Consider the following 57152-nt stretch of genomic DNA (forward strand, 5'->3'; position numbering starts at 1 on the left):
TGATCAGCCTGTTGCTGCTGCCGCTGTTCGTGACGCTGAACATGATCCCGAAGGTGGCGCTGGGCCCGCTGTTCATCGTCTGGTTCTCCTACGGCATCTTTCCGAACATCCTGATCGCCTTTTCCATCTGCTTCTTCCCGATTTTGCTGACGACCGCACGGGGCTTGAGCGAGGTCGAGCCTGACTTGTTGGATCTCGTAAAATCGCTGCGCGGCTCGCGCTGGACGCTGTTCCGGAAAATCCAGTTGCCGGGCGCGCTGCCTTACGTGTTTTCCGGGATGAAGGTCGGCGCGATCCTGGCGGTGGCCGGCGCCATCGTCGGCGAATTCATCGCCTCCGAGCGGGGGCTCGGCTATCTCATGATCCAGGTGCAATCCTCGCTCGATACGCCGGCGATGGTGATGGCCGTCGTGCTCCTGACGTTGCTGGGCGTGGCGCTGTACGGGCTCGTGCTCGGCTTGGAGCGGATGTTCGTCGTCCGCGACATCCGGCTGCAATAAGACAGGGAATGAACATGCTGCTGACGCGCGAGAACCTGCCGCAGACGATTGCCGATATCGCAGCGCTGGACGACCTGCTGTGCCGCCCAAGCCAGGCGCTGATCGACGATCTCCGCAAAATCGATGGTGACATCATGATTTTGGGCGTTGCCGGCAAGATGGGGCCGACGCTGGCGGGCCTTGCCAAAGCGGCCGCGCCGGAGCGCCGTGTGATCGGCGTCGCGCGCTTCAGCGATCCCGCCGTCAAGGACTGGCTGCAGGGGCGCGGCGTCGAGACGTTGAATTGCGATCTGCTCGATGAGGCCGCGATCAAGGCGCTGCCGAAGGCTCCGAATATAGTCTTCATGGCCGGGCGCAAATTCGGCGCCGAAGGCGACCTCTCGCTGACCTGGGCGATGAATTCGCACGTCCCTGCCCTGGTCGCGCAGGCCTTTGCGGGTTCGCGCATCGTGGCGTTCTCGACCGGCTGCGTCTATCCGTTCGTGCCTGTCAACGGCAAGGGCTCGGATGAGGATATGGCGCCCAATCCGCCCGGCGAATACGCGCAATCCTGTGTCGGGCGCGAGCGCATGTTCGAGTACTTCTCGAAGCAGCATTCGACGCCCGGGCGGTTGTTCCGGCTCAACTACGCGATCGACATGCGCTACGGCGTGCTGCACGACATTGCGAGCAAGGTGCTGCAGGGCAAGCCGATCGACGTCAGCCTCGGCCACGTCAATTTCATCTGGCAGGGTGACGCGTCCGCGCAGGCGCTGCGCTGTCTGGCGCATTGCGACACGCCGACATCGCCGATCAATGTCAGCGGTCACGAGATTCTCGCCGTGCGCGATCTCGCGGCAAAATTCGGCCAGCGTTTTGGCCGCGCACCCGTGATCGTCGGCAAGGAAGAGCCGACGGCGTGGCTCACCGACACCTCGCAGGCGGTGAAGCTGTTCGGCCTGCCGATCGTCGATACCGAGCAACTCATCAGTTGGACCGCCGACTGGGTGTCGCGATCGATGCCGAGCCTGGGCAAGCCCACCAAATACGAGGTGCGCGATGGCCGCTACTGAGCCGATCGACATTGTCGAGCTCGGCGTTGGCGACGCGCAGGCCGGGCTGGTGCTGTCGACCGAAGCGGGCTGGAACCAGAACGAGGCCGACTGGCGGTTTTTCCTGAGCAAGGGAGTCGTGCTTGGCATACGGGACAGCGCCAGGTTGGTGGCGACTGCTGCGCTGCTGCCCTACTCGGCAGGCAATGCCTGGATCAGCATGGTGCTGGTGACCGTGGACTTTCGTCGCCGCGGCATTGCGACAAAACTCGTCGATGCGTGCCTCGACGTGGCAGCAAGGCGTGGTCTCACGACCTGGCTGGACGCGACACCTGCCGGCGCCGCCGTCTACGGGCCGCTCGGCTTCACGCCGACGCTGCAATTGAGACGGTTGCGGCTAACGAAACCGCAAGGCACCGGGGCGTCTCGGCCGCTGTCGGCGGGCAACCTGGACGCCTTGGCCGCACGCGATACCAGCGCCATGGGCTTCGACCGCAGCACATTGTTGTCAGAATTTTCCGCGCGCCCGGGCTCTCGCATCGTGTCTGATGACCGGGCTATGGCCCTCATCCGCAATGGACGCACCGCGCGTCATATCGGTCCGCTGCTGGCCGATCGCGCCGATCAGGCGCTCGCGCTGGTGGATGCCATTGTTAGCTCCGAGACCGGCCCCTGGCTGATCGACGCCGTCCATTCTCAGGAAGAGTTTCTGAACGGGCTTGTTCAGTCAGGCTGGAACATCGAGCGGCCGTTTCAGCGCATGCGCTTTGGCCGTCCCACCGCGTCGCCCGCGCAACTGCCGTTCGCGGTCGCCGGCCCGGAATTTGGATAGGAAGTGCCGTCATGCACCATAGCGAAATCAAAGCCGACGTTCGCAAGCTGATCGCCGACGGCACGGTACTCCCGGCGCATCCGCTCGCGCTCGACGCCGACCGCGCTCTCGATGTCAGGCATCAGCGCGCTCTGACGCGCTATTACCTGGATGCCGGCGCCGGAGGATTGGCCGTCGGCGTGCACACCACGCAATTCGCCATCCGCGACGTCGGCCTGTACCGGCCGGTGCTGGAACTGGCAGCGGAGACCGCGGCTTCGTGGACCAAGCGTCCGGTTGCGATGGTCGCAGGCCTGGCCGGTGCCACCCGACAAGCCATCGCGGAGGCGCAAACCGCACGTGGCATCGGCTACCACGCCGGCCTGCTCAGCCTTGCTGCGATGAAATTGGCATCGGAGGACGAGATTATTGGGCATTGCGAGGCCGTGGCGCGGGAAATTCCGCTGGTTGGCTTCTACCTGCAGCCGGCCGTCGGCGGCGTCATTCTCAGCGCCGATTTCTGGCGCCGCTTCGCTGCCATCGACAACGTCATCGCCATCAAGATCGCGCCGTTCAACCGCTACCGAACGCTCGACGTTCTGCGCGGCGTGGCGGCGGCCGGCGCGCTCGACCGCGTCGCGCTCTATACCGGCAATGACGATCACATCCTGCTCGACCTGATGCTGCCGTTCGACCTGCGCGACAAGGGCGTCACCACCCGCGCCTATTTCAAGGGCGGCCTGCTCGGGCACTGGTCGGTATGGACCGCGAGCGCGATCAAGCAGTTCGAGATGTGCAAGGCCGCGCGCGGCAAGGACAGCGTGCCGGCCGATCTTCTGGCGCTCGACGCCCGCGTGACCGACTGCAACAGCGGGTTCTTCGATGTCGCCAATAACTTTCACGGCTGCATCGCAGGTTGCCATGAAGTGCTGCGGCGACAAGGGTTGATGCAGGGGCTGTGGTGCCTCGATCCCGCCGAAGGGCTCAGCCCCGGGCAGATGGCCGAGATCGACCGCGTCTGCCGCGAGCATGCCGACCTCTCCGACGACGCCTTCGTGAAGGCGAACTTGCAGAAATGGCTGGCATGAGCGCCGACGACCCCTTCATCAGCCTGCGCAACGTCCGCAAGATCTACCGGTCCAAGGGCACGGAGTTCCTTGCCGTCTCCGACGTCACCATGGACGTGCAGGAAGGCGAACTGGTCTCGCTGGTCGGCCCTTCCGGCTGCGGCAAGACCACGGTGCTGAAGATCCTGGCCGGGCTGCATGAGGCCGACGGCGGCACGATCAAGATCGGCAATTCGAAAACGCCGTTCGACCCTGCCCGCGATATCGGCATGGTGTTCCAGCAGGCGCTATTGCTGAAATGGCGAACCATTTTGGACAACGTGCTGTTGCCGGCCGAAATCGTCGGCCTGCCGATGAAAGCCGCGCGATCCCGCGCCCGCGATCTGCTCAACCTGGTCGGCCTCGCCGGTTACGAAGACAAATATCCCCAGCAATTGTCCGGCGGCATGCAGCAGCGCACAGCGATTGCGCGCGCCTTCATCCACGATCCAAAACTGATCCTGATGGATGAGCCGTTCGGCGCGCTCGACGCGCTGACCCGCGAACAGATGAATCTCGAAATGCTGCGGATCTGGCGCGAAAGCGGCAAGACCATCCTGTTCGTGACGCACTCGATCCAGGAAGCCGTGTTTCTCGCCTCGCATTGCGCCGTGCTGACCGCAGGACCAGCGCGGATGGCGGAGTATTTCCCGATCGAGCTGCCGTTCCCGCGCGCCTTGCCGATCAAGACCACGGACGAGTTCGGCGCCTATGCGCGGCGAATTTACGCGAGCCTGGGATTGAGCCCAGGCGCCTGAGCCCGCTACTCATACGCCACAGGCCCGGTATCGCGATAGGCCCAGCAACTCTCCTTCGGCAGTGAAACCTGAGTCTCGACACCGACCTGATGCCGGGCCGCGGTGCCGAGTTCGACCACCTCCAGCCGCCGGCCGAACAGTTCGATGCCATAGGCCGTCTGCGTGCCCTGATAGCGGCGGTCGAGGACGCGGGCGGGAAAGACGTTGGCGCCGCCATGTTGGCCGATCGAGATGTTCTCCGGCCTTAGCGCAATGCGTACCTTCTCATCCGGGCTGAGCGAATGCAGCAATGCCACCTCGCCCCGCCGTCCCTCGCCGAAATCGACCGTGCCGAACACGCCATTGCGCGACACCAGCGTGCCGGCGAGTTCATTGGTCGCGCCCGTGAAGTTGGCGACGAACAAATCCGCTGGACGGTTATAGATCGCGTCAGGCGTATCCATCTGCAGCAGCTTGCCGTCGCGCATCACGCCGATGCGGTCGCCGAGCACGACTGCTTCGGCCTGGTCATGGGTGACGTACAGTGCGGTCATCCCGGTTTGCTTCAGGATGACGCGGAGATCATCCCGCAGCCGCAGGCGCAGCTTGGCATCGAGGTTCGACAAGGGCTCGTCGAGCAGCAGCAATTGCGGCCGGTAGACGATGCTGCGCGCCAGCGCCACGCGCTGCATCTGGCCGCCGGATAATGCGACCACCGGCCGTTCGGCATATTCCGACAAGCCGACCAGTTCGAGCGCCTCGTCGACCTTGCGGCGAGCGTCGCTGCGCGAAAGCTTTCGGTGCTTGAGCGGATAGACCACGTTCTGCCGCACCGTCATATGCGGCCACACCGCATAGGACTGAAACACCATGCCGAGATCGCGCAGGCGCGGCGGCACCAGAATGCCGCGCTCGGGCGACGAGACCACCCTGCCGACGATGCTGATTTCACCCGAGGTCGGATGCTCCAGTCCGGCAACGCAGCGCAGTGTCGTGGTCTTGCCGCAGCCGGAGGGGCCGAGCAGAACCACGATCTCGCCGGCCGGCACGGCAAAACTGACGCCGTCGATCGCCGGCCGGCCGATCGCAAACTGCTTGCGCAGGTCGGTAACTTCGAGCGTCGCTGTCATAGGCGCAATGATTTCCCTGATGCGACGATCATTGCCCGTACCCGTAGGTCTTGTTCCACTCGGCGACCCAGGCCGTGTGCAACTTCACATACTCGTCAAACTTGGGGAACCAGACCTTGACCACCTTGGGATCAAAACCTTCCGGATAGGCCGGCGGCACTTTCAGTGATGTGAGGTTGCCGAGTTCCTTGATCATGAACGTCTGCCCCTCCTTCGACAGGCACCAGTTCAGAAACAGTTTTGCCGCATTGGGATGCGCGGCGGTCTTTGGAATGCCCGTGGCATAAGGATTGACCGGCGCGCCTTCCGGCGGAAAGAAGATCTGGATCGGCGCGCCGTCCTTCTGCTTCGGATAGATCGCATTGTAGAGCAAAGGCCCCATGGCGATTTCGCCGCGCACCAGCGAATCCGACATCGGCGCGCCCGATGGATACAGCACCGGACGGGTCGCCGCCTGCTTGGCCCAATAGTCCTCGCCGAGCACCTGCCGTTCGAACATCACCCGCGTCCACGTGGTGCCGCCTGACGGAGCGATCACCTGCCCGGTCAGTTTGTTGTATTCGGGCTTGGTAAGGTCCATCCAGGATTTGGGCGGGTTCTTTACCAGCTCGGTGTTGTAAGCGATCGACCATACCAGCGTGGCGCGCGGCCAGAGCTGGGGCGCGATCTGCGCGTCGGGATTGTAGTCGGCCGCGTTCGGCGGCGCGTAGTCCTGGAACATGTCGGCCATCGGCTGCATCAGCGCGCGGTCGGAATGATCGACCACGTCGGCGATCAGTTTGCCGGCCGCGGCCTCGGTCTTCACGCGGGTGATCAATTGGCCGCCCGGCGCGCGCACCATCTCGACCTTGATCTCGGGGAAGCGCTTGTTGAAGGCCTTGATGACCTGCTGTTCCACTTCGGCGAAATTCGCGGTGTAGAAGACCAGCTTGCCTTCGGCCTTCGCGGCCGCAATCAATTCGGGCGAGCCAAACTCCTGCGCCTGCGCCGCGCTCCATGTCAGCGCAAGACCGGCGATACCGGCGATTGCGGCAATGTTGGTGAAGATCCTTCCAGTCATAGCCAATCCTCCCGTTCGTCTTGTTATCCGGTTCGGGCGACACTGCCCTGCGCCGCACCGCGCGACAGCCAATTGGCGCCGCCGATGAGAACGCCGAGCAGAACAGTTTGCACCAGGCTGAACGCGGCGGTCTTTCCGAGGTTTCCGCCTTCGTAATAGTCGAGCAGAAGCACCGACATCACCATGGTGTTGCTGGTGTAGAGGAACAGCGACGAGCCGAGTTCGCGGATCGCGAGCACGAATAACAGCGTCATCGAGGCGATCACGCCCGGCCGCGCCAAAGGCAGCACGATCGTCCTGATGGTGCCGAGCACGCCCTTGCCGCAGACCCAGGCGGCTTCCTCGAGCTCGCGATGAATCTGCATGAACGAGGTCGACAACGACTTGACCGTATCGGGCATGAAGCGCGCGATGAACGCCAGCGCCAGGATCCAGATCGTGCCGTAGAGACCGCCGGGAATGCCGATCCATGCCCAGAGATAGGCGACACCGACCACGAGGCCAGGGATCGCGACAGGCAGGGTCGAAATCACGTCGATCCAGCGCCGGCCCGTCACCTGGGTGCGGTGAATGGTGTAGCCGATCGCAAACGCCAGCGCGCCGCCGACCACGGCGGTGATGATGCCGACCTCGACGGAGTTATAGATCGAGCGCATGGTCAGCGGATTGTCGAAGATGCTGTGAAAATGCATCAGGGAATACTGCCTGGCGTCGAACAGGCTGCTGACGTCGCGGATGAACATGAATTTTCGAAATGCCGCGACGATCAGGGCGAGCAACGGCAGCACCACCACGACCAGGAGATAGACAATGCCAAGGCCGAAGGTGAACCAGCGCCAGCGCCCGAGATCGAGGCTGCGCGGACGGAACGCCTTGCCGGCGACGGTGGTGTAGCTGCGGCCGCTCAGCACCTTATGCTGCAGGAACACGAGCAGGCCGGTGACGACCATCAGGATGATCGCAACCGCAGCGGCGGTGTTGTAGAGCGGCGGCGACCAGTTGGTGAGCTTGAAGATATAGGTCGTCAGAACGGCAAGATTGGTCGGCGCGCCCAGCACGGCAGGAATGCCGTAGATCCCGAGCATGACGATGAACGACAGCAGCATGCCCGAGACGATCGCCGGCATGATCAGCGGAAACGTCACCGTGAACAGCGTCGCGAATGCGCTGGCGCCGGAAATCTCGGCAGCCTCCTCCAGGCTGGGGTCCATGTTACGCAGCGCCGAGGCGGTAAACATGTAGACATACGGCGCATAGTAGATGCCGAACACGAACACCAGGCCCCACATCGAATAGAAATCGACGCGCCAGTCCAGACCCACCCATTTGAACATGGTGTTGATCAGGCCGGTCTTTGGCGATCCCAGAATGGCCCATGCGACGCCCGCGACCAGCGGCGGCGCGAACAGCGGCAGAATACTGGCTGCCGCGATAACCCCTTTGAACGGCGTATTGGTGCGGACGACGATCCAGGAAAACAACAAGCCGACCACGACCGCGATCAGGGTGCCGCCGCCACAGGCGATCAGCGTATTCGCCAGCGCCTCGGCGACATTCGGGTTCGCCAGCACGGTGAGGAAGTTCGTGACCGAGAGATGACTGAGCGAGATGCCCTCGACCACCGGATTGGTGTCGGTGAGCGCGCCGAGCAGCAGCATCAGAATCGGATAGATCACCAGAAAGCCGAGGATCGCCAGCAGGAGCGTCACCCACAAGCCAGCCCATGCGCGCTGCCCCTCACTGGCGCTACGCATGACTTCGCTGCGCCGGCTCACCTGTCCGTTCAACGCGCTTCCCCTCGCCAGTGACCGTCTTTTTATGGAATTGCGGTCGCGATGCGCGGGAAGCCTAGTCGATTGCGCGAGGCGCGGAAAGGTATCCGAAAGTCGGCGCGCGGATATGGCGCGGAAGGCGCTTTTTTCGACACCGACTGTTGCTTCGCATACGCATCATGCAGCGGCGTGCCTGTGGCCCGCGCCGCGTCCGTAGTACACGCCGCGGTGGGCGCCACCGCCCCCGGCGTGGAGAGCCCAAACTAATGTCACTGGATACAACCGCAAAGCCGCCCGCCCCCGCGCCCATCGACGGCTTGCCCCCGGAACTCCGGCGCTGGGCGGTCGCGGCGATCTTTACCGCGCTAGCGATGGCCTCACTGGATACGGCGATTGCCAACGTGGCCCTTCCCGCCATTGCCGCCGACCTCCATGTCAGCCCGGCCGACGTGGTCTGGGTGGTCAACATCTATCAGATCGCGCTGGTTGCGACGCTGCTGCCGCTCGGTGCGCTCGGCGAAATCGTCGGTCATCAGCGAATCTATCTCGGCGGCCTGCTGCTGTTCACGCTGGCTTCGCTCGGTTGCGCCTTCGCGTGGTCGCTACCCAGCCTGACGGCGGCGCGGGCGCTGCAGGGATTAGGCGCGAGCGGCATCATGAGCGTGAATGCGGCGCTGGTCCGCTTCGTTTATCCGACTCATATGCTCGGCCGCGGCTTCGGCCATAACGCGCTGGTGGTCGGAACGGCGTTCACGTTCGGCCCGACGATTGCCTCCGCGATCCTTGCGATCGGGACGTGGCCGTGGCTGTTTGCGATCAACATCCCCTTCGGCGTGATCGCAATCTGGATCGGCCTGAAGACCTTGCCGAAAACACCACGCGCCAAGCACGTGTTCGATTTTGCGAGCGCGGCGCTGACCGCAAGCTGCCTCGGGCTCTTCATTATCGGCATCGGCAGCGCGGCGCATCAGGCCCCACCCGTCCTGGTCGGACTGGCGCTTGGCGCTGCATTGCTGCTCGGCTGGATCATGACCCGCAGGGATGCGGACCATCCGGCGCCGATGTTGCCGATCGACCTGTTCCGGCGGCCGATGTTCGCGCTGTCGGCCGCCACGTCGGTTTGTTCATTCGCGGTGCAGGGACTGGCTTTCGTTTCGCTGCCCTTCTACTTCGAGGACGTGTTGCACCGGTCGCAGGTGGAGACCGGCTTTTTTATGACGCCGTGGCCGCTGGTGGTCGCGATCATGGCGCCGATCGGCGGTCGGCTGTCCGACCGCTATCCCGTCGGCATCCTCGGCGGCATCGGTCTGGTGCTGCTCGGCATCGGCATGGCGCTGCTGGCGACGCTGCCGCCTGACCCGAGCATTACGAATATCGTCTGGCGCACCGTGATTTGCGGGATCGGATTCGGGTTCTTTCAAACGCCCAATTTGCGGGCACTGATGTCGAGCGCACCGCCGCACCGCAGTGGAAGTGCGAGTGGCATCGTCGCGACCGCACGCCTGACCGGACAAACCCTCGGCGCTGCGCTCGCGGCTCTGTGCTTTGCCCTCGCCGGGCACCACGGCGCGACGGTGGCGCTGATGCTCGGCGCCGGGTTTGCCGCGCTCGGCAGCCTGATGAGTTTCCTGCGCCTGGCCGTGGGCGCAGAACGGACATGACAGCCATGCGACGGGCATGTGCCCACGCAACACCGGCGGATCAGGTTTCATCCGGCGTGTAAGCACGCATTTTCTTGATTTGAACTATTCCAAGTTGCAGGCCATCTTCCCGCGCGCAGCTCACTCGGTGGATTGAGCGAACAGGGGATACGCGATGGCAAATCTCACGATCAACGGCAAATCAATCAGCGTGGACGTCGAAGACGACACGCCGCTTCTTTGGGCAATCCGGGAGAACGTCGGGCTGACCGGCACCAAATACGGATGCGGCATTGCACAATGCGGCGCCTGCACCGTGCATGTCGACGGGGTCGCGATGCGCTCCTGCGGCGTCACGGTCAGCGAAGCCGTCGGCAAGCAGATCACCACGATCGAAGGTCTCGCCAGCAATGGCGCGCTGCACAAGGTGCAGCAGGCCTGGGTCGCCAACGACGTGCCGCAATGCGGCTATTGCCAGAGCGGCATGATCATGGCCGTCGCGGCACTTCTGAAGGAGAAGCCGAAGCCGACCGACCAAGACATCAACGAGGCCGTCACCAATATCTGCCGATGCGGGACCTTCCAGCAGGTCCGCGAGGCGATCCACGCCGCCGCAAGCGCTTGAGGGGGACGCCATGAACAAGCACGTCATGCCCAAGCTCACCCGCCGCGGCTTCGTGATCGGCACCGCTGCCGCCGGCGCCGGCCTCGCCATCGGCCTGGATATTCCCTTCGGCGGACCGACCGTGGTCCGCGCCGCCGACGGCTCGCCCGAAGTCAATGTCTGGGTGGTGATCCGCCCCGACGACACGACCGTGATTCGCATCGCCCGCTCGGAGATGGGACAGGGCTCCCTCACCGGCCTTGCCCAGCTCGTCGCCGAAGAACTCGAATGCGACTGGTCGAAGGTCGTCACCGAATATCCGACGCCGGGTCAAAGTGTCGCACGCAAGCGCGCCTGGGGCGATTTCTCGACCGGCGGCAGCCGCGGCATCCGGTCCAGCCAGGACTATGTCCGCAAGGGCGGCGCCACCGCGCGCGTGATGCTGGTGCAGGCAGCCGCGAACGAATGGAAGGTGCCGGCCTCGGAATGCACCGCCGCCAACAGCATCATCACCCATACGCCGTCCGGCAAGACCACGACCTACGGCAAGGTAGTTGAAGCTGCGGCGAAGCTCGAGCCGCCGGCCGAGGTGAAGCTGAAAGATCCTAAGGACTGGAAGATCATTGGCAAGGGAGTGAAGCGGCTCGACACTGTCGACAAGACGACGGGTGCGATGATCTATGGCTCCGACGTCAAGCTACCGGGCATGCTCAACGCCGCGATCAAGGATTGCCCCGTGTTCGGCGGCAAGCTGAAGAGCTACGACGAAGCCAAAGTCATGGGCATGAAGGGCGTCAAGAAGGTCGTGCGCGTCAACGACAGCACTGTCGCCGTCGTCGCCGATACCTGGTGGCACGCCAAGACCGCGTTGGATGCGCTGCCGATCGTCTGGGACGAAGGCGAGAACGCCAAAGTCTCCAGCGAGTCGATCGCAAAGTGGCTGGCGGAAGGCCTCGACAATGCGCAGCCGGCTTACATCGGCAACCAGAACGGCGACGCCAAGGCCGCGATTGCCGGTGCCGTCAAGAAGGTCGAAGCGGTCTACAACTATCCCTACCAGAACCACGCGACCATGGAGCCGATGAACGCCACGGCACTCTATACACCGGACAAATGCGAGGTCTGGTGCGGCACGCAGAACGGCGAAGCGGCGTTCGCCGCCACCATGGAAGCGTCGGGACTGCCGGCGGAAAAATGCGAGGTGCACAAGCTCATCCTCGGTGGCGGCTTCGGCCGTCGCGGCATGACTGACTATGTCCGGCAGGCGGTTCTGATCGCCAAGGAGATGCCGGGCACGCCGGTCAAGCTGCTATGGTCGCGCGAAGAGGACATGGCGCAAGGCAAGTTTCATCCGGTCACACAATGCAAGCTGACCGGAGCCTTCGATGCCGACAATAATTTGACGGCGTTGCATGTACGGATATCGGGCCAATCGATCCTGTACACGGTGCGTCCGGCAGCGTTGGTGAACGGCATGGACACGGCTGCGTTCCAAGGCCTCGCCCCCTCCGGCGACGCGGCAATCGGCTACTCCGTGCCGAACCTGCTGGTCGAGCATTCCATGCGCAACCCGCACGTTCCGCCCGGCTTCTGGCGCGGCGTCAACGTGAACCAGAACGCGATCTATATGGAATGCTTCATGGATGAACTGGCGCAGTCGGTGGGCCAGGATCCGGTGGAATTCCGCCGCAAGCTGATGAGCAAGCATCCGAAGCATCTCGCCGTGCTCAACGCGGTGGCCGAGAAGATCGGCTGGGGCAAGCCTGCGCCGCAAGGCGTCTATCGCGGGATTGCGCAGGTGATGGGCTATGGCAGCTATGTCGCGGGTGCCGCGGAAATCTCCGTCACCGAAGGCAGCAAGATCAAGGTGCATCGCATCGTCGCCTCGACCGATCCCGGCTACGTCGTCAACCCGGCGCAGGTCGAGCGGCAGATTGCGGGCTCCTTCGTCTATGGCCTCTCCGCCCTGTTCTATGGCGGCTGCACGGTCAAGGACGGCAAGATGGAGCAGACCAACTTCGACACCTACAACTCGATGCGCATCGCGGAGATGCCGAAGGTGGAATGCGTCATGGTGCCGAGCGGCGGCTTCTGGGGCGGCGTCGGCGAGCCGACCATCGGTGTCGCCGCGCCCGCGGTGCTGAACGCCTATTTCGCGGCAACCGGAAAACGCATACGCTCAGTGCCGCTGAAGGACCAGAACATCACGTTCGCCTGACAACAGCGGGCGGCGGCTGAAACCAGCCGCCGCTCCCTTATCGGGAGATCAGCCAAATGAAAGCGCTATCTGTCGCCGTCGCGATTGCGACGGTCATGGCGTCGAGCCCCCCGGTGCTTGCGGCTTCCGTGCCCCCGCCCGGCGCAGCATCCTGCTCCGGCTGCCACACCTCCGGGGCGGCGGCAGCCTCCTCTGTGTCGCGGCTGTACGGCCGCGACGCCGGCGAGATCACGACCGCGATGACCGGATTTCGCGACGGCTCGTTTCCCGCCACGGTCATGACCCGGATCGCCAAGGGTTTCACCGACGACGAGTTGCGCGCGATTGCGGCGTGGCTCGCGGCACAGAAGTAGGAGGCCGGCATGGGTACCAGCCATCGCGTGAGCCGCCGGGAGTTCGTGGGCGCCAGCGCGGCCACAGTGACGGCACTGGCGTTTCCGCTGCCCGCCTTCGCGCAAGCCGCGCCACGTGTCGTCGTGATCGGCGGCGGCTTCGGCGGCGCGAGTTGCGCCCGCGCGCTGAAACAGATCGATCCGAAACTACAGGTCACGCTGGTCGAACCGAACAAGACCTTCACCGCTTGCCCGTTCAGCAACATTGTCATCGCCGGACTGCGTTCGATCGAGGCGCAACAATTCGGCTATGACAAGATCGCGGCCGGCGGCGTGACCGTGGTGGCGCAAGCGGCAACGGCCGTCAATGCTGCGGCGCGGACCGTCGGCCTCGCCGACGGCACCTCGCTATCCTACGACCGGCTGGTGCTGTCTCCCGGCATCGATCTGCGTTTCGACGCGCTGCAGGGCTACGACGAAGCCGCGGCTGCGAAGATGCCGCATGCCTGGAAAGCCGGCGAGCAAACACTGCTGCTGCGCAAGCAGCTCGAAGCCATGGACGATGGCGGCCTGGTGGTGATCGCGGCTCCCGCCAACCCCTTCCGCTGCCCGCCGGGCCCGTATGAGCGCGCCTGCCTGATTGCGCATTATCTGAAAACCAAAAAGCCACGCTCGAAGCTGCTCATCCTCGACGCCAAGGACACCTTCTCCAAACAGCGGCTTTTCCAAAATGCCTGGAAAGAGCTTTATCCGGGAATGGTCGAATGGATATCGCTGTCGCAGGGCGGCAAGGTGAACGCCGTCGACCCCGCGACCAACACGCTGATCACCGATTTCGGCAACCACACCGCCCAGGTGGCCAACGTCATTCCGCCGCAGCGGGCCGGCCGCATCGCCACGGTCGCAGGCGCGACCGACAACACCGGCTGGTGCGCGATCGATCCCGTCACGTTCGAATCCAAATCGGCGCCGAACATCCATGTCATCGGCGATGCCTGTCTTGCCGGCGCCATGCCCAAATCCGCATTCACGGCGAATGCGCAGGCGAAGGTTTGCGCGGCCGCAATTGCCACGCTGATATCAGGCGGAACACCCGCCACGCCGAAGCTGATCAATACCTGCTACAGCCTGGCGGCGCCCGACTATGGCATCTCCGTTGCCGGCGTGTACCAGCCGAAGAACGGACTGCTCGCCGATGTCGAGGGCGCCGGCGGCGTCAGCCCGGCGGATGTGCCACGTGAGTTCCGCGCGCGCGAAGCCGATTATGCGCAGTCCTGGTTCGCGACGATTACGGCGGAAGTCTTTGGCTAGACTCGGATTTCGCATGTCGGCATCGATCCTTGCCGGAGCACTCCTTGTCCTGCCCGGCGGTACCGCCGCGCAGGAACTTCGCAGCTACACCATCGTCGGCGATGCCATTCCGCAATCGCTGACGGACACGGCCGGCGATGCGACGCGCGGGCGGGCCCTCGTCGTCGAACGTTCCAGCACTTGCATCCTCTGCCACAGCGGCCCATTTCCCGAACAGAAATTTCAGGGCGATCTGGCGCCTGATCTTTCCGGTTCCGGCAGCCGCTGGTCGGAAGGTCAGCTTCGGCTCCGGCTGGTGGACGCGTCCCGTCTCAATGCCGCGACCATCATGCCGTCTTATTACCGCGTCGACGGCCTCGATCGCGTCGGGACGCTGTGGCGCGGCAAGCCGATCCTGTCGGCCGAACAGATCGAGGATATCGTGGCGTATCTCGTAAGCTTGCGCGAATAGGAAGGCACGATGCAGCAACGACCCAATTCATCACGCCGCCAGTTCCTCGGCCTCGCCGGTGGCGCAGCCGTGCTCGGCGCGTTGCCCGTGGTTATCGTGCGTCCCGCGGAGGCGACACCCGCGATGCTGGCGTCGGCGATCCAGAATGTCACCGGCGGCGCGGCGGTGCGCACCGGCAAGGTCAAGCTCGACATCCCGCCGCTGGTCGAGAACGGCAACACCGTACCGATGACGGTCACCGTCGCGCACCCGATGGCGCCGGAGGATCACGTCCGCAGCATCCACGTTTTCAACGAAAAGAATCCGCAGCCCAACATCGCCAATTTCCATCTCGGCCCGCATAGCGGCCGAGCACAGGTATCAACCCGCATCCGTCTCGCCGACAGCCAGAAGATCGTCGCGATCGCAAAGCTTTCGGACGGATCGTTCTGGTCGGCCAGCGTCGACGTCGTGGTGACGTTGGCCGCCTGCACCGAGGATGTGATCTGATGGCTTCGGCACTGATCAACGTTCCAGCGAAAGCCAAACGCGGCGACATTATCGAGATCAAGACGCTGATGTCGCACATCATGGAAACCGGCTATCGCCATACGACTGCAGGCGAAGTCGTTCCGCGCGACATCATCACGAGCTTTACGTGCCGCTTCAACGGAAGCGAGATTTTCCGCACCGACCTGTTTCCGGCGATCTCCGCCAACCCCTTCATCACCTTCTTCACCACCGCGACCGAGAGCGGCAAGTTCGAATTCGAATGGACCGGCGACCAGGGCTTTTCCGAAACCGCATCCGCCTCGATCACGGTCGAATGAGATTTGCCGGCGCCATAGCCGCTGTGCTGCTGATCGCGGGCTCTGCCTTCGCCGCCGAAATCCCGCAAGCCGACCGTCGCTCCGGCTACGACTTCATGAAGCCGGACACCAGGGCGATGCAGGACGAGGATACCGCCAATCCCGGCATGCTCTGGGTGCTCGACGGCGAAGGCTTATGGAAGCGCAAGGCCGGCACCGCCAACAAGACCTGCGCCGATTGCCACGACGATGCTCGCACCAGCATGAAGGGGGTTGCCGCCCGCTATCCCTCTTTCGACAAGTCAACTGGCCGCCCGATCGATCTGGAGCAGCGTATCAATTCGTGCCGCACCAGCCAGCAGCAGGCGACGCCGCTGCCTTTCGAGAGCCGCGGGTTGCTGGCGCTCACCGCCTTCATCGCAAGGCAGTCGCAGGGCGTGCGAATCGAAACCGGCGCCGATCCGCAGCTCGCGCCGTTCATCGCCAAAGGACGCGAGCTTTACGTGCAACGGCAGGGACAGCTCAATCTCAGCTGCGCCAATTGCCACGACGACAGTTGGGACAAGCGGCTCGCCGGCTCCGCGATCACACAGGGACACCCGACCGGCTACCCGCTCTACCGGCTGGAATGGCAGTCGCTGGGATCGCTGCAGCGGCGCCTGCGCGCCTGCATCACGGGCATAAGGGCGCAGGCCTATGATTACGGCGCGCCGGAACTGGTCGAACTTGAATTGTACCTGATGTCGCGGGCACGCGGGATGGCGATGGAAGCGCCGGCCGTGCGGCCTTAAGCAGTGGGCGCTTACCGCTCCGCGAACGCCTTCTCGACCACGAACTGCGCCGGCTCGCCGTGATTGCCTTCGACAAATCCCTTGCCGTTGAGCAGCGTGCGGGTGTCGGCGACCAGCGCCGGGCTGCCGCAGATCATGACGCGGTCATGGGCGGGGTCGAGCGAGGCGAGGCCAATATCAGCGAACAGCTTGCCGGAGTTGATCAGGTCGGTGATGCGGCCGCGATTGCGGAAGGGATCGCGCGTCACGGTGGGGTAATAGACCAGCTGGTTGCGGATATATTCGCCGATCAGTTCGTCGTTCGGCAGCTTTTCGGTGATCATCTCGCCATAGGCGAGCTCGGCGACGCGGCGGCAGCCGTGCAGCAGCACCACCTTCTCGAACCGCTCATAGGTTTCGGGATCCTTGATCACGGAAAGAAACGGCGCGAGCCCGGTGCCGGTACCGATCAGATAGAGGTTGCGGCCGTCTTCAAGGTTGTCGATGACGAGCGTGCCGGTGGCCTTGCGGCTGACGATGATCTCGTCGCCCTGCTTTAAGTGCTGGAGCCGCGAGGTCAGCGGCCCATCCGGCACCTTGATCGAGAAGAATTCGAGCCGGTCCTCGTAATTTGCGCTGGCCACCGAGTAGGCGCGGAGCAGCGGCTTCTCGCCGACCTTCAGCCCGATCATGGTGAACTCGCCGTTGCGGAAACGGAACGAGGGATCGCGCGTGGTGGTGAAGCTGAACAGCGTGTCGGTCCAGTGATGGACGCTCAAAACGCTTTCCTGGTTGAAATTGCTCATCGCACCGTTCCCTGACCTGCAAGCCGGATTGACCGGTTAAATCATTCGTATACGATCGTTCGTATACAAATGAATAATCCAGCTTGATCCGATCGTCAAGCCGGGCAGAATGTCCGGCGAAGGCATTGAACCAAAAGGAAAAACCATGGCCCACGATGCACCCCAGGCGACCGGCCCGAGCAAGCTGGTGATCCGCAATATCGGGCTGCTGCTGTCAGGGGCCCTGGAGAAGCCGATCCTGGACGGCGACACGATCGTGGCCGAGAACGGCAAGATCACAGCGATCGGACGCTTCAAGGACGTCAATACCGAGGGCGCCACCACCGTCGTCGACGCCAACGGCACCACGGTCGCGCCAGGCCTGATCGACAGCCACGTCCATCCCGTCGCCGGCGACTGGACGCCGCGGCAGAACCAGATCAACTGGATCGACAGCTACCTCCACGGCGGCGTCACCACCATGATCTCGGCCGGCGAAGTCCACATGCCCGGCCGTCCCCGCGACGTCGTCGGCCTGAAGGCGATGGCGATCTTCGCGCAACGCTCATTCTGGACGCTGCGTCCCGGCGGGGTGAAGGTGCATGCCGGTGCGCCCGTGATCGAATGCGAGATGGTGGAAGACGACTTCAAGGAATTGGCCGCCGCCGGCGTCAAGCTGCTCGGCGAAGTCGGCCTCGGCGGCGTCAAGGATGGGCCGACCGCGCGCAAGATGGTCGGCTGGGCGCGCAAGTATGGCATCCAGAGCACGATCCATACCGGCGGCCCCTCGATCCCCGGCTCCGGCCTGATCGACAAGGACGTCGTGCTGGAAGCCGACACCGACGTGGTCGGCCATATCAATGGTGGCCACACTGCCCTCCCCGACGACCAGATCCGCTGCATCTGCGAGGGCTGCAAGCGCGGGCTGGAGCTGGTTCACAACGGCAATGAGCGCTCGGCGCTGTTCACGCTGCGCATCGCGCGCGAGATGGGCGACCTCAACCGCGTCATCCTCGGCACGGATGCGCCGGCCGGCTCCGGCGTGCAGCCGCTCGGCATCTTGCGGATGGTCTCGATGCTGTCCTCGCTCGGCGACTTGCCCGCCGAACTCGCCTTCTGCCTTGCGACCGGAAACACCGCCCGCATGCGCGAGCTGGATTGCGGCATCATCGAAGTCGGCCGCTCGGCGGACTTCGTCCTGATGGACAAGGCGCAGCACTCGCCCGGCAAGAACATCCTGGAGAGCGTGCAACTCGGCGACCTCCCCGGCATCGGCATGACCATCATCGACGGCATCGTCCGCACCCAGCGCAGCCGCAACACGCCGCCGGCGGGGAAGGTGCCGGAGATCATCATCGGGCATTGATGCCGGCAGACCCGGCGCAATCGCGCCAATCGCATCTGAAAAAATTGCGTTAAGCCTCGAAAGCGGTGAACGAATTGCCGGCCAGTCCCGACAAAGCCGGGCTGCCTTAATGGCAGTCTGTGGGCTCTGGTCATCGAGGGATACGTGAAAAATTCGCTGCAAGTCGCGGGCGGGGTCGTTGGTGCGGTGGTGGGCTTTATCGCCACACTGCTGATCCTCGAGTTGGTCGGCTTCGGAAACCGGGCCGACCCCATCATGTCGGGCATTCTGGCGCTGCTGGTGATCGCGCCGCTTGGCGCGATCGCGGGTCTCGTCCTCGGCACGATGCTGGCGACGCGGTTGCGCGGCCGAGAAAACACCGGCGGACTTCTCCGCAACAGCCTGAAGGCATTCGCAGTTACCGTCGCGCTCTGCGCCGCCGCCGGCACCTCCTATTATGTCTATGCGGTCATGACGGCAACGCCCTGGCTCAACCCGAATGCCGCCACCCCACTTCTCGTCTTTGAAGTTCGCCTCCCTGCAGGAGCGGCATTGCCGGATTCTGTCCGTGACATAGCGATCGAGTTGCAGACCGACATCAACCGCATGCCGGGTGAGCCGCGCTTCAACCGGTTCCGTAGCGACGGCGACAGGCCGGTGATCGCGGGCGACGTCGAACTCGCCTTCCGCACTGCGCATCGGCAGTTGGAGATCAAGGTCAAGAACCAACCCGATCGGCTCTATCCTGTCGGACTGTCAGCCAAGGCGCCGCATACGTCCGAGCTCGGGTCGTGGCAGCCGAATATCGACGGCAGCGAAATCCGCTATCGCGCCAAGTGGCCGGGACGGGATTGAGCCATGCAAGCGCGAGGCGCCGGTCCACCCCTTCCTTGAAGGCTGGCCTGCCGTTGAGATGCATTAGACTAGCTGAGCAAATCAACTGCCGGGCGCTCGCCAGTGGAACTCGACTCGCCGTGTTAGTCGCCGTGCGCAGGCAATTGCGAGGATCATGGCCGGCCGGTCGATGCCCGGCCAGCTCGTTTGCCGGTATTCAGGTCTGAAGTTCAAATCGGTAATCTATATGATCTGGATCACACTCATTCTCACGTTCTCATGTTCTCATGCGGCCATTGCCCGTACCAGCGTGGAACCAGCCCGGCTGCTTTGCCGCGAACAGCCAGTATGGTACGGTGTGGATGCTGGAAAGATTGCTTGCCTTACACTGTGTTAGCAGGTTGGGAGCCAATCCAAGCCATGGCCCAGATTCGTGACATCAAGTCGGGCCGCGTTGGTGAGCCATCGCGCGAGCCAACGCCGCGGCGTCTTGCGGCCATCGTGGCAGGCGACATTTCCGGCTACAGCCGACTGATGCAGATCGACGAGGAAGGGACGCACAATCGCGTCAAGCGGCTCGAGCGCGACCTCATCGAACCCACCATCAGAGAACACCACGGCAGGCTCGTCAAAACCACAGGCGACGGCTTCATCGCCATTTTCGACAGCCCCGTAGAGGCCGTCCGATCCAGCATCGTGATCCAGCAAAATGTGGTTGGTCGCAATGCATCGCTGCCCAAGCATCACTGGATCGAATATCGGATTGGCGTCAATCTTGGCGACGTCATCATCGAAACCGACGATGTCTATGGCGACGGCGTCAATATTGCGACGCGGCTTGAGGGCATTGCCCATCCCGGCGAAGTCTATATCTCCGGCGGCATCTACGAACAGATAAAGCATAAACTGGTTTGCGGATACGAATCGCTCGGCGACCGAAAGGTCAAGAACATCACCGAGCCCGTCCGGGTCTACCGCGTGCTTCCCGACCCCTCCGCCCTGAACGAACGTCGGAACTGGCGCGAACGTATCCTGGCCCTCCTGCTCCTTCTTGCATTACTGATCATTGCGGGCGGCACTCTCTGGTACACGCTGGGGCAGCCTCGCAAGGCGACAGAACAGGCGTCAGCTCCCGCTCCCGTTTCATCTCCGGCAGAAGCGCCGAAGGCGCCTGCACCTGCCGCAAAACAACGAGCGACGCCTGCCCAGCCTGCGCCGACGGTGGCCCCAACGCAGCAGCAGGCGGCACCTCAGCCTGAGCCGTCTCCAGCACCCAAACCTGCCCCCTCTCCGGCACCCCAACAGGCCGCGCCGCTACCGCCGCCCGCCTCTCCCTCTCCCGCCACGCCTGCGGCTCAACCAACCACGCCAGCCGCCGCGTCGGTTCGAGAACCCGAGATGATTTCCCTTCGGGGTGGCAGCTTCGCGATGGGCAGCAACGAAGACGCTTCGGAGAAGCCGGTCCGTCAGGTAACGGTCAAGCCGTTTGCGATGGGAAAATTTCCTGTCTCCGTGCGGGAATGGAATGCATGCGCTGCCGCAAAGGCATGCGGATTCACTGCGAGCGGAAAGGACGATGCGCCGGTTGCAAACGTAAGCTGGAGCGATGCCAAGCAATATGTCGCCTGGCTCGCGGAAACCACCCGCAAGCCGTATCGACTGCCGAGCGAAGCTGAATGGGAATATGCAGCGCGCGGCGGCACGCAGACCAAATTTTGGTGGGGCGATCAGCTTCAGCCCGGCATGGTCAATTGCAAGAATTGCAGCGACATTCCAGCCATCGATCAGCCGGTCAAGGTGGGCAGCCTGAAGCCAAATCCTTTTGGGCTGTTCGATATGGGCGGCGCCGTCGATCAATGGGTCGAAGACTGCTGGCACAGAAACTATCAGGGCGCTCCCGCGGACGGATCGGCGTGGGTCGAGAATGCATGTCCGTCGCACGTCATCCGTTCCGGCTCGTGGAGGAAGGACTCAGACTATGCCCGGACGTCAAGCCGCGGCAGCTACGACACCAACGTGCGATATCCCACCCACGGGTTCCGCGTCGCACTATCCCCCTAAGGAGCGCGAGAGGCAGTCATGAAGGTGATGCAGCGGATCGTTCTGTCGGCAGCGCTCACTTGCCTGCCATTCGCAGCATTCGCTCAAGGTAAGCCCGCACACAAGGATGCCCTTCTCTATTTCGTATGGCCGCAGAACGGCACCGTCATCAAAGGCGGATTCTGGGCCCGCTTTGGTCTGCGCAACATGGGCGTGACACACGCCGGCGATAATTACCCGAACGCCGGCCATCACCATCTGCTGATCAACGTCAACGAGCCGCTCAATCCCAATGAGCCGATTCCGCAGGACAAATCACACCTTCATTTTGGCGCGGGCCAGACCGAAGCGCGCATCGAGCTTCCACCCGGCAAGCATACGCTCCAGCTCGTGCTGGGGGATGCTGAACACTTTCCGTTCAATCCTCCAGTGGTCTCGCAGAAGATTACCATCACGATCAGATAGAGCGGAATTCTCTCCGCCGACTTTCATCCCCGCGCTTCGAATTACCTGTTTTGCGTGATGGGCTGATTGGTCGTCCAGTCGAAGGTGCCTTGGTCGCGCTCGTCGACCGCACGTTTCCAGCCCATCTCCTCCGATCGCCGCTTGAAGTTCAGCCCCTCCGGCGAATGCCGGGTGATGCCGTCGAACACGGTCGCGATCATCTGCGTGCCCATCAGCCCCATATTGTAGAGCGCCTGGTTGACCATCAGCTTCTGCATCATGAGCTGGTTCTGCGGCACAGTTGCCATCCGATGCGCGAGCGCGTCGACCTCCTCATCCAGCCGGTCCGCCGGAACGGCTTTCAGTACGAGGCCGAGCGCCGCCGCTTCGACCCCGGTGATCTTGTCGCCGGTGAACAGCATGCGCTTGGCCTTTTCGGCGCCGAGCCGATAGACCCACATCGCCGTCGTCGGACAGCCCCAGACCCGAACGGGCGGATAGCCGATGCGGGCGTCTTCAGCCATCACGATCATGTCGGAGCACAGCGCGATATCGGAACCGCCGGCCACCGCAAAGCCGTGCACCTTGCAGATCACCGGCCGCTTGGAGCGGAACAGGCTCATGAACTTGTTGGTATTGTCGGACATGCCGGCGTAGTCCTTCATCGGATCCCACGGCATTTCCTGCGTGTAGCGATTGGCCTTGTCGCCGGAGGCGTAGGCTGTCAGGTCGTATCCGGCGCAGAAGGCGCGGCCGGCGCCGGCCAGCACGATGACATGCGCGCCCGGATCGTTGTCGGCGCGCGCCACCGCATCCGCAAGCGCGCCCGGCAACTCGTCATCGATCGCATTCATCACTTCCGGCCGGTTCAGCGTGATGCGGGCGATGCGACCGTCACGCTCGTAGAGGACTTTGGCCATGTGTTGCTCCCTCGGAAAGCAAGATCAGATCTTGGCAAAATCGCCGTGGCGGCCCTTGCCGCCGGCAAAGCGCCCGGCGCCGCTGACGCCTTCCTTGAAGATGGCCTCGACACCATTGGTCCATTCCTGCCGCAAGGCTTCGCGAACCGGCAGGCCGTAGGTTTCCACCACCGAGCGGCGATCGGCCCGCACGGCCGCTTGCGGAAACCGCGCGATCTCCCGCGCCATCGCCTCCGCCGCGGCGCGCGCGCCGCCGGTCTCGACGACCTGCTCGCACATGCCGATGCGCAGCGCTTCGTCCGCCGGCACCTTGCGGCCCGTGAGAATGATTTCCATCGCGCGGCCCTGCCCGACCAGACGCGCCAGACGCACGCTGCCGCCGTCCAGCAGCGGAATGCCCCAGCGGCGGCAATAGACGCCGAAATAGGCGCTTTCGGCCATCACACGGATATCGCACCACAGCGCAAGCTCCATGCCGCCGGCCACCGCCGGCCCTTCCACCGCTGCGATGACCGGCTTTGACAATTCCAGTCGCGTCGGCCCAAGCGGGCCGCGCGGCGCGGCGTTCGCACCGGTGGGGAACGCCAGCCCATCGACGACATGACGTTGAAAGACGTCGCGATCAGAGAGCGTGCTGGCGAATTTGAGATCCCAGCCGGCGCAGAACGCGCCGCCCTCGCCCCACAGCACGGCGACGCTGGCGGAATCATCCGCATCGAATTCCTTGAAGGCCGCCGCGAGCGCTTCGGCGCTGTCGGGATCCATCGCGTTGCGGGCCTCTGCAAACCGGCTATGAATGACGGTCCACACCGCGCCCTGCTTTTCGATCCGGACCATTTCGCTCACTCCCTTACTGTTTTGATTTGCGTGCGGCCTTCGTTCCCTTCGGCGCCGTCGCGCGCGGAAGGCATTGCGCCAACATCATGCGAAGCAGCGTTTGTGCGCCGGTATCGAGAAAATCGAGCCGGCCTGCGATTTGCAGCACAAGCGCCCCGATCATCTGGCTGGTCAGCAGCGCCACCCACGGCCGAACCTCTGATGGCTTGAGGCCGCGCACTTCAGTCAGCGGCAAGGCGATGCGCTCCAGCACCTTCCAGAGCGCCTGATTGAGCTCTTCGTCCGACGGTTTGCCGACGCCCAGCCGCTTGAGACCGCGGAATGCATAGAGGCCCAGATTTATCTCGAAGCGGTGATCGAGATAGTAATTCAGGAAGGCCCCGCAGGCCGCCTCGACCTGCGCCTCCGGCGTGCGCGCGGCAGCCACGGCTTCGGCGACGTAGGCATCGAGCGCCGCCAGCGACTGTTTCAGCAGTTCGGTATAGATCGCCTCCTTGCTGTCGAACAGCGGATAGATCGCGCCCGTGGTGCAGCCGGCGCGAACCGCGATGCCGCGCATGGTGGCGCCTTCGAGCCCCTGCTCGGCGAATTCGTCGCGCGCGGCGCGCAGGAGAAGCTCGCGCTTCGCGCCCTTCACGACGTCCGACCAGTCCTTTGCAGAGGCTAAGGGTTTGCTCATGATAACATTGTTATCATTTCATTCAATTCGCAGTCAATGGTAACAATGGTTTTCTTCGGGCGCCTCTCGATCAGCCGACCATGCAAGCGGTGCTTGAAGTCGCCGCCGAGAGCGGTCGCCTCACACTGACCATGCGCGGCGCAGACGTAGGACCGATAGCGCCGAAGCCTTGCTCTCGCACTTCCTCGTGCCGCTCGCAAAGTTCTGGATCCGCAAGTGCACACCGTCGCTGCTGGCGTGCTGGCCCTGCTCCATCGCAAAGCGCCGCACGATGCGATGCAAGCTCATGTCCGCCGGGCACTGCAACCGGATCGGTAGCACCATCGTTATTTTCGCCTGCGGTATTACGGTGTATTGTCGATGGGCAAACCCCGGCCGGCGGCACTCGCAAAGAGGAACTCAACGCGCCGGGTGATTTCTTGCTGCTGCATGCCGCTGAGCCGTGTTGCTACCATCGAGGCAAACAGGGAGGCAGTACGATGAACATTCGGCCCGACCCCACGTTTCACGCTTCGCCAAAGCTTGCCATGGAAGCTCCGCCGGAGAGCTTCGCCTACACCGTGCTGCTCAGCCCGGACTCTTCGAAACCGGACGCCCTTGCTGTGATCGACGTCAAGCCGGGCTCCTCGAGCTACGGCCAGGTCGTTCACACCGTGACGATGCCGAACAAGGGCGACGAGTTTCACCATTTCGGCTGGAACGCCTGCTCGTCGTCACTATCGCCGCTGACCGGACATGCGTTCCTCGAGCGCCGCTATCTCATCATCCCCGGCATGCGGTCGTCCCGCATCTACATCGTCGATACCAAGCCGGACCCCACCAAGGCGGCGATACACAAGATCATCGAGCCGGAGGAAATCTTCAGGAAGACCGGATACTCACGGCCCCACACCGTTCATTGCGGACCGGAAGGCATTTACGTCTCTACGCTCGGCGGCGGCGGCAAGAACGGCACCGATGGACCGCCCGGCGTCTTCATCATGGATTGCGAGACGTTCGAGGTGCTCGGACGGTGGGAGCTCGATCGAGGTCCGCAAACATTGCACTATGACTTCTGGTGGAACCTACCGCGCGATTACATGGTGACGAGCGAGTGGGCATTGCCGCCGCAGTTCGAGAACGGCATCGTGCCGGAAGACCTTCTCTCCAACAAATACGGCCATCGGATCCACTTCTGGGATCTGCGCGCCCGGCGCAATGTCCAGACCATCGATCTCGGCGCCAACCATCAGATGGCGCTGGAAGTGCGTCCCGCGCACGATCCCGTTCGCGAATTTGGCTTCCTCGGCGTCGTGGTCGACACCACGAACCTCGAAGGCTCGATCTGGACCTGGTGGCGCGAGGGCGGCAAGTTTCACATCGAGAAGACGGCGACGATCCCGCCCGAGCCCGCGCCGAAGGAGCAACTGCCGCCGCTTCTGCAGGGGTTCGGCGCCGTGCCGCCGCTGGTATCTGATATCGACCTGTCGATGGACGACAAATTCCTCTACGTCGCCTGCTGGGGCACCGGCGAGATGCGTCAGTACAATGTCAGAGATCCGCGAAAGCCGAAGCTTGCCGGCTCGGTACGCATCGGCGGCATCACACGGCGCTCGCCGCACCCGAACGGCAAGGCCTTTGGCGGCGGTCCGCAGATGGTCGAGATCAGCCGCGACGGCAAGCGGGTGTACTGGACCAACTCACTGTATTCGACGTGGGACGACCAGTTCTATCCCGATGGTGTCCCCGGCGCCATGGTGATGGCCAATGCGAAGCCGGACGGCGGCCTCGAACTGGCGAAGGATTACTGGGTCAATTTCCCCGACGGATACCGGGCGCACCAAGTCCGGCTCGACGGCGGTGACTGTTCGACAGATTCGTTCTGCTACCCATCGGTTTGAATTTGAGCGCAGCCGATTGGACACCTGCCTGGCTCTGGCTGGCTGTCATCGCGAGTGGCCTCTACCATGGCGTCAACCCGGGCATGGGGTGGCCGCTCGCCGTTTCGGCTGGACTGATGGAGAAGAGCCCACGGGCGCTAGTGGCCGCGCTTGGGCCGCTCACGGTCGGCCATCTGATCGCGATGCTGCTGGTGATCCTTCCCTTTGCGCTATTGGTTGCCGTCGTCGAATGGCAGCGCACGATACAGATCGGCGCCAGCCTCCTTGTCATCGCCTTCGGTCTTTACCGGCTTGCCAACCGGCGCCATCCGAGAGTGTTGGCGCGGATATCACCGGCGCAATTGGGGCTTTGGTCCTTCGCCGTGGCGCTCGCCCATGGCGCGGCACTGATGCTGGTGCCAATCTATCTCGGGCTGTGCCGGGAAGCCGAAACCGACAGCGGCCACGCCGCCGCCGGCACGCTCATCAACGCCAATCTCGGCATGGCCGTGCTGGTTGCCACCGTCCACGCCGCCGCGATGGTCACCGCCGGCGGGTGCTGCGCGTGGCTCGCCTACCGCTATCTCGGCCTCAAATTCATATCGCAAAGCTGGTTCAATCTGGATACGACCTGGGCCGTCAGCCTCATTCTGGTCGGCGCCATTGCACTGGCGCTCAACCTGACCTGACGCGGAAGCCGTAGTCGGCATTCAACGCAGCTTGTCGAGTAGCGCAATCAGCGTCTCGCGCTCCTTGGCATCCAGCGGGGCCAGCGTCTCCCGTGAGATCGCGAGCGCATTCGGTGCGGCCTTCTCCGCCAGTTGCTGGCCGGCGCGGGTCAGGCTCACCAGCAGCCGGCGGCCGTCCTCGGGGTCCGGGCTGGTCTCGGTCAGGCCGCGCGCGGTAAGGCGGTCGATCACACCCTTGATGGTCGCGACGTCCATCGCCGTCAGCCGTCCCAGCAGGTTCTGCGAACAGGGCCCGGTCTCGGTCAGTTTCGCCAGCGCCGCCCATTGCGTCGGCGTCAAATTGATGCCGATCTCACGGGCGAAGATGGTGGTGTGGCGCTGCCAGACCTGGCGCAGGATGAAACCGATCTGCTCGTCGAGAATGTAGGACGGCCGCGCCGGCTTGACGCTTCGTTTCGGCGAAACACTCCTTGCCATCTGCCCCGCCCCTTCCCTTGCCTGCCGCTTACAGCGACAGATGCGCGTCCCGGATGTCCGGCCGCGCATCGAGTTCCGCCATCGTGCCGCCGAAGCAGATCTTGCCGCGCTCGATGATGTAGGCGCGGTCCGAAATCAGCCGCGCGAAATGCAGGTTCTGCTCGGACACCACGATGCTGACGCCCTCGCGCTTCATCGCGAGGATGGCTTCGACCATCTGTTCGACGATCTTCGGCGACAATCCTTCCGATGGCTCGTCAAGCAGCACCAGCGACGGATTGCCCATCAGCGTCCGCGCGATGGTCAACATTTGTTGTTCGCCGCCGCTCATGCGCCCGCCCGGGCGGTTGCGCATTTCGCCGAGATTGGGAAACAGCGTGAACAGCTTTTCGCGTGTCCACTGCGGCGCGTTCGGCCGTTTCGGCTGGCGGCCGACTTCGAGGTTTTCATCGACCGTCAGGTCCGTGAAAATGCGCCGCTCCTCCGGCACGTAGCCGAGCCCGCCGCGCACGATCGCGTGCGTCGGCTCGCGGGAGACGTCCTTGCCTTCGAAGACAATCCGTCCCGAGCGGTTTTCGACGAGACCTACGATGGAACGGAAGGTGGTCGACTTGCCAGCGCCGTTGCGCCCCAACAGCGCCACCACTTCGCCTTCCCCGACTTCGAGCGCGATATCGAACAGGATATGCGCCGGGCCGTAAAAACTGTTGAGATCGGAGACCTGCAGCTTCATGCTCCGGCTCCCTCGCGATGGCGCGCATCATAGACCAGGCCCTCGCCGAGATAGATGGCGCGCACCTGCGGGTTGCCGCGGACTTCCTCAGGCGAACCTTCGGCGATCAGGCTGCCGCGGTTCAGCACAAGGATGCGGTCGGCATGTTCGAACACCACATCCATGTCGTGCTCGGTGAACAGCACGCCGATCGATTTTTCGCGGGCGATGCGCGCGGTGAGCCGCATCAGTTCGATCCGCTCGCGCGGCGCCATGCCCGCGGTCGGCTCGTCCATCAGCAGCAGTTTAGGTTGGTTGGCGAGCGCGATCGCAAGCTCGAGCCGCTTGAGGTCGCCATAGGCGAGTTCGCCGCAGGGACGCCCGGCATAGGCGCCCATGCCGACGAGATCGAGCAGCCGGCCAGCTTCGTTGCGCGCAAACTGCGCGGTCGAGCCCCAGAGATTGAACAATTGCCTGCCATACGACACCAGCGCGACCTGCACGTTCTCGCGCACGGTCATGGTCGGGAACGTTGCGGTGATCTGGAACGTGCGCCCGACGCCGAGCCGCCAGATCGCACGCGGTTTGCGGCCGACGGTGTCCTCGCCCAGGAGCGTGATCCGGCCGCTGTCCGGGATGTTCTGGCCGTTCAGCATGTCGAAGCAGGTGCTTTTCCCTGCTCCGTTGGGGCCGATCAGTGCCAGGATTTCGCCGGCGCGCAGTTCGAACGACACGCTACGCACGGCATGGACGCCGCCATAGGACTTGCTGAGATTTTGGACCGACAGCAATGTTGGGACCATGCTCATTCGGCAACCTCTACTCGGGAGGTGGCAAGCGCAGATTTCTTGTCTTCGGAGGATCGCCGGCGATTCCAAATCGCCTCCAGCCTGCCGACGATGCCCTTCGGGAAGGCCACCACCATCAGCACGATGAAGCCGCCCAGCACCAGCTTGGACAAATCAGTCTGGCTGACCAGCCAGATGTTGGCCGCCTTGAAGACGATGGCGCCGATCACAGCGCCGGAAACCGTCTCGACGCCGCCGAGCAGCACCATGACCAGCGCATCGACCGACAGCGAAATGCCGAGGCTGTCGGGGAAGACGCTTCCCTTCAGATAGGCGAACAATGCACCACCGATCCCTGCGGCGGTGCCTGATATGACGAACGCCGTCCATTGCACGCGTTTGCCGTTGATCCCAACTGCCTCGCTGCGCAGCGGCGAGTCCCGCGTCGCGCGCAACGCAAAGCCAAATGGCGAGAACACGATCACCCGTAAGACGGCGACAACGAGCGCTGCGATGCCCAATGACAACCAGTAGAAGTTGGCGGGGCTCGAAGCCCACTTATCCGGCCAGACACCCAAAATCCCGTTGTCGCCGCCGGTCACCGACACCCACTGGAACGCGATCGACCAGACGATTTGCGCAAAGGCCAGCGTCAGCATCGCAAAATAGACGCCGGATAGTTGCACGGCGAAGAAGCCAAACACGGCTGCGCCCAGCAGGCCCAGCACGGGACCGAGCAGCAGCGAGACGATCATCGGCAATCCCGCCGCCTTGGCGAGGAACGCGACGCCATAGGCGCCAAGCCCGAAATAAGCGGCGTGGCCGAACGAGGCGAGCCCGCCGACCGACATCAGGAAATGCAGGCTGGCGGCAAAGATCACGTAGATTGCGATCTCCGAGCCGACCGTCAGCGCGTAGTTTCCGGCGAACAGCGGCAACATCGCCGCAAGGATCAGCGCGCCGAGTGAGGCCCAGCGTTCACCCGCGGCGAGCGGCCGCCACGGCGTGACGGTCAGGCCCGGCGTGCGGCGCGCAGCGGCTTCCGGCTTGCCGAACAGGCCCCACGGCCGCACGATCAGCACCACCGCCATCACCAGGAACACCAGGATGATGGAGATCTTCGGGAAAATGAGAATACCGAAGGCGTTGAGTTCGGACACCAGCACAGCGGCAACGAAGGCGCCGATGATGCTGCCGAGCCCGCCGATCACCACCACCACGAACACTTCGACGATGATGCGAAGGTCGAGCGCATGGTGCACGGCATCGCGTGGAATCTGTAGCGCGCCGCCGAGGGCTGCGAGAAAGACGCCGAGCGCAAACACGCTGGTGAACAGCCATTTCTGATTGACGCCGAGCGCCGCCACCATGTCGCGGTCCTGCGTCGCCGCGCGCACCAGCACGCCCCAGCGCGTGCGCTGGAACAACAGCCAGAGCACGCCGAGCACGACCGGACTGAGCGCGATCAGGAACAGATCGTAGCTCGGGATGTTCTGGCCGAAGAAATCAACCGCGCCCCTGAAGCCGGGCGCGCGGCGGCCGAGCAGATCGTCCGGCCCCCAGATCAGCACGACGATATCCTGGACCATCAGGGTCAGGCCGAAGGTCGCGAGCAACTGGAACAGTTCCGGTGCGTGATAAATCCGCCGCAGCAGCACCATCTCGACCAGCACGCCGACGACAGCCACGACCAGCGCCGCGACGACGATGCCGCCCCAGAAGCCGAGCGCGCCGGAAAACCGTTCCGTCAGCGTGAACGCGACATAGGCGCCGAGCATGTAGAACGCGCCATGGGCGAAATTCACGATCCGCGTCACGCCGAAGATGATCGACAGCCCCGACGCGACCAGGAACAGTGACGCCGCGCTGGCGAGACCGGTCAGGAACTGAGCGAAGTAAAAGGCCATGGGCGGTCCGGGTTAGCACAGAGCGGAACTTTCATCCTTCGAGACGGCGCTTCGCGCCTCCTCAGGATAAGGTCTGGTAGTCCCTCATGGTGAGGAACGCGGCACCGCCGCGCGTCTCGAACCATGAGGCCTCGATAGCGGTGAGCGACTGTCTCTGCGAGTTCGATTCATGGAGACAGCCCCTCTCCCCGCAAGAACGGAGAGAGGGAGGAGAGTGCAGCTTCAATCCTTCGGACGCAGCTTGGCAACTTCCGCATCGCTCGGGAGATAGTCCGCGCCCTTGCGATAGACCGAATCCACCATCACGCCCTTGCCATCCTTCAGCGCGGTCTTGCCGACATAGGCGCCGAGCGTCGACTGGTGATCGATCTTGCGGAAGGTGATCTCGCCGAATGGCGAGGGCATCGACAGGCCTTCGGTCGCCGCAATCAGCTTCTCCGGATCGGTCGAATTGGCTTTCGCAAGAATCGCCGCAGCGGCCTTGATGGTCTGATAGCCGACGATCGAGCCGAGGCGCGGATAGTCGTTGAACTTGGCCTGATACGCCTTGAGGAACTTGTCATGGTCCGGCGTCTTGATGTCGTACCAGGGGTAACCCGTGACGATCCAACCCTCCGGCGTTTCGTCCTTCAACGGATCGAGATATTCCGGCTCGCCGGTGAGGAAGGAGACCACCGAGCGTCCCTTGAACAGGCCGCGCGTATTACCTTCACGCACGAGCTTGACGAGATCGGCGCCGAAAGTGACGTTGAGGATCGCTTCCGGATTGGCGGCGGCAACCGCCTGCACCACCGGACCGGCGTCGATCTTGCCCTGCGGCGGCCACTGCTCGTCGACCCACTGGATGTCGGGACGCTTCTCCGACATCAGCTTCTTGAACACCGCAACCGCCGACTGGCCATATTCATAATTCGGCGCAATCGTCGCCCAGCGCTTGGCGGGCAGTTTGGCGGCTTCTTCCACCAGCATCGCGGCCTGCATGTAGTTGGAAGGACGCAGGCGGAACGTGTAGCGGTTACCCTTCGACCAGGTGATGGCGTCGGTCAGCGGCTCCGCCGCCAGGAAAAACACTTTCTTCTGGTTGGCGAAATCAGAGACAGCGAGACCGATGTTGGACAGGAACGTGCCGGCCAGCATCGCCACGTTCTCGCTCGACACCAGTTCGTTGGCCGCGGTCTGCGCGTCCGCCGGCTTGCCGCCGTCATCCTTGGAGATGACGACGAGTTTCTTGCCGTTGATGCCGCCTGCGGCATTGACTTCCTCGACCGCAAGCTGCCAGCCCTTGCGATAGGGCTCGGTGAAGGCGGGCAACAGCGAATAGCTGTTGATCTCGCCGATCTTGATTTCGCTCTGCGCCATGGCGCTGCCGGCCATGCCCGCAACCGCAATCGCCAGTCCCGCACCCAGTAAGTGTCTCCGTCGCATCCCTACCTCCAATGTCCTTTTGAACTATCTTAAACCGTCTTCGCCTTTGACTTCCGAAACCGTTAGCCCCCCGACGCGCGGCAATGGCCTGCCGCTGTCGGTGACCGCAACCGCCACCATGATCTCGTTGGCGCGGGGCGCGTCGTTGATCTGCACTTCCATCCCATCGAAATGACTGCGCACGAAGGCCGCGTCCTTGTGGCCGAGCGGAATATCCAGCGTCGTCCCAGGGCCGCTGCGCTTCTTCGATGACGGGATCAGCGCCGCGCCCTTGCTCAGGACCTTGCGCACCGGCGCACCCATCTTCGGATGCAGAATGGCGGCTGCATGTTCGAGCTCGCCGTTTTCGCCGACGGCCGCGGCCTTGCCGTAGCTGTGCGCCTTGGCGCCGTCGATGCCGAGTGCCGCCACTGCTTTTTTGGACAACAGTTCGCCGAGCTCCTCACCGATCGCAATCAGCGGCGAAAGGTCTTCGACATACCGGCCGGCAAACGGGTTTTCGATCACGGCGATCGCTGCTGCGCGCCGCGTCGGTGGCGCAACTTTTTGTCCCATCTCGAGATGGGTCTCCTCGACCACTGTGACGATCTTGCGAATGATCGCGCTCATCTGTCAGCCTCGCTCCCGATCAAACATGCGCTATTCTTTCTATTGTGCTTCCACGAAACGCTGGCAACACGCCTGTCTTGATCCCTGTTGCACCCACCACGGCCGTCTCGCCTAGTAGACGCAAGGCCGCACCCTCGATCAATCCCGCCGCAAGCAATTGCTGTGCCCGGCCAACCCCTGCCTGCAGCGCGTCGTCAATCTCGCTCTCCCTGATAGCGCCGACGTCTCGGGTAACAAGGCGCGCGCCGAGATCGCTATCGGGCTGCAATTCATTCGCCGGACAACGGACGATGGCGGGGTGACCGGGCAGATCGACGGCATTGGCGATGATGGTGGCCGCGGCATCGGCCTGCGACGCTGTTTTCGCCAGCACCGTAACTGCGTCGGCGATCCCGAGCGAAAAGCTGCGCCCATGCCGTCCGCTGGTCGCTATGCCCCGAGCCGGATCATCGGCTTCGATACTGATGGTTTGCATCACGCCATGATGGTCCGGTCGATCCATCAGCCCGACGGTGAACTGCTCGCCGCCAGTCAAATGCAGCGCGATGTCACCACCATTATTGACGTAAGCGCGGTCGAGCCGCGCCGCACGGAGCATCGAGCCGAGAATTTCTTCCGCGACACTACCCGCCACGGCTGCCATCGGCGTGATGAAGTGATCGACAGCAAACGGCGCGACAGCCGCATGCATGCGGCGCGCGACCACACCTTTCAGTGGGCATCGAATCGGATCGGCGGCCCTTCGGAGTTCAACCAGCTCCTCACAGAGTTCATCGAGCAGGCCGGTGAAGCGTCGCGCCGCGGCCTCGTATGCGGCCCCCACATCGCTCTCACCGCCTTTTGCCTCGATGACCAGATCGATCGGACCGTCCTGCAAATGCAGCCGCTTGCCGTCAGGAAGAAGCGCGATTTGCGGGAACCGCTTCATGCGCGCCGTCCAGGGATGTAAGGCATCGGACGGGTTTCGGTATTGTCCCGCAGCGACGCCAGCGGCCGGACGTGATCCATGTGGCCGCCGAGCGCGGCATAATCGGACAGCCGCAGCGTGAACTCGATCGGCGCCACCAGCGCCGGCGTCGGCACATAGCCGAACGCACCGGCCGGCATTTGCATGACGTCGACCATGAAAGTGATGCCGCCACCGGGCCAGACATAAACAGGCGCGCCGCCGCTGGTGACCCGCGTCAGCGCGTCCTTGACCGACCGCGTCAGCCGCACCGGATTGTCGGTGACGCCCGCGCGCAGCGAGCCGCCGGCGCCGCCCATGAACAACACCGTGCATAGCGCCGGTTCGCAGTTCTCCTGGATGCGCTCAACCGAGAACCGAAGATCGGGTGGCATCTGCTTTTCGATCGGCCGTAGCGCTTCATCAAGCTCGTAATAGGCCGCGTGCTCGCCCGTGGTCGAGACCATCAGCATGGTCAGGCCGGGCCGCGCCTCCTTGGGATTGAACGGTCCCAGCACCGACAGCGGATCGGAAATATTGGTGCCGCCCCAGCCGGTGCCGGGATCGGCGACCTGGAAATAACGGCCCGGCGTCGAGCGTCGCCCCTTCATCTTGATCCCGGTATCGGGAATATCCAGCAGTTTGCCCGCCTGGTGTTCCGAGAGAACGCCGGTGATGTGGTCGTCCACCACCACGACTTCGTCGACCTTGCCATGCCATTGCTTGGCAAACATGCCGATCGTCGCCGACCCGCAGCCCACCCGCATGCGCTCTTCGGCAACACCGTTGACGATGGGCGGATAGCCGGCCTGCACCACGACCGTGGCGCCGCCATCGATCGTCAGTTCCACCGGCTTGCAATTGGAGAGATCCATCAGCGCGTCGCAGGTGACGCGGCCTTCCTTCTTGGAGCCGCCGGTCAGATGATGCACGCCGCCGAGCGACAGCATCTGCGACCCGTACTCGCTGGTCGTCACATGGCCGATCGCCTCGCCTTCCGCGCGGACGGTTGCCGTCTCGGGGCCGAGGTAGCGGTCGGTGTCGATCTTCACCTTGACGCCGCAATAGCTGAAAATGCCCTCGGTCACGACCGTGACCATGTCGACGCCATCGACTTCCGACGACACGATAAAGGGCGCGGGCTTATAGTCGGGATAAGTTGTTCCAGCACCGATCGCGGTGACGAACACGTTGGGCTCGCGGACGATCTTGCCGTCCCAATCGCCGCCTCCGGCCTGAAACGGCACCAGTCGTCCGCCATGCGATACCGTCTGCTCCAGCACGATATGCGGATCGACGCGCACCAGCTCGCCGTTATGATTGGCATAACGATCGCACGCGCCGGCCGCACCCGGCTTGATGTAGCACATCACCGGACAGGCATCGCAGCGGATCTTGTCGCCACCGGCGACGGTCGCATCGGTCATGAACAAGCCTGCAGTCGAGAAGGCGCCGATCGGAGCCGTTTCCTCGCGGCCCGATCACTTTGTTCGTATACGAATGATGTTGCGCGCGGACGGAAACCCTGTCAAGCGGCCCCTGCCGCGAAAGGCCCGACTTGCCGCATAATACCTCATTTGCCTCGCCGCCCTGTTCATAAAGCGAGCACGCGCTGCAGCGCGGGATCGCGCGGCTTGCACGTTTGTACACAAACGGTATCTTTCCCGGGCGTTCCGCACAGAATTTTGCAGCGCAACGAAGGCTTAGGGGAGCATGACGCAGAGCACGATGCGCCTGACTGTCAACGGCAAGACCAGCGATGTCGACGCCGCGCCCGACACCGCATTGCTTTACGTCCTGCGCAACGACCTCGCCTTGAACGGACCGAAATATGGCTGCGGTCTGGGCGAATGCGGCGCTTGCGCCGTGCTGATCGACGGCGTGGCCGCGCGGTCCTGCGTGATCCCGATCGAGGGCTGCACCGGGCGCGACATCGTGACGCTCGAAGGTCTCGGCACGCGCGAGCATCCCGATCCCGTGCAGCAAGCCTTCATCCGCGAACAGGCCGCGCAATGCGGCTATTGCCTCAACGGCATGATCATCGCGACCAAGGCGTTGTTGTTGCGCTCCCCTCACCCGACCGAGGCCGAAATGCTGGAAGCGCTGCGCCATCATCTGTGCCGGTGTGGCGCGCATATCGAAATCATGCGCGCGGCAATGCGCGCTGCCGGCCACGTCGTCGAGGCGCAGGCGTGATGACGGCCCCCGACACGACCGAGGATCGCAACCGGCTGCAAGGCACGCTGTCCGTCGTTCGTCCCGCCTCCCCCGTCGAGGCCGTCAAGTTCGAGACCTTCATCCGGATCACCGCCGACGGATCGGTCACCGCCTATAACGGCCACGTCGATCTCGGCACCGGCATTCGCACCGCGCTCGGGCAGATCGTCGCCGAAGAGCTCGATGTATCCTTTGCGCGTGTCGTCGTCGTGCTCGGCGATACATCGCTGGTCCCCAATCAGGGCGCGACGATCGCGAGCGAAACGATCCAGATCACCGCCGTGCCGCTGCGCAAGGCTGCGGCGCAGGCGCGGCAGTTTCTGGTCGCGCGTGCCGCGGCGCGGTTGGAGCTCCCGATCGACGGCCTCATCGTTGAAGACGGCCTGATCCGCGGCAAGGACAATCGCAGCGTCAGCTATGGCGAGTTGATCGCGGGCGAGACCATCCAACTTGAACTGACGGATGATGTTCCGGTGAAGTCCGCCGACGCCTACACCATTGTGGGGCAATCGGTGCCGCGCATCGATCTGCCGGCGAAGGCAACCGGCGAACTGGTGTACGTCCACGATATGCGCGTTCCCGGCATGCTGCATGGCCGCGTGGTACGTCCGCCCTATGCGGGCGTCGATGTCGGCGACTTCATCGGCAACAGCCTGATCGCGGTGGATGAGGCCTCGGTACGCGGCTTCCCCGGGCTTGTCGCGGTCGTCCGCATCGGCGACTTCGTCGGCGTCGTCGCCGAGCGCGAGGAGAACGCAATCAAGGCGGCGGCGCAGCTCAAGGTCACCTGGAAGCCGGTGCCGACACTGCCCGACCTGAAGGACATCGAGACCGCGCTGCGCGCCAATCCGTCGACGCCGCGAACGCTGATCGACAAGGGCGACGTCGATGCGGCGATTGCCGGTGCCGCAAAACCGATGCCGCGAACCTATGTCTGGCCCTACCAGATGCACGCTTCGATCGGCCCATCCTGCGCGGTCGCCGATTATCAGGAGGATCTGACGCGGGTCTGGTCCGGCACGCAGAACCCGCATCATCTGCGCACCGAACTGGCACGGCTGATCCATCGCCGCGAAGCCGAGATCGAGGTGATCCGGATGGAGGCCGCCGGTTGCTACGGCCGCAACTGCGCCGATGACGTTTCTGCCGACGCGGTGCTGCTATCGCGGGCCGTCGGCCGGCCCGTTCGCGTGCAGTTGACGCGCGAGCAGGAGCACGCGTGGGAGCCCAAGGGCACCGCACAGTTGATGGATGTCAACGGCGGATTGAACGCCGACGGCAGCGTCGCCGGTTATGATTTTGCCACCCGCTATCCCTCGAACGGCGCACCGACGTTGGCGCTGCTGCTGACCGGCACCATCCCGCACACCCCTGTCGTGTTCGAGATGGGCGACCGCACCGCGATCCCGCCCTACGACTACGACAATCTGCGCGTGGTGGCCAACGACATGCCGCCGATCGTGCGCGCCTCGTGGCTGCGCGGGGTCTCGGCGCTGCCGAACACGTTTGCGCATGAATCCTGGATCGACGAATGCGCCGATGAAGCCGGCGTCGACCCGATCGAGTATCGCCTGCGCTATCTGAAGGACCCACGCGCGGTCGATCTCGTCAATGCGGTGGCCGAGCGCGCCGGCTGGAAGCCGCGGCCGATGCGGCAGGAACCGGAAGACGAAGGCGACATCGTGCGCGGGCGCGGCTTTGCCTATGCGCTTTATGTCCACAGCAAGTTTCCGGGCTATGGCGCGGCGTGGTCGGCGTGGATCGCCGACGTCGCCGTCAACAAGGCGACCGGCGATGTCAGCGTGACGCGCGTCGTCGCCGGGCAGGATTCCGGCCTGATGATCAATCCGGACGGCGTGCGCCACCAGATCCACGGCAATGTCATCCAGTCGACCAGCCGCGCGCTGATGGAGGAAGTGTCGTTCGACCGCACGTCGGTGACGGCGCGCGAATGGGGCGCCTACCCCATCATCAAATTCCCCGAGGTGCCCGAGATCGACGTGTTGATGCTGCCGCGGCAAGATCAGCCGCCGCTCGGCGTCGGCGAGTCCGCCTCCGTCCCCAGTGCCGCCGCCATCGCCAACGCGATCTTTGATGCGACCGGTGTGCGCTTTCGCGAATTGCCGTTCACGCCGGAGCGCATCCTGCGGGGCCTGCGCGGCGAGGCACAGACGGCGCCGGAAGCGTTGCCGTCGCCGGCATCGGCGCCGCAGCCCGATCTCAACCGGTGGCGAAATCCATTCAACGGACGGCGCGGTGTGTTCGCGACCGCCGCAGCCCTGTGCGTCGCCGCGATCGGTATCGGCGCCGCCGTCTTGCCATGGCGTGCCATCGCGCCGATCGCGCGCCCCGATGCCTCGGTCTATTCGGCCGCCACCATTGCCCGCGGCCAGCAACTCGCCGCGCTCGGCGACTGCGCGGTCTGCCACACCGCGGCGAACGGCATCCTCAACGCGGGCGGCAAGCCGCTGCCGACGCCGTTCGGTACGATCTACGCGACCAACATCACGCCGGATGTCGAAACCGGAATCGGCGCGTGGTCCTATCCCGCCTTCGAGCGCGCGATGCGCGAAGGCATCCATCGCGACGGCCGGCATCTTTATCCGGCATTTCCCTACACGCATTTCGCCAGGACCACCGACGCCGACATGCAGGCGCTCTACGCCTATCTGATGGCGCAACCGGCGGTGCGCGCGGAGACGCCGCAGAATGCGCTGGCGTTTCCGTTCAACCTTCGCCCGCTGATGGCCGGATGGAACGCGCTGTTCCACAAGCCGGCGGTGTTCCAGGCCGACCCGGCGAAATCCGAGATATGGAATCGCGGCGCCTATCTCGTCGAAGGCCTCGGCCATTGCAGCGCCTGCCATTCGCCGCGCAATACGCTGGGCGCGGAAAACGCGAACGCCTATCTCGCCGGCGGATTTACCGAAGGCTGGGAAGCGCCGGCGCTGACGTCGCTGTCACGAGCGCCGATCCCATGGAGCGAGGACGAGCTGTATGCGTATTTGCGAACTGGCGAGTCGCGCTTTCACGGCGTCGCTGCCGGGCCGATGGCGCCGATCGTGAAGGAGCTCGCCGCTTTGCCGGATTCCGATATCCGCGCCATGGCGGTCTATCTCGCCTCATTTAACGCGACCTCGATGGATCGAACGGCGCAGGAGGCGCTTGCCGCGAGACTGGAATCCTCGACCGGCACGCGCGCATCGGCCGCGCCCAGTGTAGGCGCCCGGATCTACCAGGGCGCCTGCGCGGTGTGCCACGAGGTCGGCGGCGCGCCGCTGTTCGGAAGCCGGCCGTCGCTCGCGCTGAACAGCAATCTGCACAGCGCCGCACCCGACAATCTCATTCAGGTCATTCTGCACGGCATCGCCAAGCCAGCCATAACCGACCTCGGTTACATGCCGGCCTTTAGGGACAGCCTGACTGACGGCCAGGTCGCGGAGCTGGTAGGGTACCTCAGGCAACAATTTGCCCCGGATAAGCCGGTCTGGAAGGATATTCATGCTGCGACCAGCCGCATCCGGCGGGAACATGTGCGATGAGCTGCCATGCCGGGGCCAAAACCCTCTAGTTGGCCGGCTCCCGGCACGGTAGAGTTCCACCATGGCAGTTACAGACATTGCATCCCGAACCTATAACCACGGCTGGCGGCTCGACCCGATCGTGCGCAGCCTGCTCGATACCGATTTTTACAAGCTCCTGATGCAGCAGATGATCCGCGATCTCTATCCGGATCAGCGCGTCACCTTTTCGGTGATCAACCGCTCCAAGCATGTCCGCCTTGCCGAGATCATCGACGAGGGCGAGTTGCGCGCGCAACTCGACCACGCGCGCAGCATCCGCTTCACCAAAAAGGAGCTGATCTGGCTCGCCGGTAATACGTTCTACGGCAAAACCCAGATGTTCTCGCCCGACTTCATCCATTGGCTCGCCAACTTCCGTCTGCCCGAATACGAGCTCAACAAGGTTGATGGCCAGTACGAGCTGCACTTCCACGGGCCGTGGACCCACACGACCATGTGGGAAATCCCGGCGCTTGCGATCATGAACGAGCTGCGCTCACGCCAGGCGACCAAGGGACAGGGCCGTTTTGTGCTCGACGTGCTCTATGCCCGCGCCAAGGCCAAGCTGTGGTCCAAGGTCGAGCGGCTGCGCAAGCTCGAAGGTCTGCGCCTGTCTGACTTCGGCACCCGCCGCCGTCACGGCCATCTGTGGCAGCGTTGGTGCGTCGAGGCCGTCAAGGAAGGCCTCGGGCCTTCGTTCACCGGCACCTCCAACGTACTGCTGGCGATGGACAACGATCTCGAAGCGATCGGCACCAACGCGCATGAATTGCCGATGGTCGCGGCGGCGCTGGCGAATTCCGATGAGGAGTTGCGCTGGGCGCCCTATCGCATTCTCGACCAGTGGCGCCATACCTACGGCGGCAACCTCTTGATCGCCCTGCCCGACGCTTTCGGAACAAAGCCGTTCCTGCGCGACGCGCCGGACTGGGTCGCCGACTGGACCGGCTTTCGCCCGGACAGCGCGCCGCCGATCACGGCTGGTGAGGACATCATCAAATGGTGGAAGCAGAAGGGCCGCGATCCCCGGGAGAAGCTGTTGGTGTTCTCCGACGGCATGGATGTCGGCTCGATCGAGGAGACCTACCGGCATTTCGCCGGACGCGTCCGCATCTCGTTCGGCTGGGGCACCAACCTCACCAACGATTTCGTCGGCTGCGCGCCGGACGGTTCCGCCGATCTCGACCCGATCTCGCTGGTCTGCAAGGTGACGTCGGTTGATGGACGACCGGCCGTGAAGCTGTCTGATAATCCCGAGAAGGCCACCGGCTCCCCGGCTGAGGTCGAACGTTATTTGCGCGTGTTCGGAAATGCCGGCCGTGTCCGCACCGCCGTGCACGTCTGAGCTAACAAATACCTTCCTGCCACCCGTTGACCCGACGAGCCCCGCATGCCCGCACCCAAGCCGCCTGCTTTCGAAACCCTGAGCCTGCATGCCGGCCAGCGCCCGGATCCCGCCACCGGCGCCCGCGCCGTTCCGATCTACCAGACCACGTCCTACGTGTTCCAGGATTCCGATCACGCCGCGGCACTGTTCAACCTGGAACGCGCCGGACACATCTACACCCGCATTTCCAATCCGACGACGGCGGTACTCGAAGAGCGGCTCGCGGCGCTCGAATCCGGCGTCGGCGCGATCTGCACGGCGAGCGGCATGGCCGCGATGCATCTGGCGATCGCAACCCTGCTCAACGCCGGCGATCACATCGTCGCCTCCGCCTCGCTCTATGGCGGCACCATCAACCTGCTGGCCCATACGCTGCCGCGCTTCGGCATCACGACCACCTTCGTCAAGCCGCGCGAGCTCGATGAGTTCCGCGCGGCGATCAAGCCGAACACGCGGCTCGTGATCGGCGAGACCATTGGCAATCCCGGGCTCGAGGTGCTGGATATTCCTGATGTCGCACAGATCGCGCATGACGCCAAAATTCCGCTTCTGATCGACAACACCTTTGCGACGCCGTTCCTCAGCCGCCCGATCGAGCTCGGCGCCGATATCGTGATGAACTCCGCGACCAAATGGATCGGCGGCCACGGTATCGCGATCGGCGGCGTTATCGTCGATGGCGGGCACTTCGACTGGCACGCCTCCGGTAAATTCCCCCAGCTCACGGAACCCTATGCCGGCTATCACGGCATCGTCTTCGACGAGCAGTTCGGCCAGGCCGCCTTCATCATGCGTGCCCGCACCGAAGGTTTGCGCGATTTCGGCGCGTGTCTTTCGCCGACCAATGCGTTCCAGTTGCTGCAGGGCGTCGAGACGCTGGGCGTCCGCATGGAGCGCCACATGAGCAACACGCTTGCGGTGCTCGAGGCGCTGACCGCCAACAAGGCCGTCGACTGGGTGCTGCATCCGGCGCTGGAGAATCATCCCGACCATCAGCTTGCGAAGCGGCTGCTGCCGCGCGGCGCCGGATCGATCGTCTCTTTCGGCATCAAGGGCGGGCGCGCGGCCGGCAAAAAATTCATCGAGTCGTTGCGGATGATCAGTCACCTCGCCAATGTCGGCGACGCCAAGACGTTGGTCATTCACCCCGCCAGCACCACGCATCAGCAGATGGATGCCGCGCAGCTCAAGGCGGCGGGCGTCGGCGAGGAACTGGTACGGCTGTCGGTCGGCATCGAAACCGTTTCCGACATCATCGACGATCTCGGCCAGGCGCTTCGCGCATCGCAGAAGGTTTGATCCATGCAGCTTTCCGTCAATGGTGCTGATGTCTTCGTTGCCACCGGCGGCCGTCCGTTCGATCCGTCGCTGCCTGCAGTCGTGATGCTGCACGGCGCGGGGTTCGATCATTCGACCTGGGCACTGCACAGCCGATGGTTCGCGCATCACGGCTATTCCGTGCTGGCGCCGGACTTGCCGGCGCACGGCCGCTCTTCGGGTGCGCCGCTTCCGACCATCGCCGACATGGCCGACTGGACCGCCGCGCTGCTCAATGCCGCCGAAGCGCCGAAGGCAAAGCTGGTCGGGCATTCGATGGGGTCGCTGATCGCGCTCGAGACCTCCGCGCGGCATCCCGACAAGGTCTCCGGCCTCAGCCTCATCGGCACCGCCGCCACGATGACGGTGGGGCCCGATCTACTCAAGGCCGCGGAGGTCAACAATCCCGATGCCATCGACATGGTCTCGATCTGGGGCCTCGGATTCAAGGCCGAGCTCGGCGGCAGCCTCGCGCCGGGACTGTGGATGCATCAGGGCGCCCAGCGCGTGCTGCAGCAGACGCGGCCGGGCGTGCTGTACAACGATCTCAACGCCTGCAACTCCTATCAAGGCGCACTCGCCGCAGCCGCGCAGGTGAAGGTGCCCGCGACCTTCATTCTCGGTGAGCGCGATATGATGACGCCTGCGAAGGCCGGCAAGACGCTCGCAGCAGCGACGCCGAATTCGCGTACCGTTGTCGTGCCAGGCGCCGGCCATATGATCATGGCCGAGGCGCCGGACGAGTTGCTGGCGGCGCTGCGGTAGTAGGTCACGCTCGTCATTGCCGGGCTTGACCCGGCAATCCATCCCAAGAAGAGACTCTTGCGAAGATTGCTGGATGCGCGGGTCAAGCCCGCGCATGACGAACATTGCTACCGCGCCGGCTTCCTCTCGACCGGATGAATATCGATCGCGCGCAACCTTCCCATGCGCAGCACGTCCATCGACAGCGTTCGCCCGATGCGGTCGCGGTCGAGGGCGCAGATCAGGTCGTCTACGCCGTTGATCTCGACGCTGTCGAGCCTGATCACGACGTCGCCCGGCAATAGTCCTGCCTTCGCGGCCGGACTGTCCGGCTCGACCTGCGCCAGCAGCGCGCCCATCTTGTTGTCGATGCCGGCGACCACCGCGTGCCGACGCGGGATCGGAGCGGTCTGGCCGGCGACACCGATATAGGCGCGGCGGACATAGCCGTGGCGGATGATTTCCGACAGCACGAACTGCGCCGTGTTGCTGGCGACCGCAAAGCAGATGCCCTGCGCGCCGCTGATGATCGCGGTGTTGATGCCGATCACTTCAGCCGACGACGACACCAGCGGGCCGCCGGAATTGCCGGGATTGAGCGCGGCATCGGTCTGGATCACGTCCTCGATGGTCCGCCCGCTCACCGAGCGGATCGAGCGACCGAGCGCCGACACCACGCCGGCCGTCACGGTCGATTCGAATCCGAGCGGGTTGCCGATCGCGACCACGAGCTGGCCGCGGCGCAGGCTCTTGGAATTGCCGAGCGAGGCATAACGCAGATCGCGCGCGCCATCGGCCCGCAACAGCGCAAGGTCAGTGTCCGGGTCGACGCCGAGCACATGGGCGTCGGTGACAAACCCTTCGTTGTCCCGCAGCCTGATCTCTTTCGACGATCCGACCACATGGCTGTTGGTCAGCACCAGGCCGTCCGGCGAGATGACGATCCCGGAGCCGAGCCCGCCGCGTTCGCGCGCGTTGCGCACTTTCGGTCCGGTTTCGACGCGAACCACAGCCGGCCCGACGCGTTCGGTCACGCCGATGACGGCGTTGGAATAGGCGTCGAGCAGAGCCTGGTCGTTTGCAGGAGTGGATTCGGGCGCAGGCGACAGGTCGTCGCCGGCATTGTCTGAGGTAAAATCCAGCATGGCGAATGTCCTTCGGTTCCCTCAAATGGTGGCCGGGAACCGCTCGCGCAAGTGCTGCTAGCGCGCATGCCGCAGCGTCGAAGGCCGGGCCTTGACAGGATCGAGCAGCGACCAGTCGCCCTGCTCCAGCGCGTAGCCTTTCGGGAACGGCGCGCGAAGCTCCAGCCCGAGCGACCGCAGCACGCGGTCGTCGCGGTAGTAGCATTGCAGGACCACGCGAACGAGCGTCGCCGCAGCAGCGCCGCCGGTGGCGCGGAACTCAATTGCGACTGCGTCTCGCCGCGCGGAATCGAGTTCGGCCAGCGGTTGGCCTGCGAGGCGTGCGAGATGATCGAGCGCCTGCGTGACCAGCGCAGTATCGCGGCCGAGCGTCGCCAGCATGTCGGCCTGGATCGCGGGATCGTCTGCGCCGGGCACCTTGTATTCGTCGCTGGCGGGAATGATCATCGCAGCGACGGTGCGGAGATCGTCGCGTTGGGCTGAGGTCAGTTCATTTGCTGCGGACATGGCGGTCTCAATCGAAGAGGTTGGCAAGGCGTTGTTTCATCTGGTCGGCGACGTAGAGCGCGATCGCCTGGATGGTCGAGGTCGGATTCACGCCGCCTGAGGTGACGAACACGCTGCCATCAACGATGAAGAGATTCTTCACGTCATGCGAGCGGCCCCATTCGTTGACCACGGAGCGCGCAGGATCAGTACCCATCCGCGCGGTGCCGAGCAGATGCCAGCCGCCCCACGGGATCGGATCGTTGATGCAGATGTCGGTCGCGCCAGCGGTTTCCAGAATCTCCCGGCCGCGCGCCAGTCCATGCTCCATCATCTTCCGGCTGTTTTCGCTGATCGTATAATCGATCTTCGGCGCGGGAATGCCGTGGCTGTCCTTCAGCACGGGATCGAGCGTGACGCGGTTATGCTCCTCGGGCAGGTCCTCGCAGATCGCGGAGACCGCAAGCCGATGGCCGTTGAGCTTGCGGAACACGCGGTGATGATCCGCCCCCCATGGCAAGATGCCCTTCTGCTCGCTCGCGACGGCTTCGAACACGGGTCCTGCACCGCGGCCGAACTGGATGCCGTAGCCGCGGACGAAGCCGCGCGAGAGATCAGTATCGTAGAACTCCTTGCTCCAGAGGCAGGTCGGCGGCGCCCGGTTGCTGTCGGTCGGCTCCTTCACGAAGCCGTAGATCTGCGCATAGGGATGGAACATCAGGTTCTTGCCGACCAGGCCGGATGAATTGGCGAGCCCATTTGGGAAGCGGCCGGAGACCGAATTCAAGAGCAGCCGCGGCGTACCGACGCCGTTGCAGGCGATGATGACGACTTCGGCAGGCTGAAACTGCTCGACGCCATCCTTGTCATAGTAGACGACGCCCGAGGCCATGCCGTCCTTGTTGGTCAGGATCTCGCGCACGCGGCAATGGGTTTTGAGCTCGACGCCGGCGCGGATCGCGTGCGGCCAATAGGTGATGTCGGTCGAAGCTTTCGCACCTTGCGCGCAGGCCGGCGTGCAATGGCCGAGATTGATGCAGCGCGCCCTGCCCTCGTAATCCATCGTCGCGACCGTGGTGTCCGACGGCCACCAGTGCCAGCCGAGCTTGTTCATGGCCTTGCCGATCAGCGGGCCGGAAAGCCCGAGCGGCTGCGGCGGCATCGGCGGGTGCGTCAGCGGCGACAGCGGATCGCCCGACAGGCCCGAGACGCCCATGATCCGGTCGTTCTCTTCGAAGAACGGAGTGAGCGCGTCGTAGTCGATCGGCCAATCATCGGCGACGCCGTCGAGCGTCTTCACCTTGAAGTCGGAGGGATGCAGCCGCGGCCAATGCGCGGTGTACATCACCGTCGAGCCGCCGACGCCGTTGAAGTTCACCACCTTGATCGGCGAGTTGTCGTCGTTAACAGGATAGTCCTCGGGCCGGCCGCGAATGTTCGGGCTGGTCGACCAGTCGCCATAAAACTTCGCCTCCCAGTCGCGGCCCGTGCTCGGATATTCCGACGGGTTCATCCAGCCGCCCTGGTCGAGGCAGAGGATATGCATCTTGGTATCGGCCAGGCTCCACGCCACCGCCGCGCCGGATGCGCCGGCGCCGATGATCAGGACGTCAACGGGATCGTGCTTCATTCTTGTTCCTTGGAGGCTCTTCTTTCACTGCTCCCACCGTCATTGCCTGCGACAAACGCGAAGCGTTTGCGCAAGGGAGCGAAGCGACGAAGCAATCCATTCTTTCTTTGGCGCGGCAAAGATGGATTGCTTCGCTACGCTCGCAATGACGGCGGATGGCTCGCGGATATAGCGGAAAGCTCGAGTGGAGCGGTCTGAGGCCCCTTGCCAATCTTCCCTCCCCTGTTGAGCTCGCCGCTTGACGGGCGATCTGCCCCGTGACGATAGGATCAGATGCGGTCGCGAGTAAAGCCGACCGGGGCCGGCCAACGGCAAAGCTGCAACCCTGCCACGCGTCCATGCGGGGTTTGTCCACCGGCGCGAGAGCGGATAGCCTTCAGGCAATCCTTGAGCCAATCCTTGAGCCAATTGGGACCAACCACAAACGCGGGAGCGACGCCGATTCCGGAATTCGACGCCATCATCATCGGCGCGGGCATGTCGGGCCTGTACCAGCTCTACCGGCTGCGCGAACAGGGTTTTCGCGTGCGCGTATTCGAGGCCGGCACCGATGTCGGTGGCACCTGGTACTGGAACCGCTATCCCGGCGCGCGCTTCGATTCCGAAAGCTATTCCTACGGCTATTCGTTCTCCAAGGAGTTGCTGCAGGAATGGGAATGGTCGGAGCATTTTGCCGGCCAGCCGGAGACGCTGCGCTATCTCAATCATGTCGCTGACAAATTCGACCTGCGCCGCGATATCCAGTTTCGCGCCCGCGTGACGGCGGCGGTTTACGAGGAAGAGACGCAAAGTTGGACCATCACGCTCGAAGACGGCAGCCGCTTCGACACGCGTTTCCTGATTACCGCGATCGGGCCCCTCTCGACCCCTACGCTGCCGCGGATCGAGGGACGCGACGATTTCAAGGGCGCGTCGTTTCACACCGCGCGATGGCCGAAGGAGCCCGTCGATTTCACCGGCAAGCGCGTCGCCGTGATCGGCACCGGCGCGACCGGCGTGCAGACCATCCAGACGATTGCGGGACAGGTCGGCCATCTCACCGTGTTCCAGCGCACGCCGAACTGGTGCGCGCCGCTGCACAACGGCAAGATCGATGCTGAGACGCAAGTGAAGATCAAGGCGGGCTATCCCCAGATGTTTGCCCGCTGCCAGGAGACCTTTGCCTGCTTCCTGCACACGCCGGACCCGCGCGGCGCGTTCGAGGTTTCGGACGAAGAGCGCGAGGCGTTTTATGAAAAGCTCTATGGCGAGCGCGGCTTCGGCATCTGGCAGGGCAACTTCCGCGACATACTGATCGACCGCAAGGCGAATGCGACGATCTCCGATTTTGTCGCGCGCAAGATCCGGCAGCGGGTGAAGAATCAGGCCGTGGCGGAGAAGCTGATTCCAAGGAATCACGGGTTTGGTACCCGCCGGCTGCCGCTCGAGACCTTCTATTACGAGGTCTACAACCAGGACAATGTCGAACTGGTCGACATCACGGAAACGCCGATCGAGTGGATTACGCCCAAGGGAATCAAAACCAGCGACCGGGAATACGCGTTCGACATCATCATCTACGCGACCGGTTTCGACGCCATCACCGGCAGCTTCGACAAGATCGATTTTCGCGGGGTTGGCGGCGCGCGGCTGAAGGATAAATGGAAAAGCGGACCGGAGACCTATCTCGGCATCATGGTCCATGAATTTCCGAACATGCTGATGCTGATGGGGCCGCACACCGCGCTCGGCAATATTCCGCGCAGCATCGAATACAGCGTCGATTGGGTCACGGGTCTCGTTCGTTTCGCGATGGAAAGGAAGCTGACGCGGCTGGAGGCAACGCCGGAAGGTGTTGCCTCCTGGACCGATCATGTGAAAGCGCTCGGCGTCGGGCTGTTGTCCAACGAGGTCAATTCCTGGATGACCGGCATCAATTCCAACGTCGAAGGCAAGCAGACCCGCATCGTCGCCCGCTACAGCGGCAGCGCACCGGCGTATCGCGCAAGGTGCGACGAGGTGGCAGCGAAGGGGTATGAGGAATTGAGGTTTGGGTAGTTCTCTCCTGTCGTCGCCCGGCTTGACCGGGCGACCCAGTACGCCGCGGCTTATCGGTTCGATCATTGGCGTCTCTGGAATACTGGGTAGCCCGGTCAAGCCGGGCGATGACAGCCGAGTGTGAGTCGTAGGGTGGGCCCCCTCCGTCATTGCGAGCGAAGCGAAGCAATCCATCTTTCCGCGCGCGAGGCGATAATGGATTGCTTCGCTGCGCTCGCAATGACGTGGAGAGAGCGACGCTGCTGTAGGGTGGGCAAAGGCGCCCTTTCGCCGTGCCCACCGTCTATCCGCGACGATCCCCGTGAATGGTGGGCACGCTTCGCTTTGCCCACCCTACGACCTTTGGCTACCGCCTTCCGCTACCACGCGTCGATGCACGGCCGCTTCTTCGTCGTGCGGGCTTCCGGCTTCGGCACCGATCGCAAGCCCGCCATGATCCACTGCCGCGTGTCCGCGGGGTCGATCACTTCGTCGATCTCCAGTACCGAGGCGATCGAGACCGCCTTGCCGTTGGCGTAGAGTTCGGCAACCTTGGCCTGGTAGTAGTCCTCGCGCTCGTCCGGGTCCTCGATTGCTTCCATCTCCTTGCGGAAGCCGAGCCGCACATAGCCTTCCAGGCCCATGCCGCCGAATTCGCCGGTCGGCCAGGCCACCGTGAAGAAGGAGGCGTGGAAGCCGCCGCCGATCATGGATTGCGCCCCTAAGCCGTAGCCCTTGCGCAGGACGATGCCGAACAGCGGCACGGTGAGGCTGGCGCCGGTCACGAACATCCGCGCGACATGGCGCACGATCGCGGTCTTCTCGGCTTCGGGACCGACCATGAAGCCCGGCGTATCGCACAGCGACAGGATCGGAATGTCGAAGGCATCGCAGAGCTGCATGAAGCGCGCGGCCTTGTCGCCGGCCGGCGCGTCGATCGCGCCCCCGAGGTGCTTTGGATTGTTGGCGATCAGGCCGAACGGCTTTCCCTCGATACGGATGAAGGCGGTGATCATGCCGACGCCAAAGTCGCTGCGGATTTCCAGCACCGAGCCTTCGTCCGCGAGAAGATCGATGACGTTGCGGATGTCGTAGACGCGAAGGCGGTTTTCCGGGATCGCCCGCCGCAACAGGCGTTGGTCGGGCGCCTTCCAGTCGGCCACCGCGCCCTGGAAGTACGACAGATATTTTTGCGCAGCGGCGGTCGCTTCGGCCTCGTCCTCGACCAGGATGTCGATGACACCGTTCGGCGACTGGAACGACACCGGCCCCACTTCGGCCGGATGGTAGACGCCGAGGCCGCCGCCTTCGATCATCGCGGGGCCGCCCATGCCGATCGAGGCGTTCTTTGTCGCGATGATGACATCGCAGCAGCCGAGCATCGCGGCGTTGCCGGCGAAGCAATAGCCGGACACGACGCCGATGACCGGCACCAGGCCGGAGAGCTTTGCGAATTGCACGAAGGACGGCCCGTCGAGGCCGGTCATGCCGAGCCGGTCGGTATCGCCGGGACGCCCGCCGCCACCTTCGGCATAGAACACCAGCGGCAACCGCCATTGCTCAGTCAGACTCAGCATGCGGTCGATCTTCTTGTGGTTCATGTGGCCCTGGGTGCCGGCCAGCACGGTGTAGTCGTAGGAAATCACCATGCAGCGGGCGGCATCCGCGCCGAACTTGTCTGCATTCACGGTGGCGACACCGGAGATCAGGCCGTCGGCCGGCGTATTGCGGATGAGATCGTCGACCGTGCGGCGGCGGCGCTGGGCGGCGATAGCGAGCGAGCCGTATTCGACAAAGGATCCCTCATCGACGAGCTGGGCGATGTTCTCGCGCGCCGTGCGCTGGTTGGTCTTGCGGCGGCGCTCGACTGATCCGGGGCGGTTTTCATCCAGCGTGATGGCGTGGCGCTCGATCAGTTCAGCCAGATCGGGACGGATATGATCGAGATCGAAATCCTCCTCCTCGGCGAGGTCGTGGGCGTCGATCTCGGCAGGCTCGAGATAAAGGATCGCCTCGTCCTGCATCAGCGTCACGCCGGCCTCAGCCGCGACCCTCGTCACCCGGCCGCCATGCGGCGCGGTGACCAGATGCTCCATCTTCATGGATTCCAGTACGGCGATCTGCTGGCCGGGGCGGACGAGATCTCCCTCCTCGACATCGATGGCAACAATCGTGCCCTGCAACGGCGCCGGGACCGCGACCGAGCCGTCCGGCCCGGTTGCCGATGCCGCGACCGCAAGGGCGAGCGTCTCGTCATCGGCGGCGTTGCCGGTTTCGATCAGCGCCGTCTCGGCGGTCGCCTTGGCTTCGCCAACGAGATCAGCGACATGGGCCTCGATGAAGCCGGTGCTGACACGGTTCTCGATAAAATCCGGATGCGCCAAAATCGCCGCCAGGAAGGGAATGTTGGTCGCGACGCCGCCGACCCGGAACTCACGCAGGGTGCGCGAGGCCTTGTGCACCACATCGGTCCAGTTACCGCCCGGCGAGTGCACGATGACCTTGGCGAGCAGCGAGTCGAAGGCGGTGCTGGTGCGGTAGCCAGAGTAACCGAACGTATCGACGCGAACGCCGGGGCCGGACGGCAGGTCGAACAGCGCCAGCGTTCCGCCGGTTGGCTTTGTCCCGCCGGTCTCGTCCATCACCTCCATGTTGACGCGCAGCTGCATCGCATAGCCGCGCGGTTTTGGGATATAGGCCTGCGCCAGACCGAGCGAACCCAGCGTGGCGCCGGCCGCGACCGCGAGCTGCGACTGCACGAGATCGAGGCCGAGCACCTCCTCGGTGACGGTATGCTCGACCTGGAGCCGCGGGTTGGCCTCGATGAAGGCGAACGCCTGGTCGCTTGCCTTGTCGTTTATCTTGACGTCGTTATCGACGAGGAATTCGAAGGTGCCGAGGTTGTCGTAGTTGGCGGCGGCCGCGAGTTCCTTGGCGGCATCGATGATGCGCCCGCGCAAGGCCTCGTTCAGCGACGGGCTCGGCGCGACCTCGATGAGCTTCTGGTTGCGGCGCTGGATGGTGCATTCGCGCTCCCACAAATGGCTGATCGCGCCGTAGCGGTCGCAGATGATCTGCACCTCGATGTGGCGGGCGTTGCGGATCAGGCGCTCGACATAGACGCCGTCGCTGCCGAAGGCGGCCATGCTCTCGGACTGGCAGCGCGCATAGGCCTCCTCCAGCTTGTCGGCGTCGTCGACGATGCGCATGCCGCGGCCCCCGCCGCCGGCGATCGCCTTGATCATGATGGCGCCGCCGGCGCCCAAGGATTCAAGGAAGGCCCTTGCCTCTTCCAGGCTGGTCGGCCCGCTGGTGCCCTCGATGACGGGCACGCCGCATTGCTTGGCCAGCGCCTTGGCCTGCGCCTTGTCGCCGAACAGGTCGAGCGCCTCCGGCGACGGTCCGACAAAGACGATGCTTTCCTCGATGCAGCGCCGCGCGAACGTGGCATTCTCGCTGAGGAAACCATAGCCGGGATGCACGGCGTCGCATCCGGTCGTCTTGGCGGCCGATATCACGGCCTCGATGTCGAGATAGGCCCGCGCGCCGCGCCCGGGGATTTCGCAGGCCGCGTCGGCGACGCGGACATGCAGCGATTGCGCATCGTCGGCGGAATGGATCGCGACGGTGGCAAGGCCTGCGTCACCCGCCGCGCGGGCAATGCGGATGGCGATCTCGCCGCGGTTGGCGATCAGCAATTTATGGAAGGACATGAACGGTTCCGGTCAGAGCGAAATGATGCGGCGATCGGCTCACCTCGCCCCGCTTGCTTCCCGTACCCCAATCAGCAGCGCGATGCGGCCCGCCGGCAGCTTCTTGTTACTGAACATGAAACCTTTGCCGAGATTCTGCGCAAGTGGAATTTCGTTCCGCGTTACGGAATTCGCACAGCAAACTGAAGCGCTTAGCGGTCTACCGGCAGTCGAGCCGGGCTTCGAACCAGTTCTGCAGCGACGCCGAGAGCGGCGGCCAGGCCCGCTGGAAGGGCATGAGTTGCCTTGCGTTGGCGCGGTAGATTCCGCGCAACTCGTGCTCGATTGCTGGAAGATCGACACCGGTGCAACGGCCTTCGTTGACGATCAGCCGGCCATCCACGACCACATCGCGCAACAGCGACGCATTGCCGCGTGCGAACAGAAGATCGATGGGGTCAATCGGCATGATCTGGTCGCGATCGAGCCGATCGAGATCGATGGTGACGAAATCGGCTGGCGCGCCTGACATGAGCGCTCCCGTTCCAGGCGCACCCGTCGCCTTCCGGCCGTTGGCGATCGCGAGCGCGAGGAATTCGGAAGTGGTCCACGTGCGCTCGAAGCCGAGGCCGCCGTGCATCATCTGCACCAGCCGCATCTCGCGCAGCACGTCGTCATCCTCGTCGAGCGCCAGCCCATCGACGCCGACCGCGATGGCGCAGCCGCATTTGTGCGCGGCGGCGATCGGCGCGAGGCCGGAGCGCAAATGAAGATTGGAGGAGAAATTGGTGACGATGCGTGCGCCGGATGCGGCGATCATCTCGATTTCATCGGGGCGGGCATGGATGCAATGCGCCAATGTCAGCCGCTCCGACAGAAAGCCGATGTCGCGGAGGTAGCGGACGATGCCACCAGGAAAATGCTGGTCCGCCCAGGCGCGCTGATAGATGGTCTCCAAAAGATGCATGTGGATGCGCCGGCCGGTCTGCGCGGAGTTTTCCGCGACCGCCTCCAGCAACGGTTTTGAGCACCATTGCACGCCCGCCGGACCAAGCTGCACATCGACCTTGGGACCGGCGATGGCGGCGGCAATCGCATCCGTCAGCTCGATGTAGGCCTTGGGCGACATCGGCGCGCGGACGAACATCTGTTCGATCGTGCTGCGATCTTCTTTGGACAGCCCAGAGAGAACCGGTTCCTCATCGCCATACACCACCGGATTCTGGTCGCGGACGGCCAACGCAAAGGCGATGCGGATACCGACGTCGGAAGCCGCGCGCGCGATGGCGCTGGCTTCTTCGACCAGCGGCATGGTGCCGCTCGGGCGGGTGTAATGGATCATCATCGCCGCGCAGCCGGCGCGCGCCGAACGCGCCAGCGCGGAAGCTGCGGTCAGGTACGGGTCCACCGGCGTGCCGAGCGCGGAGCGCAGGATCCAGCTTTCCAGGGGCATGCCGAGCGCGCCGAACGAGGATGCGGTCGGGCGCGCGTGGTCGTGGGCGTTGACGAAGGCCGGAAGCACGAGGCAGCGCGGGCTTGTGGCGGGAGGCGCTGTCTCGGAGATGGAGGTGATGGTTCCGCCATCGTACCGCAGCACGACGCTTTCGAGCAGGCCGCGGTCAGCGCCGGAGAACAGGCTGTGTGCGGAAATATCTGTAGCCACGACATGCCCTCCCCGTCATTGCGAGCGCAGCGAAGCAATCCATCGCGCCGCAGAAAGGAAGAATGGATTGCTTCGTCGCTTCGCTCCTCGCAATGACGAGGAAGCGCTAGTTCGCTGTATACACCAGTTCCCGCTCCGCGCGCGGCGGCAAAAATTCGCGCGAGAAGATTTCCGCGGGCGTCGGCGCGCGGGTGAGCTGGTAGCCTTCGACGATGATGCCGATGGCGCGGGCCATGCGGTCATCCTTGACGTCGCCGACGCCGATCTCCTTCATCTCGGGCGAGACGATCAGCTTGTCGAAGGAATATTGCAGGCGGCGCTTTTCGACCTCGACATTGATCAGATTATCGTAGTTCACCGCGGCTTTCATTCCGGCATTCTGATCCTTGGCGATCGCGATCATGCCCTTGTTGACGGCACGGACGAGGGCCGCAACGGCCTTCGGATTGGACGCCAAAAGCTTGCGCGAGACCATCACGCCATTGGAATAGAGATCGAGCCCGTAGTCGCCGAACTGGAACCATTTGTAGTCCTTGTCGGGATCCTGGCGGTTCAGCACGAGGTTGAAGTAGCTCGTGATGTTGAACACCAGCGCGGCGTCGATATCGCCCTTGATCAACATCGGCTCCTGCAGATTGGGCGCCATGTTGGAGATCTTGATCTTCTCGCCCTCGAGCTTGTTCTTTTGCGCAAACACCGGCAGCAGCCGCGTGGTCGGCGTGCCCTGCGCGCCGCCGAGCGTATGGCCCTCGAAATCCTTGATGGTGTTGATGCCGCTGGTCTTCTTGGTGACGATCGCAAACGGCGGCTGGTTCCAGATCATGTAGACCATGACTGGCGCGTCCTGCGGCTTGGTCGAGGCGTTCTGGATGATGGCGTTGACGTCCCCGAAGCCGGCGTCATAGGCGCCCGACATGATGCGCGTGACCGTAGCTCCCGAGCCCTCGCCCTGGTCGATCACGACATTGAGGCCTTCCTCTTTGAAATAGCCGTTGTCCTTGGCATAGAAGAACGCGGCGTCGGACCCTTGCGTCTTCCAGCCAAGGGTGAACTTGATCGTCGTTTCCTGGGCGTTGGCAGCGCCGGCAAACAGGGCGGCTCCCAACAGCGCTGCACTAAGTCTGGCTAACATCGCGATCTCCTCGACTGGGTTGGATGACGGGTGGCGGAATCTTTGCTCATGTCGCGATCACGTCGCTCTTGCGGGTGGCCCAGCCGGTGACGCGCCCCTCGATCACCGAGAAGATCACGTAGAGCGCGACGCCGAGGCCGGCGAGCACGAACAGGCCGGCGAACACCAGCGGCACGTTGAAATTCGAGGACGCGGTCATCATCACGTTGCCGATGCCGCGGTTGGAGGCCACGGTCTCGGACAGCACCGCGCCGACGAAGGCGTAAGAGATCGCGACCTTCAAGGACGCAAAGAAGAACGGCATGGTGCGCGGCAAGCCGACGTTCCAGAGAATGTCGAGCTTGCTGGCGCCGAGCGCCTTCAGCACGTCTTCGAGCTCGGGTTCGGTGGTCGCCAGCCCCGTCGCGATGTTGACCACGATCGGGAAGAAGCAGATCGACAGCGCGGTCAGCACCGCCGGCACCGAGCCGGAACCGAACCACAGCACGAAAATTGGCACTACGGCGACTTTTGGAATGGAGGAGAAACCGACCAGCAGCGGATAGGCGGTGTCATAGGCAGTCTTCGAGACGCCGATGACCGCGCCGAGCACGACACCGAGGCCGACACCGAGCACGAAACCGATCATCGTGGTCGCCAGCGTCTGCAGGATGTGCGGCCAAAGGATCGGGAATTTCTCAAACAGCGTGACGAACACCTGCGACGGGCGCGGCAGCACCAGATCGGACATCCCGGTCATGACGCAGAACAATTCCCAGGCGACGAAGAACAGGACGATCAGTGCCGCCGACCAGGCCTTCTGGCGGTAATCGAAATCGGGCATGGTCAGGCCGCTCCCTGTGCCGACGCCGTGCGGGCGTCGACGATGAACGCGCGCAGCTTCTGATTCAGCGCCACGAAATCCGGCTCGAAGGTCATGGCGACCGTGCGCGGCCTCTCGAAGGTGACGTGGCTGTCGTCGAGGATGCGGCCAGGGCGCGCGCTCATCACGCAGATGCGGCTGCCGAGGAACGCGGCCTCGCGCAGATCGTGGGTCACCAGCAGCACGGTCGGCTTGTGGGCGATCCAGAGATCCTGAAGGATCGACCACAGCTCTTCGCGCGTGAACTGGTCGAGCGCGCCAAAGGGCTCGTCGAGCAGCAGCATGCGCGGCTCATGAATGAGCGCGCGGCACAGATTGGCGCGCTGAAGCATGCCGCCGGAGAGTTGCCAGGGGTAGCGGTTGCCAAATCCCTTGAGGCCGACCTGCTCCAAAAGCGCGTTGGCCTTGTCGCGAAATTCGGTCTTACGGAGTTTTCGGAATTGCGAGCGGAACGGCTCGACGATCTTGAGCGGCAGCATGATGTTCCGCTCGATCGTCATCCAGGGCAGCATGGTCGGGTTCTGAAACGCCATGCCGACGCGCAAGGCGCGCGCCGCCACTTCCCGGCCGCCGACGATCACCACGCCGGTGGATGGCTGCACCAGCCCGCTCACCAGCCGCAGGATGGTGGACTTGCCGCATCCGGACGGCCCGACGAGGGCGACAAACTCGCCATCGGCGATCCGCAGCGTCGTCGTGGAAAGGGCCGGCACCGCGCGGACGCCGCGGCCGAAGGTGACCGAGGCCTCGGAGAGCTCGATGGCGATGGGGGCGGCGGAAGCCGGAACCGGCGAGCCAGAGAATTCGGAATGTGGCTGCATACGCATCATGGCTGGAAGTGCATGCAAGCCGGATGCCAGCGGAACTTGCCTTTGAAATCAAAGGCCTTGCGAATGACCGCCGAAACTGCCGGATTCCTTTTGTGCAATCTGGCCGTCGAACTGCATGCAATTGAGGCGCTCAATCGGTCCACAATTGTGATAAGAGAGCGCCATTCGAAGCACGTCTCAGGGATTCGCCGATGGCGCCTCGCTCCGCCAGCAAGTCAGCCGTACCGTCCGACAAGGTCGGCGTGATCTGCCGCGCGCTTCGCCGCGCCATCATCGAACAGGCGCTTGAGCCCGGCGCGAAACTCCCGGAGGATTCGCTCGGCGAAAGGTTTGGCGTCAGCCGCACCATTGCCCGCCATGCGCTGGGGCAACTGGCGGCGGAAGGCCTCGTCGAGCTTCGCCGCAACCGGATTGCCGTCGTGGCGACGCCGAGCTGGCAGGAAGCGCGCGATGCGTTTGATATCCGGATCGAACTTGAACGCCTCGTCGTGCGCCAGCTGGCCGGCAAGCTGACCAAGAGCCAGGTTGCGGAGCTGAACGCCCATGTCGATGCCGAGGACCGCGCCCGCGACGGTTCGGATGCGGTGTCGATCAGGCTGGCGACGGAATTCCACATCCTGCTCGCCAATATGACGAACAGCCCCATCCTGGTGCGCTACGTCAGCGAGGTCGCCTATCGCTGCTGCCTGACGCTGTCGCTCTACAGCCGCCCGCATTCGTCGGAGTGCGCGATCAACGAGCATCGCGCGATCATCGCAGCACTCGTCAAGGGCGACGAAGCCAAGGTGATGAGCCTGATGCACAGCCATCTGGATTCGGTGGCCAGCCGCGCGCTGGTGGCCCCTGCCCCGCAGCGCGGCCGGGATTTGCTGGATATTCTGGCGCCTTACGCGGAGGAAGGCGACGGTGGC

50 protein-coding genes (2 of these 50 only partly in view) are annotated in these 57152 nt (G+C 63.9%); 27 read left to right on the forward strand and 23 right to left on the reverse strand.

Translation table 11 applies throughout. The annotated features are described in order from the left end of the window. The 5 genes in view from KIP88_RS01195 to KIP88_RS01215 are tightly spaced (at most 14 nt apart) and all read left to right on the forward strand, a layout consistent with a single transcriptional unit that may run on beyond the window. Nucleotides 1-500, forward strand: partial view of an ABC transporter permease gene (locus KIP88_RS01195; RefSeq protein WP_214486000.1) — the 3' portion only. 271 nt of this gene lie to the left of the window's left edge; 500 of the gene's 771 nt are visible here — the last part of the coding sequence; its start codon lies off the left edge, out of view; the stop codon is at nt 498-500. A 14-nt stretch (nt 501-514) separates the two neighbouring features. After that, nucleotides 515-1552 carry an NAD(P)-dependent oxidoreductase gene (locus KIP88_RS01200; RefSeq protein ID WP_214486615.1) on the forward strand — a complete coding sequence of 346 codons (1038 nt, stop codon included), beginning with the start codon at nt 515-517 and terminating at the stop codon, nt 1550-1552. Further along, the gene (locus tag KIP88_RS01205) at nt 1539-2363 is read left to right on the forward strand and encodes a GNAT family N-acetyltransferase (RefSeq protein WP_214486001.1); all 825 of its coding nucleotides are present in this window, start codon (nt 1539-1541) and stop codon (nt 2361-2363) included. The genes KIP88_RS01200 and KIP88_RS01205 overlap by 14 nt, the downstream gene beginning before the upstream one ends. An 11-nt stretch (nt 2364-2374) precedes the next feature. After that, nucleotides 2375-3430 (forward strand): dihydrodipicolinate synthase family protein, encoded by a 1056-nt coding sequence (locus KIP88_RS01210; RefSeq protein ID WP_214486002.1) that lies wholly within the window; start codon nt 2375-2377, stop codon nt 3428-3430. Next, a complete protein-coding gene (locus tag KIP88_RS01215; RefSeq protein ID WP_214486003.1) occupies nt 3418-4206 on the forward strand; it encodes an ABC transporter ATP-binding protein in 789 nt (262 codons plus the stop codon). Before KIP88_RS01210 ends, KIP88_RS01215 begins: the two co-directional genes overlap by 13 nt. 5 nt (nt 4207-4211) lie before the next feature. On the opposite strand, the gene KIP88_RS01220 is transcribed toward KIP88_RS01215, so the two are convergent. The 3 genes from KIP88_RS01220 to KIP88_RS01230 are packed head-to-tail and all read right to left on the reverse strand — an operon-like array spanning nt 4212 to nt 8129. Further along, nucleotides 4212-5315 (reverse strand): ABC transporter ATP-binding protein, encoded by a 1104-nt coding sequence (locus tag KIP88_RS01220; protein WP_214486004.1) that lies wholly within the window; start codon nt 5313-5315, stop codon nt 4212-4214. Between the two features lie 28 nt (nt 5316-5343). Further along, nucleotides 5344-6375 (reverse strand): ABC transporter substrate-binding protein, encoded by a 1032-nt coding sequence (locus tag KIP88_RS01225; protein ID WP_249790449.1) that lies wholly within the window; start codon nt 6373-6375, stop codon nt 5344-5346. Nucleotides 6376-6398: 23 nt separating this feature from the next. Beyond that, nucleotides 6399-8129 carry an iron ABC transporter permease gene (locus KIP88_RS01230; RefSeq protein WP_214486005.1) on the reverse strand — a complete coding sequence of 577 codons (1731 nt, stop codon included), beginning with the start codon at nt 8127-8129 and terminating at the stop codon, nt 6399-6401. A gap of 284 nt (nt 8130-8413) precedes the next feature. Here KIP88_RS01230 and KIP88_RS01235 point away from each other — a divergent pair, with 284 nt between their 5' ends. The 9 genes from KIP88_RS01235 (at nt 8414) to soxA (ending at nt 16282) form a co-directional block, all read left to right on the forward strand. Continuing rightward, complete coding sequence (locus tag KIP88_RS01235; protein WP_214486006.1) at nt 8414-9808, forward strand: MFS transporter; 1395 nt, start codon at nt 8414-8416, stop codon at nt 9806-9808. Nucleotides 9809-9962: 154 nt separating this feature from the next. Then, nucleotides 9963-10412, forward strand: coding sequence for a (2Fe-2S)-binding protein (locus KIP88_RS01240; RefSeq protein ID WP_214486007.1), 450 nt, complete (start codon nt 9963-9965; stop codon nt 10410-10412). 10 nt (nt 10413-10422) lie between these two features. Then, nucleotides 10423-12609, forward strand: coding sequence for a xanthine dehydrogenase family protein molybdopterin-binding subunit (locus tag KIP88_RS01245; protein ID WP_214486008.1), 2187 nt, complete (start codon nt 10423-10425; stop codon nt 12607-12609). Between the two features lie 56 nt (nt 12610-12665). After that, nucleotides 12666-12962, forward strand: a complete 297-nt coding sequence (locus KIP88_RS01250; protein ID WP_214486009.1) for a c-type cytochrome — start codon at nt 12666-12668, stop codon at nt 12960-12962. Nucleotides 12963-12971: 9 nt separating this feature from the next. Continuing rightward, nucleotides 12972-14252, forward strand: a complete 1281-nt coding sequence (locus tag KIP88_RS01255; RefSeq protein WP_214486010.1) for an NAD(P)/FAD-dependent oxidoreductase — start codon at nt 12972-12974, stop codon at nt 14250-14252. Between the two features lie 13 nt (nt 14253-14265). Next, nucleotides 14266-14703 carry a sulfur oxidation c-type cytochrome SoxX gene (gene soxX / locus KIP88_RS01260; RefSeq protein ID WP_249790450.1) on the forward strand — a complete coding sequence of 146 codons (438 nt, stop codon included), beginning with the start codon at nt 14266-14268 and terminating at the stop codon, nt 14701-14703. A 9-nt stretch (nt 14704-14712) separates the two neighbouring features. Continuing rightward, nucleotides 14713-15192, forward strand: coding sequence for a SoxY-related AACIE arm protein (locus KIP88_RS01265; protein ID WP_214486012.1), 480 nt, complete (start codon nt 14713-14715; stop codon nt 15190-15192). Beyond that, complete coding sequence (gene soxZ, locus KIP88_RS01270) at nt 15192-15512, forward strand: thiosulfate oxidation carrier complex protein SoxZ (protein WP_214486013.1); 321 nt, start codon at nt 15192-15194, stop codon at nt 15510-15512. The genes KIP88_RS01265 and soxZ overlap by 1 nt, the downstream gene beginning before the upstream one ends. Continuing rightward, complete coding sequence (gene soxA / locus KIP88_RS01275; RefSeq protein ID WP_214486014.1) at nt 15509-16282, forward strand: sulfur oxidation c-type cytochrome SoxA; 774 nt, start codon at nt 15509-15511, stop codon at nt 16280-16282. Before soxZ ends, soxA begins: the two co-directional genes overlap by 4 nt. Before the next feature lie 11 nt (nt 16283-16293). On the opposite strand, the gene KIP88_RS01280 is transcribed toward soxA, so the two are convergent. Beyond that, entirely contained in the window at nt 16294-17067 is a 774-nt protein-coding gene (locus KIP88_RS01280) for a ferredoxin--NADP reductase (protein ID WP_214486015.1), read from the reverse strand. A gap of 145 nt (nt 17068-17212) precedes the next feature. On the opposite strand from KIP88_RS01280, the gene KIP88_RS01285 reads away from it, so the two are divergent. The 4 genes from KIP88_RS01285 (at nt 17213) to KIP88_RS01300 (ending at nt 21730) form a co-directional block, all read left to right on the forward strand. After that, on the forward strand, nt 17213-18412 hold the full coding sequence (locus KIP88_RS01285; protein ID WP_214486016.1) for an amidohydrolase family protein: 1200 nt from the start codon (nt 17213-17215) through the stop codon (nt 18410-18412). Nucleotides 18413-18556: 144 nt separating this feature from the next. Then, entirely contained in the window at nt 18557-19246 is a 690-nt protein-coding gene (locus tag KIP88_RS01290; RefSeq protein WP_214486017.1) for a hypothetical protein, read from the forward strand. A 399-nt stretch (nt 19247-19645) separates the two neighbouring features. Continuing rightward, entirely contained in the window at nt 19646-21286 is a 1641-nt protein-coding gene (locus KIP88_RS01295) for an SUMF1/EgtB/PvdO family nonheme iron enzyme (protein ID WP_214486617.1), read from the forward strand. Between the two features lie 18 nt (nt 21287-21304). Continuing rightward, entirely contained in the window at nt 21305-21730 is a 426-nt protein-coding gene (locus KIP88_RS01300) for a DUF4399 domain-containing protein (RefSeq protein ID WP_214486018.1), read from the forward strand. A gap of 41 nt (nt 21731-21771) precedes the next feature. On the opposite strand, the gene KIP88_RS01305 is transcribed toward KIP88_RS01300, so the two are convergent. From KIP88_RS01305 to KIP88_RS01315, 3 genes are read right to left on the reverse strand one after another with little or no spacing between them, the layout of a single operon-like run. Beyond that, nucleotides 21772-22629, reverse strand: coding sequence for a crotonase/enoyl-CoA hydratase family protein (locus KIP88_RS01305; protein WP_214486019.1), 858 nt, complete (start codon nt 22627-22629; stop codon nt 21772-21774). 24 nt (nt 22630-22653) lie between these two features. Next, nucleotides 22654-23466: a crotonase/enoyl-CoA hydratase family protein gene (locus KIP88_RS01310; protein WP_214486020.1), complete on the reverse strand. Its 813-nt coding sequence runs from the start codon at nt 23464-23466 to the stop codon at nt 22654-22656. Nucleotides 23467-23479: 13 nt separating this feature from the next. Next, a complete protein-coding gene (locus tag KIP88_RS01315; protein ID WP_214486021.1) occupies nt 23480-24145 on the reverse strand; it encodes a TetR/AcrR family transcriptional regulator in 666 nt (221 codons plus the stop codon). Nucleotides 24146-24624: 479 nt separating this feature from the next. On the opposite strand from KIP88_RS01315, the gene KIP88_RS01320 reads away from it, so the two are divergent. Then, nucleotides 24625-26025 carry a selenium-binding family protein gene (locus KIP88_RS01320; RefSeq protein WP_214486022.1) on the forward strand — a complete coding sequence of 467 codons (1401 nt, stop codon included), beginning with the start codon at nt 24625-24627 and terminating at the stop codon, nt 26023-26025. 2 nt (nt 26026-26027) lie between these two features. Next, nucleotides 26028-26693: a hypothetical protein gene (locus tag KIP88_RS01325; RefSeq protein WP_214486023.1), complete on the forward strand. Its 666-nt coding sequence runs from the start codon at nt 26028-26030 to the stop codon at nt 26691-26693. 21 nt (nt 26694-26714) lie between these two features. On the opposite strand, the gene KIP88_RS01330 is transcribed toward KIP88_RS01325, so the two are convergent. The 8 genes from KIP88_RS01330 to KIP88_RS01365 form a co-directional block, all read right to left on the reverse strand. Beyond that, a complete protein-coding gene (locus tag KIP88_RS01330; RefSeq protein ID WP_214486024.1) occupies nt 26715-27170 on the reverse strand; it encodes a MarR family winged helix-turn-helix transcriptional regulator in 456 nt (151 codons plus the stop codon). 28 nt (nt 27171-27198) lie between these two features. Beyond that, a complete protein-coding gene (locus KIP88_RS01335) occupies nt 27199-27903 on the reverse strand; it encodes an ABC transporter ATP-binding protein (RefSeq protein ID WP_214486025.1) in 705 nt (234 codons plus the stop codon). Further along, complete coding sequence (locus tag KIP88_RS01340; RefSeq protein WP_214486026.1) at nt 27900-28691, reverse strand: ABC transporter ATP-binding protein; 792 nt, start codon at nt 28689-28691, stop codon at nt 27900-27902. Before KIP88_RS01340 ends, KIP88_RS01335 begins: the two co-directional genes overlap by 4 nt. Continuing rightward, entirely contained in the window at nt 28688-30577 is a 1890-nt protein-coding gene (locus KIP88_RS01345) for an ABC transporter permease (RefSeq protein ID WP_214486027.1), read from the reverse strand. The genes KIP88_RS01340 and KIP88_RS01345 overlap by 4 nt, the downstream gene beginning before the upstream one ends. A 222-nt stretch (nt 30578-30799) precedes the next feature. Then, nucleotides 30800-32002 (reverse strand): ABC transporter substrate-binding protein, encoded by a 1203-nt coding sequence (locus KIP88_RS01350; RefSeq protein ID WP_214486028.1) that lies wholly within the window; start codon nt 32000-32002, stop codon nt 30800-30802. Between the two features lie 24 nt (nt 32003-32026). Then, nucleotides 32027-32611: an amino acid synthesis family protein gene (locus KIP88_RS01355; RefSeq protein WP_027536448.1), complete on the reverse strand. Its 585-nt coding sequence runs from the start codon at nt 32609-32611 to the stop codon at nt 32027-32029. Nucleotides 32612-32630: 19 nt separating this feature from the next. Beyond that, nucleotides 32631-33539 carry a UPF0280 family protein gene (locus KIP88_RS01360; RefSeq protein ID WP_214486029.1) on the reverse strand — a complete coding sequence of 303 codons (909 nt, stop codon included), beginning with the start codon at nt 33537-33539 and terminating at the stop codon, nt 32631-32633. Beyond that, on the reverse strand, nt 33536-34984 hold the full coding sequence (locus tag KIP88_RS01365) for a 6-hydroxynicotinate reductase (protein WP_214486030.1): 1449 nt from the start codon (nt 34982-34984) through the stop codon (nt 33536-33538). Before KIP88_RS01365 ends, KIP88_RS01360 begins: the two co-directional genes overlap by 4 nt. 286 nt (nt 34985-35270) lie before the next feature. On the opposite strand from KIP88_RS01365, the gene KIP88_RS01370 reads away from it, so the two are divergent. The 5 genes from KIP88_RS01370 (at nt 35271) to KIP88_RS01390 (ending at nt 42806) form a co-directional block, all read left to right on the forward strand. Next, a complete protein-coding gene (locus KIP88_RS01370) occupies nt 35271-35753 on the forward strand; it encodes a (2Fe-2S)-binding protein (protein ID WP_214486031.1) in 483 nt (160 codons plus the stop codon). After that, complete coding sequence (locus KIP88_RS01375; protein WP_214486032.1) at nt 35753-39316, forward strand: molybdopterin cofactor-binding domain-containing protein; 3564 nt, start codon at nt 35753-35755, stop codon at nt 39314-39316. Before KIP88_RS01370 ends, KIP88_RS01375 begins: the two co-directional genes overlap by 1 nt. Nucleotides 39317-39377: 61 nt before the next feature. After that, a complete protein-coding gene (gene pncB / locus KIP88_RS01380) occupies nt 39378-40682 on the forward strand; it encodes a nicotinate phosphoribosyltransferase (RefSeq protein ID WP_214486033.1) in 1305 nt (434 codons plus the stop codon). A gap of 45 nt (nt 40683-40727) precedes the next feature. Further along, nucleotides 40728-42023 (forward strand): O-acetylhomoserine aminocarboxypropyltransferase, encoded by a 1296-nt coding sequence (locus KIP88_RS01385; RefSeq protein ID WP_214486034.1) that lies wholly within the window; start codon nt 40728-40730, stop codon nt 42021-42023. A 3-nt stretch (nt 42024-42026) separates the two neighbouring features. After that, on the forward strand, nt 42027-42806 hold the full coding sequence (locus tag KIP88_RS01390) for an alpha/beta fold hydrolase (protein WP_214486035.1): 780 nt from the start codon (nt 42027-42029) through the stop codon (nt 42804-42806). Nucleotides 42807-42913: 107 nt separating this feature from the next. On the opposite strand, the gene KIP88_RS01395 is transcribed toward KIP88_RS01390, so the two are convergent. From KIP88_RS01395 to KIP88_RS01405, 3 genes are read right to left on the reverse strand one after another with little or no spacing between them, the layout of a single operon-like run. Beyond that, nucleotides 42914-43930 carry a S1C family serine protease gene (locus KIP88_RS01395; protein ID WP_214486036.1) on the reverse strand — a complete coding sequence of 339 codons (1017 nt, stop codon included), beginning with the start codon at nt 43928-43930 and terminating at the stop codon, nt 42914-42916. Nucleotides 43931-43987: 57 nt separating this feature from the next. Continuing rightward, complete coding sequence (locus KIP88_RS01400) at nt 43988-44437, reverse strand: hypothetical protein (RefSeq protein ID WP_214486037.1); 450 nt, start codon at nt 44435-44437, stop codon at nt 43988-43990. 7 nt (nt 44438-44444) lie between these two features. Further along, nucleotides 44445-46046, reverse strand: a complete 1602-nt coding sequence (locus tag KIP88_RS01405) for a GMC family oxidoreductase (protein WP_214486038.1) — start codon at nt 46044-46046, stop codon at nt 44445-44447. Between the two features lie 408 nt (nt 46047-46454). Between KIP88_RS01405 and KIP88_RS01410 the strand changes: the two genes are divergently transcribed. Then, entirely contained in the window at nt 46455-48083 is a 1629-nt protein-coding gene (locus KIP88_RS01410; protein ID WP_249790451.1) for an NAD(P)/FAD-dependent oxidoreductase, read from the forward strand. A 359-nt stretch (nt 48084-48442) separates the two neighbouring features. Here the strand turns inward: KIP88_RS01410 and KIP88_RS01415 are convergent, their stop codons facing one another. The 5 genes from KIP88_RS01415 to KIP88_RS01435 all read right to left on the reverse strand — a co-directional run bounded on the left by KIP88_RS01415 (nt 48443) and on the right by KIP88_RS01435 (nt 56238). Further along, the gene (locus tag KIP88_RS01415) at nt 48443-51775 is read right to left on the reverse strand and encodes a carboxyl transferase domain-containing protein (RefSeq protein WP_214486040.1); all 3333 of its coding nucleotides are present in this window, start codon (nt 51773-51775) and stop codon (nt 48443-48445) included. A 199-nt stretch (nt 51776-51974) separates the two neighbouring features. Continuing rightward, a complete protein-coding gene (locus KIP88_RS01420; RefSeq protein ID WP_214486041.1) occupies nt 51975-53417 on the reverse strand; it encodes an amidohydrolase family protein in 1443 nt (480 codons plus the stop codon). A 106-nt stretch (nt 53418-53523) separates the two neighbouring features. Continuing rightward, nucleotides 53524-54549, reverse strand: coding sequence for an ABC transporter substrate-binding protein (locus tag KIP88_RS01425; protein WP_214486042.1), 1026 nt, complete (start codon nt 54547-54549; stop codon nt 53524-53526). A gap of 46 nt (nt 54550-54595) precedes the next feature. Continuing rightward, a complete protein-coding gene (locus KIP88_RS01430) occupies nt 54596-55372 on the reverse strand; it encodes an ABC transporter permease (protein ID WP_214486043.1) in 777 nt (258 codons plus the stop codon). A 2-nt stretch (nt 55373-55374) separates the two neighbouring features. Further along, nucleotides 55375-56238, reverse strand: coding sequence for an ABC transporter ATP-binding protein (locus KIP88_RS01435; protein WP_214486618.1), 864 nt, complete (start codon nt 56236-56238; stop codon nt 55375-55377). Between the two features lie 194 nt (nt 56239-56432). Between KIP88_RS01435 and KIP88_RS01440 the strand changes: the two genes are divergently transcribed. Next, nucleotides 56433-57152, forward strand: partial view of a GntR family transcriptional regulator gene (locus KIP88_RS01440; protein ID WP_214486044.1) — the 5' portion only. 39 nt of this gene lie beyond the right edge of the window; the window shows 720 of its 759 coding nt (coding positions 1-720); the start codon lies at nt 56433-56435; its stop codon lies off the right edge, out of view.

Source organism: Bradyrhizobium sp. SRL28 (genome assembly GCF_018596315.1).
GTDB lineage: Bacteria > Pseudomonadota > Alphaproteobacteria > Rhizobiales > Xanthobacteraceae > Bradyrhizobium.

Excerpts from the sequence above, each read along its gene's own strand:
- KIP88_RS01200 (WP_214486615.1), top strand. The coding sequence starts at position 515 with ATGCTGCTGACGCGCGAGAACCTGCCGCAGACGATTGCCGATATCGCA.
- KIP88_RS01205 (WP_214486001.1), top strand. The coding sequence starts at position 1,539 with ATGGCCGCTACTGAGCCGATCGACATTGTCGAGCTCGGCGTTGGCGAC.
- KIP88_RS01210 (WP_214486002.1), top strand. The coding sequence starts at position 2,375 with ATGCACCATAGCGAAATCAAAGCCGACGTTCGCAAGCTGATCGCCGAC.
- KIP88_RS01215 (WP_214486003.1), top strand. The coding sequence starts at position 3,418 with ATGGCTGGCATGAGCGCCGACGACCCCTTCATCAGCCTGCGCAACGTC.
- KIP88_RS01220 (WP_214486004.1), bottom strand. The coding sequence starts at position 5,315 with ATGACAGCGACGCTCGAAGTTACCGACCTGCGCAAGCAGTTTGCGATC.
- KIP88_RS01225 (WP_249790449.1), bottom strand. The coding sequence starts at position 6,375 with ATGACTGGAAGGATCTTCACCAACATTGCCGCAATCGCCGGTATCGCC.
- KIP88_RS01230 (WP_214486005.1), bottom strand. The coding sequence starts at position 8,129 with ATGCGTAGCGCCAGTGAGGGGCAGCGCGCATGGGCTGGCTTGTGGGTG.
- KIP88_RS01235 (WP_214486006.1), top strand. The coding sequence starts at position 8,414 with ATGTCACTGGATACAACCGCAAAGCCGCCCGCCCCCGCGCCCATCGAC.
- KIP88_RS01240 (WP_214486007.1), top strand. The coding sequence starts at position 9,963 with ATGGCAAATCTCACGATCAACGGCAAATCAATCAGCGTGGACGTCGAA.
- KIP88_RS01245 (WP_214486008.1), top strand. The coding sequence starts at position 10,423 with ATGAACAAGCACGTCATGCCCAAGCTCACCCGCCGCGGCTTCGTGATC.
- KIP88_RS01250 (WP_214486009.1), top strand. The coding sequence starts at position 12,666 with ATGAAAGCGCTATCTGTCGCCGTCGCGATTGCGACGGTCATGGCGTCG.
- KIP88_RS01255 (WP_214486010.1), top strand. The coding sequence starts at position 12,972 with ATGGGTACCAGCCATCGCGTGAGCCGCCGGGAGTTCGTGGGCGCCAGC.
- soxX (WP_249790450.1), top strand. The coding sequence starts at position 14,266 with ATGTCGGCATCGATCCTTGCCGGAGCACTCCTTGTCCTGCCCGGCGGT.
- KIP88_RS01265 (WP_214486012.1), top strand. The coding sequence starts at position 14,713 with ATGCAGCAACGACCCAATTCATCACGCCGCCAGTTCCTCGGCCTCGCC.
- soxZ (WP_214486013.1), top strand. The coding sequence starts at position 15,192 with ATGGCTTCGGCACTGATCAACGTTCCAGCGAAAGCCAAACGCGGCGAC.
- soxA (WP_214486014.1), top strand. The coding sequence starts at position 15,509 with ATGAGATTTGCCGGCGCCATAGCCGCTGTGCTGCTGATCGCGGGCTCT.
- KIP88_RS01280 (WP_214486015.1), bottom strand. The coding sequence starts at position 17,067 with ATGAGCAATTTCAACCAGGAAAGCGTTTTGAGCGTCCATCACTGGACC.
- KIP88_RS01285 (WP_214486016.1), top strand. The coding sequence starts at position 17,213 with ATGGCCCACGATGCACCCCAGGCGACCGGCCCGAGCAAGCTGGTGATC.
- KIP88_RS01295 (WP_214486617.1), top strand. The coding sequence starts at position 19,646 with ATGGCCCAGATTCGTGACATCAAGTCGGGCCGCGTTGGTGAGCCATCG.
- KIP88_RS01300 (WP_214486018.1), top strand. The coding sequence starts at position 21,305 with ATGAAGGTGATGCAGCGGATCGTTCTGTCGGCAGCGCTCACTTGCCTG.
- KIP88_RS01305 (WP_214486019.1), bottom strand. The coding sequence starts at position 22,629 with ATGGCCAAAGTCCTCTACGAGCGTGACGGTCGCATCGCCCGCATCACG.
- KIP88_RS01310 (WP_214486020.1), bottom strand. The coding sequence starts at position 23,466 with ATGGTCCGGATCGAAAAGCAGGGCGCGGTGTGGACCGTCATTCATAGC.
- KIP88_RS01315 (WP_214486021.1), bottom strand. The coding sequence starts at position 24,145 with ATGAGCAAACCCTTAGCCTCTGCAAAGGACTGGTCGGACGTCGTGAAG.
- KIP88_RS01320 (WP_214486022.1), top strand. The coding sequence starts at position 24,625 with ATGAACATTCGGCCCGACCCCACGTTTCACGCTTCGCCAAAGCTTGCC.
- KIP88_RS01330 (WP_214486024.1), bottom strand. The coding sequence starts at position 27,170 with ATGGCAAGGAGTGTTTCGCCGAAACGAAGCGTCAAGCCGGCGCGGCCG.
- KIP88_RS01335 (WP_214486025.1), bottom strand. The coding sequence starts at position 27,903 with ATGAAGCTGCAGGTCTCCGATCTCAACAGTTTTTACGGCCCGGCGCAT.
- KIP88_RS01340 (WP_214486026.1), bottom strand. The coding sequence starts at position 28,691 with ATGAGCATGGTCCCAACATTGCTGTCGGTCCAAAATCTCAGCAAGTCC.
- KIP88_RS01345 (WP_214486027.1), bottom strand. The coding sequence starts at position 30,577 with ATGGCCTTTTACTTCGCTCAGTTCCTGACCGGTCTCGCCAGCGCGGCG.
- KIP88_RS01350 (WP_214486028.1), bottom strand. The coding sequence starts at position 32,002 with ATGCGACGGAGACACTTACTGGGTGCGGGACTGGCGATTGCGGTTGCG.
- KIP88_RS01355 (WP_027536448.1), bottom strand. The coding sequence starts at position 32,611 with ATGAGCGCGATCATTCGCAAGATCGTCACAGTGGTCGAGGAGACCCAT.
- KIP88_RS01360 (WP_214486029.1), bottom strand. The coding sequence starts at position 33,539 with ATGAAGCGGTTCCCGCAAATCGCGCTTCTTCCTGACGGCAAGCGGCTG.
- KIP88_RS01365 (WP_214486030.1), bottom strand. The coding sequence starts at position 34,984 with ATGACCGATGCGACCGTCGCCGGTGGCGACAAGATCCGCTGCGATGCC.
- KIP88_RS01370 (WP_214486031.1), top strand. The coding sequence starts at position 35,271 with ATGACGCAGAGCACGATGCGCCTGACTGTCAACGGCAAGACCAGCGAT.
- KIP88_RS01375 (WP_214486032.1), top strand. The coding sequence starts at position 35,753 with ATGACGGCCCCCGACACGACCGAGGATCGCAACCGGCTGCAAGGCACG.
- pncB (WP_214486033.1), top strand. The coding sequence starts at position 39,378 with ATGGCAGTTACAGACATTGCATCCCGAACCTATAACCACGGCTGGCGG.
- KIP88_RS01385 (WP_214486034.1), top strand. The coding sequence starts at position 40,728 with ATGCCCGCACCCAAGCCGCCTGCTTTCGAAACCCTGAGCCTGCATGCC.
- KIP88_RS01390 (WP_214486035.1), top strand. The coding sequence starts at position 42,027 with ATGCAGCTTTCCGTCAATGGTGCTGATGTCTTCGTTGCCACCGGCGGC.
- KIP88_RS01395 (WP_214486036.1), bottom strand. The coding sequence starts at position 43,930 with ATGCTGGATTTTACCTCAGACAATGCCGGCGACGACCTGTCGCCTGCG.
- KIP88_RS01400 (WP_214486037.1), bottom strand. The coding sequence starts at position 44,437 with ATGTCCGCAGCAAATGAACTGACCTCAGCCCAACGCGACGATCTCCGC.
- KIP88_RS01405 (WP_214486038.1), bottom strand. The coding sequence starts at position 46,046 with ATGAAGCACGATCCCGTTGACGTCCTGATCATCGGCGCCGGCGCATCC.
- KIP88_RS01415 (WP_214486040.1), bottom strand. The coding sequence starts at position 51,775 with ATGTCCTTCCATAAATTGCTGATCGCCAACCGCGGCGAGATCGCCATC.
- KIP88_RS01425 (WP_214486042.1), bottom strand. The coding sequence starts at position 54,549 with ATGTTAGCCAGACTTAGTGCAGCGCTGTTGGGAGCCGCCCTGTTTGCC.
- KIP88_RS01430 (WP_214486043.1), bottom strand. The coding sequence starts at position 55,372 with ATGCCCGATTTCGATTACCGCCAGAAGGCCTGGTCGGCGGCACTGATC.
- KIP88_RS01435 (WP_214486618.1), bottom strand. The coding sequence starts at position 56,238 with ATGCGTATGCAGCCACATTCCGAATTCTCTGGCTCGCCGGTTCCGGCT.